47 protein-coding genes (2 of these 47 running past the window's edge) are annotated in these 57,671 nt (G+C 71.6%); 27 read left to right on the forward strand and 20 right to left on the reverse strand.

Going from position 1 to position 57,671, the window contains the following annotated elements; genetic code table 11:
• The 4 genes in view from J8N05_RS13280 to J8N05_RS13295 are tightly spaced (at most 19 nt apart) and all read left to right on the forward strand, a layout consistent with a single transcriptional unit that may run on beyond the window.
• Nucleotides 1-149, forward strand: the 3' end of a protein-coding gene (locus J8N05_RS13280; RefSeq protein WP_210882797.1) for a 3,4-dihydroxyphenylacetate 2,3-dioxygenase. Its footprint begins 814 nt before the window's first position; 149 of the gene's 963 nt are visible here — the last part of the coding sequence; its start codon lies off the left edge, out of view; it ends in the stop codon at nucleotides 147-149.
• Between the two features lie 19 nt (nucleotides 150-168).
• On the forward strand, nucleotides 169-1,044 hold the full coding sequence (locus J8N05_RS13285) for a fumarylacetoacetate hydrolase family protein (RefSeq protein ID WP_210882799.1): 876 nt from the start codon (nucleotides 169-171) through the stop codon (nucleotides 1,042-1,044).
• A 9-nt stretch (nucleotides 1,045-1,053) separates the two neighbouring features.
• A complete protein-coding gene (locus J8N05_RS13290) occupies nucleotides 1,054-2,598 on the forward strand; it encodes an aldehyde dehydrogenase (protein WP_210882800.1) in 1,545 nt (514 codons plus the stop codon).
• Nucleotides 2,595-3,350 carry a gamma-glutamyl-gamma-aminobutyrate hydrolase family protein gene (locus tag J8N05_RS13295; RefSeq protein ID WP_210882801.1) on the forward strand — a complete coding sequence of 252 codons (756 nt, stop codon included), beginning with the start codon at nucleotides 2,595-2,597 and terminating at the stop codon, nucleotides 3,348-3,350. The genes J8N05_RS13290 and J8N05_RS13295 overlap by 4 nt, the downstream gene beginning before the upstream one ends.
• A gap of 12 nt (nucleotides 3,351-3,362) precedes the next feature.
• Here the strand turns inward: J8N05_RS13295 and J8N05_RS13300 are convergent, their stop codons facing one another.
• The 3 genes from J8N05_RS13300 to J8N05_RS13310 all read right to left on the reverse strand — a co-directional run bounded on the left by J8N05_RS13300 (nucleotide 3,363) and on the right by J8N05_RS13310 (nucleotide 6,732).
• On the reverse strand, nucleotides 3,363-3,935 hold the full coding sequence (locus J8N05_RS13300; protein ID WP_210882802.1) for a MarR family winged helix-turn-helix transcriptional regulator: 573 nt from the start codon (nucleotides 3,933-3,935) through the stop codon (nucleotides 3,363-3,365).
• Between the two features lie 116 nt (nucleotides 3,936-4,051).
• Nucleotides 4,052-5,326 (reverse strand): cytochrome P450, encoded by a 1,275-nt coding sequence (locus J8N05_RS13305; RefSeq protein ID WP_210882803.1) that lies wholly within the window; start codon nucleotides 5,324-5,326, stop codon nucleotides 4,052-4,054.
• A gap of 50 nt (nucleotides 5,327-5,376) precedes the next feature.
• The gene (locus J8N05_RS13310; RefSeq protein ID WP_210882804.1) at nucleotides 5,377-6,732 is read right to left on the reverse strand and encodes a glutamine synthetase family protein; all 1,356 of its coding nucleotides are present in this window, start codon (nucleotides 6,730-6,732) and stop codon (nucleotides 5,377-5,379) included.
• A 446-nt stretch (nucleotides 6,733-7,178) separates the two neighbouring features.
• Here J8N05_RS13310 and J8N05_RS13315 point away from each other — a divergent pair, with 446 nt between their 5' ends.
• From J8N05_RS13315 to J8N05_RS13355, 9 genes are all read left to right on the forward strand, one after another.
• Nucleotides 7,179-8,672 (forward strand): APC family permease, encoded by a 1,494-nt coding sequence (locus J8N05_RS13315; protein ID WP_210890162.1) that lies wholly within the window; start codon nucleotides 7,179-7,181, stop codon nucleotides 8,670-8,672.
• 45 nt (nucleotides 8,673-8,717) lie between these two features.
• On the forward strand, nucleotides 8,718-9,455 hold the full coding sequence (locus J8N05_RS13320) for a gamma-glutamyl-gamma-aminobutyrate hydrolase family protein (protein ID WP_247706262.1): 738 nt from the start codon (nucleotides 8,718-8,720) through the stop codon (nucleotides 9,453-9,455).
• 136 nt (nucleotides 9,456-9,591) lie between these two features.
• Entirely contained in the window at nucleotides 9,592-10,221 is a 630-nt protein-coding gene (locus J8N05_RS13325) for a cysteine hydrolase family protein (protein ID WP_210882807.1), read from the forward strand.
• Between the two features lie 605 nt (nucleotides 10,222-10,826).
• The gene (locus tag J8N05_RS13330; RefSeq protein WP_210882808.1) at nucleotides 10,827-12,224 is read left to right on the forward strand and encodes a pyridoxal phosphate-dependent decarboxylase family protein; all 1,398 of its coding nucleotides are present in this window, start codon (nucleotides 10,827-10,829) and stop codon (nucleotides 12,222-12,224) included.
• Nucleotides 12,221-13,777 carry a phenylacetate--CoA ligase family protein gene (locus tag J8N05_RS13335; protein WP_210882809.1) on the forward strand — a complete coding sequence of 519 codons (1,557 nt, stop codon included), beginning with the start codon at nucleotides 12,221-12,223 and terminating at the stop codon, nucleotides 13,775-13,777. The genes J8N05_RS13330 and J8N05_RS13335 overlap by 4 nt, the downstream gene beginning before the upstream one ends.
• Nucleotides 13,778-13,888: 111 nt before the next feature.
• Complete coding sequence (locus tag J8N05_RS13340; protein WP_210882810.1) at nucleotides 13,889-14,323, forward strand: hypothetical protein; 435 nt, start codon at nucleotides 13,889-13,891, stop codon at nucleotides 14,321-14,323.
• A gap of 58 nt (nucleotides 14,324-14,381) precedes the next feature.
• Nucleotides 14,382-15,299, forward strand: a complete 918-nt coding sequence (locus tag J8N05_RS13345) for a hypothetical protein (protein ID WP_210882811.1) — start codon at nucleotides 14,382-14,384, stop codon at nucleotides 15,297-15,299.
• Nucleotides 15,300-15,725: a hypothetical protein gene (locus J8N05_RS13350; RefSeq protein WP_210882812.1), complete on the forward strand. Its 426-nt coding sequence runs from the start codon at nucleotides 15,300-15,302 to the stop codon at nucleotides 15,723-15,725. It begins immediately after the preceding gene.
• A gap of 14 nt (nucleotides 15,726-15,739) precedes the next feature.
• Nucleotides 15,740-16,297, forward strand: coding sequence for a hypothetical protein (locus J8N05_RS13355; protein WP_210882813.1), 558 nt, complete (start codon nucleotides 15,740-15,742; stop codon nucleotides 16,295-16,297).
• Between the two features lie 145 nt (nucleotides 16,298-16,442).
• On the opposite strand, the gene J8N05_RS13360 is transcribed toward J8N05_RS13355, so the two are convergent.
• Both J8N05_RS13360 and J8N05_RS13365 read right to left on the reverse strand, forming a co-directional pair.
• Nucleotides 16,443-18,389, reverse strand: coding sequence for an amylo-alpha-1,6-glucosidase (locus J8N05_RS13360; RefSeq protein WP_210882814.1), 1,947 nt, complete (start codon nucleotides 18,387-18,389; stop codon nucleotides 16,443-16,445).
• The gene (locus J8N05_RS13365) at nucleotides 18,386-20,014 is read right to left on the reverse strand and encodes an MGH1-like glycoside hydrolase domain-containing protein (RefSeq protein ID WP_210882815.1); all 1,629 of its coding nucleotides are present in this window, start codon (nucleotides 20,012-20,014) and stop codon (nucleotides 18,386-18,388) included. The genes J8N05_RS13360 and J8N05_RS13365 overlap by 4 nt, the downstream gene beginning before the upstream one ends.
• 118 nt (nucleotides 20,015-20,132) lie before the next feature.
• Here J8N05_RS13365 and J8N05_RS13370 point away from each other — a divergent pair, with 118 nt between their 5' ends.
• Nucleotides 20,133-21,377 (forward strand): ROK family transcriptional regulator, encoded by a 1,245-nt coding sequence (locus J8N05_RS13370; protein ID WP_407699903.1) that lies wholly within the window; start codon nucleotides 20,133-20,135, stop codon nucleotides 21,375-21,377.
• A gap of 466 nt (nucleotides 21,378-21,843) precedes the next feature.
• Nucleotides 21,844-24,618, forward strand: coding sequence for a pyruvate, phosphate dikinase (gene ppdK / locus J8N05_RS13375; RefSeq protein WP_407699904.1), 2,775 nt, complete (start codon nucleotides 21,844-21,846; stop codon nucleotides 24,616-24,618).
• Between the two features lie 130 nt (nucleotides 24,619-24,748).
• Here ppdK and J8N05_RS13380 read toward each other — a convergent pair whose 3' ends face one another.
• The 5 genes from J8N05_RS13380 to J8N05_RS13400 form a co-directional block, all read right to left on the reverse strand.
• Nucleotides 24,749-25,180 (reverse strand): LAETG motif-containing sortase-dependent surface protein, encoded by a 432-nt coding sequence (locus tag J8N05_RS13380; protein ID WP_247706263.1) that lies wholly within the window; start codon nucleotides 25,178-25,180, stop codon nucleotides 24,749-24,751.
• Nucleotides 25,181-25,372: 192 nt separating this feature from the next.
• On the reverse strand, nucleotides 25,373-26,533 hold the full coding sequence (locus tag J8N05_RS13385) for an alkaline phosphatase PhoX (protein WP_210882817.1): 1,161 nt from the start codon (nucleotides 26,531-26,533) through the stop codon (nucleotides 25,373-25,375).
• Nucleotides 26,534-27,085: 552 nt separating this feature from the next.
• Entirely contained in the window at nucleotides 27,086-27,463 is a 378-nt protein-coding gene (nirD, locus tag J8N05_RS13390) for a nitrite reductase small subunit NirD (protein ID WP_210882818.1), read from the reverse strand.
• Nucleotides 27,460-30,096: a nitrite reductase large subunit NirB gene (gene nirB / locus J8N05_RS13395; protein ID WP_210882820.1), complete on the reverse strand. Its 2,637-nt coding sequence runs from the start codon at nucleotides 30,094-30,096 to the stop codon at nucleotides 27,460-27,462. Before nirB ends, nirD begins: the two co-directional genes overlap by 4 nt.
• On the reverse strand, nucleotides 30,096-31,367 hold the full coding sequence (locus J8N05_RS13400; RefSeq protein WP_210882821.1) for an NAD(P)/FAD-dependent oxidoreductase: 1,272 nt from the start codon (nucleotides 31,365-31,367) through the stop codon (nucleotides 30,096-30,098). Before J8N05_RS13400 ends, nirB begins: the two co-directional genes overlap by 1 nt.
• A 251-nt stretch (nucleotides 31,368-31,618) precedes the next feature.
• On the opposite strand from J8N05_RS13400, the gene J8N05_RS13405 reads away from it, so the two are divergent.
• The 4 genes from J8N05_RS13405 to J8N05_RS13420 all read left to right on the forward strand — a co-directional run bounded on the left by J8N05_RS13405 (nucleotide 31,619) and on the right by J8N05_RS13420 (nucleotide 35,062).
• Nucleotides 31,619-32,155, forward strand: coding sequence for a hypothetical protein (locus tag J8N05_RS13405; protein WP_210882822.1), 537 nt, complete (start codon nucleotides 31,619-31,621; stop codon nucleotides 32,153-32,155).
• A 9-nt stretch (nucleotides 32,156-32,164) separates the two neighbouring features.
• Nucleotides 32,165-33,481, forward strand: coding sequence for a sensor histidine kinase (locus tag J8N05_RS13410; RefSeq protein ID WP_210882823.1), 1,317 nt, complete (start codon nucleotides 32,165-32,167; stop codon nucleotides 33,479-33,481).
• A 44-nt stretch (nucleotides 33,482-33,525) separates the two neighbouring features.
• Nucleotides 33,526-34,176, forward strand: a complete 651-nt coding sequence (locus J8N05_RS13415; protein WP_210882824.1) for a response regulator transcription factor — start codon at nucleotides 33,526-33,528, stop codon at nucleotides 34,174-34,176.
• 103 nt (nucleotides 34,177-34,279) lie between these two features.
• Complete coding sequence (locus tag J8N05_RS13420; protein ID WP_210882825.1) at nucleotides 34,280-35,062, forward strand: sulfite exporter TauE/SafE family protein; 783 nt, start codon at nucleotides 34,280-34,282, stop codon at nucleotides 35,060-35,062.
• A 30-nt stretch (nucleotides 35,063-35,092) separates the two neighbouring features.
• On the opposite strand, the gene J8N05_RS13425 is transcribed toward J8N05_RS13420, so the two are convergent.
• Both J8N05_RS13425 and J8N05_RS13430 read right to left on the reverse strand, forming a co-directional pair.
• Nucleotides 35,093-35,743, reverse strand: a complete 651-nt coding sequence (locus J8N05_RS13425) for a class F sortase (protein ID WP_247706264.1) — start codon at nucleotides 35,741-35,743, stop codon at nucleotides 35,093-35,095.
• A gap of 119 nt (nucleotides 35,744-35,862) precedes the next feature.
• Nucleotides 35,863-36,408 (reverse strand): hypothetical protein, encoded by a 546-nt coding sequence (locus J8N05_RS13430; protein ID WP_210882826.1) that lies wholly within the window; start codon nucleotides 36,406-36,408, stop codon nucleotides 35,863-35,865.
• A 314-nt stretch (nucleotides 36,409-36,722) separates the two neighbouring features.
• On the opposite strand from J8N05_RS13430, the gene J8N05_RS13435 reads away from it, so the two are divergent.
• Complete coding sequence (locus J8N05_RS13435; RefSeq protein WP_210882828.1) at nucleotides 36,723-37,352, forward strand: NADPH-dependent FMN reductase; 630 nt, start codon at nucleotides 36,723-36,725, stop codon at nucleotides 37,350-37,352.
• 38 nt (nucleotides 37,353-37,390) lie between these two features.
• Here J8N05_RS13435 and J8N05_RS13440 read toward each other — a convergent pair whose 3' ends face one another.
• Entirely contained in the window at nucleotides 37,391-38,296 is a 906-nt protein-coding gene (locus tag J8N05_RS13440) for an aminoglycoside phosphotransferase family protein (RefSeq protein WP_210882830.1), read from the reverse strand.
• Between the two features lie 284 nt (nucleotides 38,297-38,580).
• On the opposite strand from J8N05_RS13440, the gene J8N05_RS13445 reads away from it, so the two are divergent.
• Complete coding sequence (locus tag J8N05_RS13445; RefSeq protein WP_210882832.1) at nucleotides 38,581-38,937, forward strand: hypothetical protein; 357 nt, start codon at nucleotides 38,581-38,583, stop codon at nucleotides 38,935-38,937.
• 80 nt (nucleotides 38,938-39,017) lie between these two features.
• Here J8N05_RS13445 and J8N05_RS13450 read toward each other — a convergent pair whose 3' ends face one another.
• Nucleotides 39,018-40,661: a M4 family metallopeptidase gene (locus tag J8N05_RS13450; protein WP_210882834.1), complete on the reverse strand. Its 1,644-nt coding sequence runs from the start codon at nucleotides 40,659-40,661 to the stop codon at nucleotides 39,018-39,020.
• 186 nt (nucleotides 40,662-40,847) lie between these two features.
• Between J8N05_RS13450 and J8N05_RS13455 the strand changes: the two genes are divergently transcribed.
• Complete coding sequence (locus J8N05_RS13455; protein WP_210882836.1) at nucleotides 40,848-41,270, forward strand: gamma-glutamylcyclotransferase family protein; 423 nt, start codon at nucleotides 40,848-40,850, stop codon at nucleotides 41,268-41,270.
• A gap of 53 nt (nucleotides 41,271-41,323) precedes the next feature.
• Here the strand turns inward: J8N05_RS13455 and J8N05_RS13460 are convergent, their stop codons facing one another.
• From J8N05_RS13460 to J8N05_RS13470, 3 genes are all read right to left on the reverse strand, one after another.
• Nucleotides 41,324-43,435 carry a molybdopterin oxidoreductase family protein gene (locus J8N05_RS13460; protein ID WP_210882838.1) on the reverse strand — a complete coding sequence of 704 codons (2,112 nt, stop codon included), beginning with the start codon at nucleotides 43,433-43,435 and terminating at the stop codon, nucleotides 41,324-41,326.
• A gap of 265 nt (nucleotides 43,436-43,700) precedes the next feature.
• Nucleotides 43,701-44,000 (reverse strand): hypothetical protein, encoded by a 300-nt coding sequence (locus tag J8N05_RS13465; RefSeq protein WP_210882840.1) that lies wholly within the window; start codon nucleotides 43,998-44,000, stop codon nucleotides 43,701-43,703.
• A gap of 153 nt (nucleotides 44,001-44,153) precedes the next feature.
• Nucleotides 44,154-44,891 carry a SanA/YdcF family protein gene (locus tag J8N05_RS13470; protein ID WP_210882842.1) on the reverse strand — a complete coding sequence of 246 codons (738 nt, stop codon included), beginning with the start codon at nucleotides 44,889-44,891 and terminating at the stop codon, nucleotides 44,154-44,156.
• Nucleotides 44,892-45,085: 194 nt separating this feature from the next.
• Here J8N05_RS13470 and J8N05_RS13475 point away from each other — a divergent pair, with 194 nt between their 5' ends.
• From J8N05_RS13475 to J8N05_RS13495, 5 genes are all read left to right on the forward strand, one after another.
• The gene (locus tag J8N05_RS13475) at nucleotides 45,086-45,862 is read left to right on the forward strand and encodes a sirohydrochlorin chelatase (RefSeq protein ID WP_210882844.1); all 777 of its coding nucleotides are present in this window, start codon (nucleotides 45,086-45,088) and stop codon (nucleotides 45,860-45,862) included.
• Between the two features lie 218 nt (nucleotides 45,863-46,080).
• Entirely contained in the window at nucleotides 46,081-47,439 is a 1,359-nt protein-coding gene (locus tag J8N05_RS13480) for a deoxyguanosinetriphosphate triphosphohydrolase (RefSeq protein WP_210882845.1), read from the forward strand.
• Nucleotides 47,440-47,554: 115 nt separating this feature from the next.
• The gene (locus J8N05_RS13485; RefSeq protein ID WP_210882846.1) at nucleotides 47,555-48,820 is read left to right on the forward strand and encodes an NAD(P)/FAD-dependent oxidoreductase; all 1,266 of its coding nucleotides are present in this window, start codon (nucleotides 47,555-47,557) and stop codon (nucleotides 48,818-48,820) included.
• A 56-nt stretch (nucleotides 48,821-48,876) separates the two neighbouring features.
• Entirely contained in the window at nucleotides 48,877-50,784 is a 1,908-nt protein-coding gene (dnaG, locus tag J8N05_RS13490) for a DNA primase (protein WP_210882847.1), read from the forward strand.
• Between the two features lie 190 nt (nucleotides 50,785-50,974).
• The gene (locus tag J8N05_RS13495) at nucleotides 50,975-52,270 is read left to right on the forward strand and encodes an RNA polymerase sigma factor (RefSeq protein ID WP_210882848.1); all 1,296 of its coding nucleotides are present in this window, start codon (nucleotides 50,975-50,977) and stop codon (nucleotides 52,268-52,270) included.
• 209 nt (nucleotides 52,271-52,479) lie between these two features.
• Here the strand turns inward: J8N05_RS13495 and J8N05_RS13500 are convergent, their stop codons facing one another.
• The 3 genes from J8N05_RS13500 to J8N05_RS13510 form a co-directional block, all read right to left on the reverse strand.
• Nucleotides 52,480-54,408, reverse strand: coding sequence for an ABC transporter ATP-binding protein (locus tag J8N05_RS13500; RefSeq protein ID WP_210882849.1), 1,929 nt, complete (start codon nucleotides 54,406-54,408; stop codon nucleotides 52,480-52,482).
• On the reverse strand, nucleotides 54,408-56,141 hold the full coding sequence (locus J8N05_RS13505) for an ABC transporter ATP-binding protein (protein WP_210882850.1): 1,734 nt from the start codon (nucleotides 56,139-56,141) through the stop codon (nucleotides 54,408-54,410). Before J8N05_RS13505 ends, J8N05_RS13500 begins: the two co-directional genes overlap by 1 nt.
• A gap of 189 nt (nucleotides 56,142-56,330) precedes the next feature.
• Nucleotides 56,331-57,671, reverse strand: partial view of an FGGY family carbohydrate kinase gene (locus tag J8N05_RS13510; RefSeq protein WP_210882852.1) — the 3' portion only. It continues 114 nt past the right edge of the window; only the last 1,341 of its 1,455 coding nucleotides appear in the window; its start codon lies beyond the right edge, outside the window; the stop codon is at nucleotides 56,331-56,333.

Here is a 57,671-nt window from a genome sequence, read left to right on the forward strand (position 1 = left end):
CGTACGAGAACGCCATCGGCACCGGACAGGTGCATCTCTGGTTCGACCGCCCCGCGGACGGCTGGACGGGCACCGGCCCGCCGCCTCCGCCGGCCGCCGCCCGCACACCCCACAGCCGCGTCCAGCCGTCCGGCCGGTTGCCCGACTGACCCCAGGGAGGCTCCCGTCATGCCCGAGTACCGCCGTGTCCTCCTCGACGGCTCCGTCGTGGAGACCGTCCGCGACGGCGACGAACTGGTCGCCGGGGACGGGCGCCGCGTCAAGGCCGGGGAGGCGAACCATCTGCCGCCGGTCGTCCCGTCCAAGGTGATCGCGGTCCACCTCAACCACCGCAGCCGGGTCGAGGAGTTCGGGGCCGCGCTGCCCGCCGCCCCCACGTACTTCCACAAGCCGACCTCGGCGCTCAACTCCCACCGGGGCGCGGTCGTCCGGCCCGAGGGCTGCAAGTGGCTCAACTACGAGGGCGAGGTCGCCGTCGTCATCGGCAGGACCGCCCGCAACATCTCCCGCGCCGAGGCGGGGCGTTACATCGCCGGATACACCGTCGCCAACGACTACGGCCTGCACGACTTCCGCGACACCGACGCGGGCTCCATGCTCCGCGTCAAGGGCTCCGACACCCTCTGCCCGCTCGGCCCCGGCCTCGTCACCGACTGGGACTTCCACGGCAAACGGCTGCGGACCCACGTCAACGGGGCGGTCGTGCAGGACGGTTCCACCGACGAGATGACGTGGGACATGCACTATCTCGTCGCCGACATCGCCCGCACCATCACCCTGTACCCCGGTGACGTCCTGCTGTCCGGCACCCCGGCCAACTCCCGGCCCGTCCGGCCCGGTGATGTCGTCGAGGTCGAGGTGGAGGGCCTCGGCCGGCTCAGCAACCACATCGTCTCCGGTCCCACCGCCGTCCGCACGGACCTCGGCGCGCAGCCGAGCGAGTCCGAGGAAGTGCTGTCCACCGCGCTCGGCGGCGACTGGGAGTTCCGCGGCATCAGGCCACCCGAACGCAGGTCACCCGAACGCAGGCCACCCACACGCTGAGAGGGCCGTATGACCGCCGTCAGCCCCGCCGCCAAGCAGGTCACGCAGGTCACGTACGAGGAATGGCTCCGCCGCGCCAAAGCGCTCGAACCGGTCGGTACGCATCTCATCGACGGTGCCGACGAACCCGGCGGCGGCAGTACCTTCGCGGTGGTCTCACCCCGCGACGGCCAGGTGCTGGCCGAGGTCGCCGACGGGGGCGAGGCCGAGATCGACGCGGCCGTCGCCGCCGCGCGCCGCGCTTTCGACCAAGGCCCCTGGCCCCGGCTCGCCCCCGCCGACCGCGGCCGCGTCCTGATCCGGCTGGCCGACCTGCTGGAGGAGCACCGGGCGGAGCTGGCGCTCACCGTCAGCCTGGAGATGGGCAAGCCCGTCACCGAGGCCCACGACATCGAACTCCGGGCCGTCGTCGGCACGTTCCGCTGGTACGGCCAGCTCGCGGGCAAACTCACCGACGAGATCCCGCACACCGCCCCGGACACCCTCGCGCTCGTCACCCGGGAGCCCGCCGGTGTCGTCGGCGCGGTCGTCCCGTGGAACTTCCCGCTGACCCTGGCCGGCTGGAAGATCGCCCCGGCGCTGGCCGCCGGGTGCACGGTCGTCCTCAAGCCCTCCGAGCACGCGCCGCTGTCGGCCGCGCTGCTGGGACGCGTCGCGCTGCGCGCGGGACTGCCGCCGGGCGTCCTCAACGTCGTCAACGGCGAAGGGCCGGTGGCCGGGCGGGCCCTCGGTCTGCACCCCGAGGTCGACGTCCTGGCCTTCACCGGGTCCACCGCCGTCGGCCGCCACTTCCTGCACCACGCGGCCGACTCCAACCTCAAGCGCGTCTGGCTCGAACTGGGCGGCAAGTCGCCCAACATCGTCCTGCCCGACGCCCCCGACCTGGCGAAAGCCGCGGCCACGGCCGCCTGGGGCATCTTCTTCAACCAGGGCGAGATGTGCACCGCCCCCTCCCGGCTGCTGGTCCACGCCTCCGTCGCCGAACAGGTCACCGACGCCGTCGTGGCGCACGCCCGCGCGCTGCGGGTGGGTGACCCGCTCGACCCGGCCACCGAGATGGGGGCGCTGGCCGGTGAGGGCCATCTCGACCGCGTACTCGGTCATGTCCGCGCGGCGGTCGACAGCGGGGCGCGGCTGCGGACCGGCGGCGCACGCGCCCTGATCGGGACCGGGGGCGGCTCCGGGTGCGGTTCCGGTGGCAGCTATCTGGAACCGACCGTCCTCGACCGCGTCGCACCGGACAGTCCGCCCGCGCGCGAGGAGATCTTCGGACCCGTCCTGTCCGTTCTCGCCTTCGAGGACCTCGACGAGGCGGTCGCCCTCGCCAACGCCACCGACTACGGGCTCGCGGCCGGGCTGTGGACCTCCGACCTGTCCACCGCCCACCGGGTCGCCCGCGCCCTCAAGGCCGGCACGGTGTGGGTCAACTGCTACGAGGAGGGCGACCTGACCGTGCCCTTCGGCGGGGTGAAGCGGTCCGGCAACGGGCGCGACAAGTCCGTACACGCCCTGGAGAAGTACACCGAACTGAAGACCACCTGGATCCAGTTGTGAGCGCCCGCCCGCTGATAGCGGTCCCCGCCCGCTTCTCGGCGACCTCCTCGGCCCTGGACCGGCCGGCGGAGGCCAACGCCCGCGCGCTGATCGAGGCGGTCTGGCGGGCCGGCGGCGAACCGGGCGGCATCCATCCGCACGCGCCCGGCGGCACGGCCGACCCCGGCGAGGTGCGAGGCCGGCTCGCCCGCTTCGACGGCCTGCTGCTGCCGGGCGGCGGCGACCTGGCCCCGTACCGCTACGGGGCCGGGCGGACGCACCGGGCCGTGTACGACGTGGACGACGAGCAGGACGGCTTCGACCTGGAACTCGCCCGGCAGGCCCTCGCGTGCCGCCTGCCGCTGCTGGCGGTCTGCCGCGGGCTGCAGGTCGTCAACACGGCCCTCGGCGGCACACTGCACCAGGACAACCAGGGGGGCGGTCAGGACACCGGCGGTCCCGGGCACGGGCACCGTCATGTGCGGCACCCCGTCTTCCTCGCGCCCTGGTCCGTCGTGGCCCGTGTCACCGGGACCGACAAGACCGAGGCGTCCTGCTACCACCATCAGCACGTGGACCGGCTGGGGGAGGGGCTCAAGGCCACCGCCCGCGCCGTCGACGGAACCGTGGAGGCCGTCGAACTCGCCGACGGCGACGACCGGTTCATGGCCGTGCAGTGGCATCCGGAGGACACCGCGCGCACGGACCCGGCCCAGCAGCGGCTCTTCGACGCGCTGGTGCGGGCGGCACGGCGGAGGGCCGAGCGCGAATAAGGGGGGCGGGTTTCAGTTACGGGCGCGGCGGCCGCTGCGACGGGGGGTGGCCGCCGCGCCGTTCAGCAGTTCCCGGCGCCGGTCCTCGCCGTGCTCCTCGACCTGGAGCACCACGCTCCGCAGCCCGTCGGCGAGCGTGCGGCACTCGGCGTCGCTCAGCCGCGAGGTGACGAAGGCCTCCTCCTCGTTGAACGCCGGGAACACCTCCCGCATGAAGTTCTCGCCCTCCTCGGTGAGGCCGAGCAGGACGAGCCGCCCGTCGGTGGGATGGTCGGCGCGGCGCAGCAGACCGCGGGACTCCAGGGTGCGGGCCACGCCGGTCAGGGTGCCCTTCGAGATCCCGGCCTCCTCGGCGACGCGCCGGGTCTCGGACTCGCCCCACACCCACACCACCCAGAGCACGACGAAGCCGGTCCAGGTCAGGTCCGAGCGCCGCAGTACGGAGTTCTCCAGGTGCTGGCGCACGGCGGACGCGGCCCGGTAGATGTTGGCGACCGCCGCCATCTGGTCGCGCCGGACGGGGATGCCGCCGAGTTTCTCCGCCGCGAGTCTCTCCGCCGCGCTGATGGACCGCTGGCTGGGCACGGGCGCTCCCTCGCATCGTCACCGGACCGCCGTCACTGCCGACGCACGGCCGTAGGGCATCGAATCCTACGTGGCCGGTACAAGGCGGTCGCCGAAGCCGGTCGCCCTGCCGCGCCTCACTTGAGCGTGACCGTCACGGGCAGTTCCTTGATGCCGTGGACGAAGTTGGAGCGGACCCGGCGGACCGGACCGCCGAGCCGGATGTCCGCGAGCCGCGGGATCAGTTCCTCGAACATGACGCGGATCTCGGTCCGGGCGAGCAGGTTGCCCAGACACAGATGCGGGCTCGTCTTCCCGAAGGTGACATGGTCGTTGGGGGTGCGGGTCACGTCGAAGGCGTAGGGGTCGGGGAAGACGGCCTCGTCGCGGTTGCCCGAGGCGTACCACATGACCACCTTGTCGCCCCGCCTGATGCGGGTGCCGCTCAGCTCGGTGTCACGGGTCGCCGTACGCCGGAAGTGGTAGACGGGGGAGGCCCAGCGCAGGAACTCCTCGACGGCCACGGGGATCAGGGCCGGGTCGCGGCGCAGCAGGTCCAGCTGGTCGGGGTGGCGGGTCAGCGCCAGCATGGTGTGGCTGATGGCGTGGCGGGTCGTCTCGTTGCCCGCGACGACCAGGAGCAGGAAGTAGTTGTCGAAGTCCTGTTCCGTCAGCGGCACACCGTCGCGCGGGGTCCCGTTCACGAGCCGCGAGACCAGGTCGTCGCCGGTGCCGCCCCGCCGCTGCCGGGCCAGTTCGCGTCCGTACGCGAAGACCTCGGTGGCGGCGGGGGAGCGGAAGGGCAGATCGCGGTAGCGCTCGCTCTCCGGGCTGCCGAGCAGGACGTCCGCGTAGTCCGGGTCGGTGTTGCCGATGATGCGGTTGCCCCAGTCGATGAGCCGCCGGTTGTCCTCGGGCGGCACGTCCAGGAGACGGGCCAGGACGTTGATCGGGAAGTCGGCCGCGACATGGGTGACGAAGTCGAACGTGCCCAGCGGCAGCGCCGCGTCCAGCGTGCGGGCGGTCAGACCGCGCAGGAAGTCGGTGTACCGGCTGATGACGGTGTGCCCGAACTGCCGTTGCAGCAGCCCGCGCAGCGCGCGGTGCCGGACCCCGTCGAGTTCCAGGATCGAGGCGCGCTTGGCGATCTGGTCGTCGTCGACCTCTTCGAGGTTGACGAACTTCGTCGAGGTGAAGGTGTCCGGGTCCCGGTCGACGGCGACGATGTCCCGGTGCCGGGTGAGCGCCCAGAAGCCCGCGTTGGGCGCGGCCTCGGGCTGCCAGTGGACCGGGTCCCGGTGCCGCAGCGTGTGGAACATGCGCCAGGGCCGCAGTTCGTCGGTGAAGCTGTCGAGGTCGGTGAGGTCGACGTCGTCGAGGGGCAGGGGTTCGACCGGGACGGGTGCGGCCATCGAGGTCTCCTTGGGGTCGGGCTCTCGGCTTGCGTGCATCGGGGGGCGGCTCACAGATGGTCGGCGTACTCGGCCAGTTCCCAGTCGGTGACGTGCTGATGGAAGCGGCTGACCTCGTCGCGCTTGTAGGTGACGTACGCGGAGACGAACTCCTTGCCGAGGAGCCGGGTGAGGTCGGTGTCCGCCTCCAGGGCGTCGAGCGCGGCGGGCAGACTCGCGGGCAGCAGCGGCGCCGACGCGGTGTCGTAGCCGTACCCCTTGAGCGGCGCGGGCGGCTCCACCGCGTCCCTGACACCGAGCAGGACGGCCGCGCTCGTGGCGGCGACCAGCAGATACGGGTTGGCGGCGGCGTCCCCCAGCCGCAGTTCGAGCCGCGCTCCCGCCCCGCGCTCGGGCGGTACGCGGACCATGGCACTGCGGTTGTCCAGGCCCCAGTCGATCAGCCACGGGGCGAGCGTGTCGGGGCCGAAGCGCTTGTACGAGTTGACCGTGGGGTTCAGCAGCGCGGCGAGCGCCGGGGCGTGCGCGAGGAGACCGGCCACGGCGTGCAGGGCGGTGGCCGACAGACCGTACGGGCCCGCCGGGTCGTCGAAGGTGTTGCCGCCCTCGCCGTCCACGCACGACAGATGGACATGGAAGCCGGAGCCGCCCGTGTCGTTGAACGGCTTCGCCATGAAGGTGGCGGTCCGCCCCTCCGCGCGGGCGAGCTCCTTGACGGCCGACTTGAGCCGGAAGGCCCGGTCGGCGGCGTCCAGGGCGGGGGAGTGGGTCAGATTGATCTCGAACTGCGCGCCGTCGAACTCATGGTTGCCGGTCGTCACGCCGAGTCCCAGGTCGCGCAGCGAACGCAGGGTGCGCAGCAGGTGGTTGTCCGGATCGGCGCGCAGGCCCGCCGTGTACACGGTGCCGGCGGCCGTGCTGTAGCGGCGCCTGCCGCCGGGCGCGCCCGGGTCCGACTCGCAGAGGAAGTACTCCAGTTCGGGACCGGCCACCGGGTTCAGCCCGTGCTCCGCGCACCGGGCGAGCACGGTGCGCAGCAGGTCGCGGGGGGACTCGGGGGTGGGCGCGCCGGTGCGGGCGTCGGTGACGTCGCCCAGGCAGGAGGCGACCCCCGGCTCCCAGGGCAGCGGGGCCAGCGTGCTGAGGTCGGGGCGGACCAGCATGTCGGGCAGTCCCGCCTCCAGACCGCCGGTCACCGGGACCACCTCGCCGCGCGGGGTGGTGTGGTAGACGGCCCGGCAGAAGGCGAGCCCGTGTGCGCAGGCCGTGGGCAGATGGTCGAGCAGCACGTCACGGGCCCGGTCCGTGCCGAGCAGGTCGGGGTAGACCACGCGGACCACGTCGATGCCCGCCTCGGCGAGCCGTTCGGTGTGTTCCCTGGTCAGGGAGGGGTCGTGTGCGCTCACCGCTGCCTCCTCGGGCAGATGGGAACGGGGCCGTCAGCCGGCCCGGGCGCTGCTGCCGCCCACCGTTTGTTTGATGTCAAACGGTACGACGACCGTAAGGATGCCTGTCGTCCTCCCGCAAGGGTGCGGCTCAAGTCGGTGTCCGCCGCGAGGGATTGACCGCCCCGGAGGGCATGCCTATGTTGTTTGGTGCCAAACGAATTGGCGACGCGAATCCGGGCGCCCCCTCGCCCTTTCCTCCGCTCTTCCTCGCACTGAGGCTCCGTACCTCGGGAGGACCGTTCCATGAAGGCCGTTGCCGACAGGATCAGGTGCGTCCGCGACCACCACCGTGACCTTGACCGAGATCGACACCGCGACCGCCACCACGATCGCGGCCACGCTCACGGGCCTCGCGTGTCGTGACCGACGCGGATCCCGGCCGACGCCAGGTCGGCAGCACCACCGTGACCGCCGCGGACCGCCGGCTCAAGCGTGACGCCCTCGGAGTCCTCGGTATCCTCTTCCTCGTCCTGTCGGCGCAGGCCCCGCTCACCGGCATCGCCGGAGCCGTGCCCCTGTCCGTCGCGCTCGGCAACGGCTCCGGCGTCCCCGCCGCGTACGTCGCCGCGGGCGCCGTCGTCCTGCTGTTCTCGGTGGGATTCGTCGCGATGAGCCGGCACGTCGTCGACCCGGGCGCGTTCTACACGTACATCGGCAGGGGCCTCGGCCGGACCGCCGGTACGGGCGCCGCCGCCGTCGCCCTCTTCGCGTACTGCACCATCCAGGCCGCGATGTACGGCCTCTACGGAGCGACGGTCGCCCAACTCCTTGACCTGCACGCGGGCATCGACGCGCCGTGGTGGCTGTGGGCCCTGCTCACCATGGCGCTGGTGCAGTTCCTCGGCGTGGCGGGCATCGACACGGGCGCCCGCGTGCTGGCCGTCTTCGTGGTCGCCGAGACCAGCATCCTGCTGGTGTTCGCCCTGGTCACGCTGGTGCGCGGGGGAGGCCCCGAAGGACTCGGCGTCGCAGCCGCCTTCTCGCCGAGGACCGCCCTCGACGGCGCTCCGGGGGTGGCCCTGATGTTCGCCGTGGCGTCCATGTTCGGCTTCGAGGCCACCGCCGTCTACGGCGAGGAGGCCCGCGCGCCCGAGCGGACCGTACCCCGTGCCACGTATCTCTCCATCACGCTGATCACCGCCTTCTTCGCCCTCACCTCCTGGATGGTGATCTCCGCCCACGGCGCCTCGCACGCCACCGACGACGCCGGACGGGCCCTTGAGAACGGGGATTCGTCGGCGTTCGTCTTCCAGCCCGTCACCGACCGGCTCGGCGGCTGGGCCGGTGACCTGCTGCCCGTCCTGCTCGCGACCTCCCTCTTCGCGGGAATCCTGGCCTTCCACAACTCGGCCAACCGCTATCTGTTCTCGCTGAGCCGTGAACGCCGCCTCCCGCACGCCCTGTGCGCCCTGAACCGGCGCGGCGCGCCCTGGGCGGCCGGAGTCGTCCAGACGGCGATCGCGGTGCTGCTGGTCGTGCCGTTCGCGCTCACCGGGCGGGATCCGGTCGTGACGCTGTTCTCCTGGTTCAGCGGCGTCGCCGTCCTGGCGATCATGCTGCTGTACCTCCTGACGTCCGTGTCCGTGGTCGTCTTCTTCCGCCGGAACCGCCTGGACCGGCGGCTGTGGAACACCGCCGTCGCGCCCGCCCTGGGCGCCCTCGGCATCGCCGGGGCCATCTGGCTCGTCCTGGCCAATCTGACGACCCTCATCGGCGGCGACCGGACCACCGCCACCTGGCTGGCGCTGACGATCCCCACCGTCTGGCTGCTGGGCGCCGCCGCGTATCTGGCCCGACCGGCTGGCGCGTATCCCCGAACCATGGCCCCGGCTCCCGAGACCCCGGACGCAGCCGTGACCTCGCCCACCCCGGAGACCTCCGAAAAGGATCCGCCGTGACCTGAACCGCCGTACGCCGAACCGCCTCCCCCCAGAGGAATGCCCGTGACCCGTCCCCGTCCCGCCCGCCCCCTCATCGCCATTCCCGCCCGTTTCTCCGTCTCGACCTCGGCCCTGCGGTACTCCGCCGAGATCGTCGCCCGTGCCCTGGTCGAAGCCGTCTGGCGGGCGGGCGGCGAGCCCGTGACCCTGCACCCCCACGCACCGGACGGAAGCTGCGACCCCGCGCTCGTCGCCGAGCGCCTGACCCGCTTCGACGGCGTTCTCCTGCCGGGGGGCGACGAACTGCCGCCCGGCCGGTACGGGAACACGCCGACGCACGGCAGCACGCACGACGCCGACGCCGAACAGGACGGCTTCGACCTGGCGGTGGCCCACCACGTCCTGCGCACCGAGCTGCCCCTGCTGGCGATCTGCCGGGGTCTCCAGGCGGTCAACGTGGCGCTCGGAGGCACGCTGCAGGTGCAGTTGGCGGGCTGGCGGCGACGGCACCACAACCTCGTGCACCAAGTGGCCGTCCAGCCCGCCACCCTGCTCGAACTGAGCATGGGCGCCCAGGTGGTGACGGCGTCCTGCTTCCACCGCACCCACGTCGACCGGGTGGGCGCCGGACTCAAGGTCACCGCGCGGGCCGACGACGGCACCCGCGAGGCACTGGAACTCCCGCACCGGCGGGCCTGGTTCGCCGGTGTGCAGTGGCACCCCGAGCACACCGCCCGGCACGACCCCGCGCAACAGGCCCTGTTCGAGGCGTTCGTCCGGGCCACGGGGGCGGGCCGGTGAGGCCCGCGCCCGTCCACCGCGGTTCCAACGACCTTGTGTCCATCAACCGCGTTTCCACCAAGCGCAGTTCCGTTACCCGCAGTCCCGTCATGCGCAGTTCCGTCATCCGCAGTTCCGCTGGAGGGGAGACCCCGTCATGAAACGTGCCCTCGTCGTCATCGACGTCCAGAACGAGTACGTCACGGGCGGTCTGCCGATCGGCTACCCGGACCCGTCCCTGAGCCTGGCGAACATCGCCGCGGCCGTCGACACCGCCGTACAGGAAGGCGTCCCGGTCGTGCTCGTCCAGCACGCCGCCCCCGCCGGCGCCCCCCTCTTCGCGCGGGGCACGCACGGCTTCGCCCTGCACGACGTGGTGGCCTCCCGCCCCCACGACCATCTCGTGGAGAAGACCCTGCCGTCGTCCTTCATCGGCACCGACCTCGACGAGTGGCTGCGCCGGGCGGGCGTCGACACGCTCACCCTCGTCGGGTGGATGACGCAGACCTGCGACGAGTCGACCGCCCGGCACGCCGTCCAGCTCGGCTACCAGGTCGAGGTGCTCGCCGACGCGACCGGTGCGCTGGCCCTGACCAACCGGGCGGGCAGTCTGTCCGCCGCCGAGATCCACCACGCGGTGCTGGTGGTCCTGCAGTCGTTCTTCGCCTACACGGCGAGCACCGCGGAGTGGATCGGCGCCGTCCGCACCAAGTCACCGCTCGGCCGCCCGGACTTCGCGGCGGCGACCGACGCGGGCCACGCGGAGAACGGCGGCGTCGGCGGCTGATCCCGCCGTCCGCGAGGGCCCCGGCGCGTTCGTCGGGGCTCTTTCCGCGGGTTCCGCGGGCGTAACCGCATGTGAGCCGGATTTTTCGAATTAGTGTGCGAAATATAATATTTTTTGGCCGGAAGTATGCCTTGAAAGAAACGTTTAGTCCGTCTCGTGGCGCCGATGTCGCCGGTGAGCGGGGATCTTCGCAATTGGCGTGAAACCGCTCTTTCTGGAGGTGCGGCGCCAGGCGGCGGCGTGCCGGTCGCCTGCGGTATTCAGTGCCGTGTGCACCGGAATGGTCTATTCATCGCGGTCCGGATGCGACGTGCGGTATCTGTCAGTCCGGTTTGTTATTCGGCACGCACGTGACGACCGTTCCGGTGGGCCGTCGGAAGGGCTGCCCGGTTCCGGACAGTCGCAGGGGAATTGTATATTCACGCGCCACGACGTTCTACGATGGGTCCGCTCTGCCGCTCGCTGCCCGTTCAACTTCCGATGCGCTTCAACCATCAAGTGGCCATGGAATGTACGAGGAGGCCCGCGTGACAGATTTACCTCAGAGCGGACCATTGATCGAAGCATTCGATGTACAACTGTTCCGGGAGAACACCGAATCCGTGTTGGCCAGGCTGGAAAAGCATCTGGCCGACCTGTCGATCCGGGGCCTGGAGCTCACCGACCCCTCGCAATTGACCCGGATGGCCCGGGCGCTGATGACCACCGAGCACGAGAAACCCGCCGCGTTCGATGAGGCGAAACTCTCGGCGATCGTCGATCTCTACATCAGGACCGGTATCCAGGTCCATTCGCCCGGCTATATGGGCCGGCAGTTCTCGGGCGTGGTCCCGCTCTCCTCGGTCATCGACTTCGTCAGCTCCGTCGTCAACCAGCCCTCGTCGTTCTACGAGGCGGGCCAGCTGCCCAACGTCGTGGAACGGATCATGGCCGACGAGCTGAACAGGTTCATCGGCTACCGGCCCGGCACCTTCGACATGGTGACCACCTCCGGAGGGTCGCTGGCCAATCTGACCGCCCTGCTCACCGCCCGGAACAGGGCTTTTCCCGGAGTCTGGGCCCGCGGCGGCTCGGAGCTCGACGGCCCGGCCAGGCCCGCCGTCGCGGTCGGCGCCGACGTCCACTACAGCGTCGCCCGGGCCGCCGGCATCCTCGGGATCGGCGAGGACCGTATCGTCCGCCTGCCGCTGGACGCCGCACGGCGCATCGACGTCTCCCGGGTCGGGCCCGCCCTCGACGCGGCCGAACGGCAGGGCCTGGACGTCTTCTGCCTGGTCGCCTCGGCCGGCACGACGTCGGTGGGCGCCTTCGACCCGCTCGGCGAACTGGCCGCCGTCACACGCGAACGCGGACTGTGGCTGCACGTGGACGGCGCCCACGGCGCGAGCCTGCTGGTCTCCGACGAACTGCGCCACAAACTGCGCGGCGTCGACCAGGCCGACTCGCTGGCCTGGGACGCGCACAAGATGATGTTCGTGCCGGCCCCGTGCACCCTGCTCTTCTACCGGAACCGGGAACACAGCAGGGAAGCCTTCCGGCAGACCGCCAGTTACGTGTTCGACGCGCAGCCGGGTGTCCATACGGCACTCGACAGCGGCGACAAGAACTTCGAATGCACGAAGCGCCCCATGATGATGACTCTCTGGGTGCTGTGGGCGATGTACGGCAGAGCGCTCTTCGCCGAGAAAATCGAATACCTGTGCCGACTGACGCGAGTCGCCCACGCAATCCTCGAAAAGCAGGACGACTTCGAGACGCTGCACCGCCCCGAGGCCAACATCATGTGTTTCCGCTACCGGCCGAAATGGCTCGCGGACGACGAAGTGGCCCAATTCCAGGTGGACATCAGGAACCGCATCAAGCAGGACGGGCAGTTCTTCATCTCCAAGGTCGACGTGGACGGAGTGGCCGCCCTCAGAGTGGTCATGATGAACCATCAGATCACCATCGAGCATTTCCAGATGCTGCTCGGTGAGATAAGGAAAGCGGGGCGGGAGAAGTGACGGACACACGGGTGGCCCAGGCGCCTCCCACCGATCTCCGAGGCTTGGTCGACTGGCTCATCCCGGACTGGGAACTGACCCCGCCGACCCCCGAGGCGGTGACCCTGCTGCCGTCGTTCGCGAGCAAGATGCGGGAATGCGAGCGGGTCTGTCAACAGCCCTACAGCGAGATCTCCCACGAGATCCAGGACGCGCTGGTGCTGCGCAGGCTCCAGCAGATGATCCACACCGTCCGGCTGAATCCGATCTGGCGCGAACGCCTGGAGAACGCCGGGATCATCCGGCCCCCCGACAGCTACGAGGCGTGGCAGCGCATACCGCTGTCCGACAAGGAGACCCAGCGCGACCTCTACATGGGCTCCCGCACGGGCATGGTCGTCCCGCACGACCGGGGCGGCTTCGAGGTCGTCGCCAGCGGCGGAACCAGCAGCGGCAGTCCCCTGGAGACCGTGTACTCGCTGAGGGAACTGAGCGACACCTACGCGGTGGCCGGCCACTTCCTCGGCACCTACCTGCTCAGCGGCCACCTCGCAGGCGCGGACCCCAAGTGGCTGCTCACCACTCTGGCCGACTACCAGATGTGGAGCAGCGGCACGATGGTCGGCGGAGTGCTCCAGAGCGTGCCCGGCGTCAACTACATCGGCGCCGGACCCGTCACCGCACCCGTCCTGGAGCACGTCTTCTCCTACCGGGGCCCCAAGGCGCTGATGGGCATCTCGGCGGGCATCGCCATCCTCGCCGAACTCGGCGCGGGCATGAGCCAGAAGGCCAAGGACAGCTTCCGCGTCGCGCTCTACGGCAGCGGTGTGCTCCCGCAGCGCAACCGCGACGAACTCAAGGCGCTCTACCCGAACCTGGTGATCCTCAGCTACTTCGCGGCCACCCAGGCGGAGACCATCGGGCTGCAACTGGACGAGTCGAGCCCCGTCCTCACCGCGGTCCCCGGCCTGCACCTCATCGAGATCGTCGACGAGAACGGCCGCTGGGTCCCCGAGGGCGAGGAGGGCGAACTCGTCGTCACCCGGCTGCACGCCCACGAGGCTCCCCTGCTGCGGCTGAAGCTGGGCGACCGCATGATCCGCAGGCCCCGCCTCGACGGCCCGGGGCCGGGACCGAGGGCCCAGCGGTTCGAGTTCGCCGGCCGCACCGGCGACATCCTGCACCTGAACGACAGCCAGTACTCGGCGGTGCGCGCCTACGACGCGCTGCGCGACGAACTGCGGACGGCCGGCGTGGTGGACCTGGACCAGGCCGCCCACGAGATCCAGTTCGTCAACCGGCGCGAGGAGCGGGTCATCACCCTGTACGCCGCCGTGGACGACGTGCTCACCCCGGCGTACCGCGTCGATTCCCTGCTCGGACCGGCCGGACTCCAGCGGGTGCTCGTCAACGCCCTGCCGCGGTCCCTGTCCCTGTTCAACGACGGTGAGGCCAACCCCACCTCGGTCGCGAAGACGGGCTACCGCCTGGAGGTCCGGTTCGTGCCGCGGCACTCACCGGAGATCGAGCGCACCTCGGTCGGCAAGGTGCCGCTGGTCCGCGACCAGGCCTGAGCCACCGCAGCGCACCGACCCGCAATGACACGCAGCGCACCGACCCGCAAAGACACAACGCGATCACCTTCACCCCGCGCGTAACCCCCGCTCACAACGCAGGAGGAACGAGTGGCCTACAAACCGCAGATCAACATCATCGCCGTGGTCGACGTCATCGGTGCCCTCTCCGGGGGCACGCTGCACAACGGCAATCTCTGCCTGGTCGACAACGCCGGCGAGGAGAGCACCGGACAGGGAACGGCCCATCTGCGCACCGCCGTCCGGCCGGGCCAGATCGTCCAGTGGTCCGCCCTCGCCGTCGACCTCCAGACCCCCGTCGAGATCCGCGGCATCACCTTCCTCGGCCAGGACGGGGTGGCGACCCCCGCGACCCGCACCGCGGCCGACGGCGACGGCGACAAGCTCGACCTGGCGCACTGGGCCGGCGTGGTCCCCCCGTCCCTGCCGTCCGGGACCCCCTTCAAGTACCGCCTCGAACTCCAGATGTACGAGGGCCGGTACAGCGTGCTGCATGTCGACTCGCCGGCGCTGATCGGCGTATGAGCCGAGGCGGACAGGGTCCGGACGACCAGGAGACATCCCACAACGACGAGGTGGAAGCATGGCTCAACAGCTGGCGATCATCGTGCTCGTGGACATCGGCAACGCTCTGGAGGCCAACAGCCTGAGGGACAACGTCTATCTGTTCGACAACATGAAGCTGCACGGCTCCGAGGGGCAGGGCACCGGCGGCCTGGTGACCGCCATTCACGGCGCCTACTGGCGCGACGGCTCGCAGGCCACCGAACAGGTCCTCAACTGGCTTCCCTACAGCCTGGGTTCCCTGCCGCCGACCGTGCCGCGCGGCTACGAGAGCGAGCGGGCCCTGCAGAGCGACGCCCGGGCGCTGGAGGAGCTGGACGCCCTCACGGCCAAACCCGACGCCACCGACCCCGCGGCCGATCTGAACGAGATCCGCAAGGCGGTCGGCACGCGGGTGAAGACCACCCGGCGCACCAAGGGCCGGCTGTCGGGACAGAAGGTCATCGACCTCACCGGTGAGATCGTCACCGACACCTCCGCGGGGACCTACAGCTACCCCGCCCCGGTGATCACGGACATCTACGGGCAGGCCGTCGACGAGAAGATCATGTACCCGGCGGAGTACGGCTCTCCCGACCTGGTCACCGACGGCTGGTACTGGTCCGCCACGGTCGACTCCTCCCGGCCCGGCACGTACTCCTACTCGATGCGCATCCAGCTCCACCGGCTGGTGCAGCGGGGCAGCGAGGCGCTCTGGGAGCCGGTGAACCTGACCTGCGAGTCGGCGCTGCGGGTGACCTCCGAGCCCAAGGTCAACGGCTTCACCGGCTCGGGCATGGGCCTGCTGCCCCTCGACCCGTACGCGTCGTCCGCCCAGGGGACGGAGTACTTCCAGCCGGGCGCGCAACAGTCCGGTACGCAACAGTCCGGTACGCAACAGTCCGGTACGGAGCAGCCCGGTACGCAGCAGCCCGGCCTCGTAGAGGAGGAGCGGTAGATGACCAGCGAGACGGACAACGGCGGCGCCAGGCGCCCGATCGCGATCACCGCCGTCGTGGACTGCGTGGGGGCCCTCGCCACCGGCACCGTGCACGGCAACCTCTACTTCTACGACACCAACAAGGCCGGCGGCTCCCTGGGGTTCGGCACCGAGCAACTGCGCACCCGGGTCCGCAGCGGTGACCAGATCCTGTGGTCCGTCCTCGCCCTGGAGTGCGAGGCGTACACGGCGATCGACGGCATCGACATCGACCACGAGCTGTGCGAGCCGGAGCGCAGGGTCTACCCCGGCACGGATGTCGCGTACTGGATCGGGACGGTGAAGAAGGACGTCCCGGGCGACACCTACTACCAGGTCCGGTTCCGGCTCGGCTCGCGGGACGAGCCGATCGTCACCACGCTGTCCCCGAGTCTCGTCGGCTGATTCCAGGAGGAGCGATGAGTACGAGCACCGTCGGCGAAGCCGTCGAACAGAAGCAGAACCCGGGCCAGTTGAACTCGGTCCAGCTCAACATCGTCACCCTGATCGACATGGAGCGGGCGACCGAGACGGGTTCGCTCAGCGAGTCGATGTTCATGATGGACAACAGCATCGGCGGGGACGGGCAGGGCACGAACCACCTCCAGACGTTCTGCAAGCAGGGGCAGGTCCTGAACTGGATCGTGCGGCCCATCGACATGGACAAGCGGATCGACAACACGTGGCCGCCCATGCCGAAGATCAACAGCATTGTCTTTCTCGACACGGAGTCCGGGGACGAGGAGGACGTGGCGGAGCGCAAGATCTTCACGGAGCTGAAGATCTACGGGGCGCCGGACCGGATGCGGGACAAGTTCACGCCGGTCTACTACTACTGGGCCGGTACGGTCCTGAGCACGGCCCGGCCGGGCCTGTACCGGTACCGGCTGGTCCTGGAACTGGAACAACGCGGCACGCAGGAAAAGCTCTACCTCAACACAGAGGAACACCCGTCAATCCGAGTCCTGGGGGTCTGACCCCCCGCCCCTGAACGTGCGGGTCCGGTGGGGGTGGGCCGCGCAGTTCCCCGCGCCCCTCGGGGAGGGGCTGCGCCCCGTCCCACTTAAGGGGCGCGGGGAACTGCGCAATCTTTGGGGCCCGCCCCCACCGGCCCGCAGCCGGCTACGCACCCCCGACGGCAGTCAACAGCGCCAGCGGCGCGGCCGCAGACCGTGATTCCCGTACGCACGCGTGCGGATACGGCACCGGCTCCGCATGCGTGCCACGCCCGTACCCCGCCAGAACCTCCGGCAGCCGATGCCCCGCGACCGCCGCCGCGTCCACCAGCCCGTGCGCCACCGCCCGCGCCTCGTCATGCAGCCCGTACCGCGCGAGCCCCAGCGCGATCAGCGCGTTGTCGTGCGGCCACACCGACCCCCGGTGGTACGACAGCGGGTGGTACGCGGGCTGCCCCGAGGCGACCGTCCGTACGCCCCAGCCGGAGAAGAAGTCCGGCTCCAGCAGCCGCCGCCCCACCAGTTCCCCGTACTCCTTGTCCAGCAGCCCGGACCACAGCAGATGCCCCGCGTCGGAGGCGAGCGCGTCGACATGGTTGCCGTCGCCGTCGAGCGCGAGCGCGGGAAACGCCCGGTCGGCCATCCAGAAGTCCCGCTGGAACCGGTCCCGCAGATCCCCGGCGGCCTGTTCGAGGAGCGCCGCGTACACCTCGTCGTCCCACACCGTCCGGGCGAGCTGCGCGGTCCGGCGCAGCGCGTCGTACGCGTACCCCTGCGCGCCCGCGGCCGTCACGGGCCCGGTCGGCCGGCTGCCGTCGCCCGAGCAGATCGCCCCGGGGGAGTCCTTCCAGTTCTGGTTGGCGAGGCCGCCCTCGTCCGCGCGGTAGACGAGATAGCCGCGCGAGGTCAGCCCGCCGTGGTCCAGCATCCAGCCGATCGCCGCCCGGGCGTTGGGCTCCAGACGCCGGGCCAGCGCCGTGTCACCGGTCTGCTCGACGTACGCGCCGAGGAGGACCAGGAAGAGCGGGGTGGCGTCGACGGAGCCGTAGTAGCGGCCGTACGGCACCTGCCCGAAGTGGGCCAGTTCCCCGTGTCGCACCTCGTGCACGATCTTGCCCGGCTGGGAGACCGTGCCCACCCCGACCTCGGTGGCCTGGGCCGCGGCGAGCGCGGGCAGGGTGGCTGCGGCCAGCTGCGGCCGGTAGGGGAGCGCGAAGAGCGAGGTCAGCAGCGCGTCGCGGCCGAGTAACGTCAGGAACCACGGCACCCCCGCCGCCGGAACGCGCAGTTCCTCCCCGTCGGGGCCGGTCGCCGGTACCTGGAGCACCGCCAGGTCCGCCAGGCCCCGCGCGCACGCCGCGGCCAGCTCGGGCCAGCCGGTCGGGAAGGGCACGCCCTGCGCGAACTCGCCCTCCAGCGCGCGGAGTCGGGCGTTCGCGGCGGCCGGGGTGCGGGGCACATCCGGGGCCGGCGTGCCGTGCGGGCGCGCCGCCACCCGCAGGGCCAGTTCGGCCGAGCCGTGCGGTTCGAGGTCGAAGGCCCACACCAGGCGCCGCGCGCCCGTGCCGGTCTCCTCGACGCCGTCGGGCGCGGGCTCACTCGTGACGGTCGTACAGGACCGCCACTCACCGCGCTGGTAGCTGAACTCCACTCCGTCGTCCAGGACTTGGCGGGAGCGTACGGCGCCGGTCTTCGCGTACGTCCGGTGGTCGGAGCGCAGTTCGAACTGGTCCGTGAAGTCGGCGTCGGCGGTGACCGCGATCCGGACCGTCGTCGGCACCGGGCGGTTGCTGGTGATCCGCAGCGATTCGACGAAAGAGCCGTCGGCGACGGCCTGTTCGCGGAACAGGGTGTGGGCGGGCGGCTCCTGCCGGCCGCCGCGCGGCACGAGGACGCAGCGGGCCGTGTCGCCGTCCGTCACCGGCGACAGCGCCTCGGGCACCGCGCCGTCGACGGTCAGCTGCCAGCGGCTCAGATGCCGGGCGTCGCGCACGAACATCCCGTCGGGGGCGGCGTGCGAACCGCCCCCGCCGCGTACTCCGCTGATGTCACCGCCGTCGCCCACCGCGACGAACGTCCCGCCGTGTACGAGCAGATGCTGCCGGTCCGTCATCGCAGGTCCCCTCCCAAGGCACCCTCGCCGAACTTCTCCGTCGCGCCGAACTCTTCGTCCGTGCCGAACCCTTCGGCCCTGCCGTGCCCCGCCCCGGCCGCCCCGGCCGCCTCGACCGTCGCCTGAGGCGCCGTCCCGTGCAGCAGGTCCAGCGTCAGCGCCGCGGTCCAGCTGAAACCGAGCGCCCCGCAGGCCTCACCGGTGTACGGGTCCACGTACTCGGCGAACCCGGACGTGTCCGCCGTCTCCAGCAGCGCGCCGCGCAGCTCGGCCGCGTGCGCCAGTTCCCCGTGCAGCCGCAGCCCCCGCTCCACCAGCCAGTTGGTGTTGAACCAGGCCGGTCCCCGCCAGTACCGGTGCGGGTCGAAGGCGTGCCCCGTCAGGTCGTAACTCGGGACGAGCCGTGTCGTGCCGCCGAGCCCGAAGTGCGGGCCGCGCAGGGTCCGTACGAGCGTCGCGGCCGTCTCGCGGGGCAGCGTCGGCAGGATCAGCGGGACGAGACCGGAGACCCCGCGCTCGGGGATCGGCTCGTCCGTGCGCACGTCCCGGCAGAAGAACATGCCCTCCGCCGGATCCCACAGCCGGTCCACCAGCGCCGCCGTCAGCCGCTCCGCGCGCGCGTGCCGGGCGGTGCCCGTCGCGCCCAGCTCCCGGGCGATCCGCGCCAGCGCGTGCTCGGAGGCGATCAGCAGCGCGTTGAACGCCGGGTCCTCCACGGCGAATTCACCGCCACCGCCACCGCCACCGCCGCCGATACCCGCACCACCGCCGACGCCGGGGCGTCCGCCGCCCCCGTGACCCGCGTCCGCGTAACCGCCGTCCGCGTACGCGCCGTCCCGGTAGTCCGCCGCCAGCCGTACGTACCGGCCGTAGTCCAGGTCGGTCGGCCTGTCCTCGGCGGCGCCGTGGTCCAGATCGGCGCGGCGGAACGAGCGCGCCGGGGCCGGTGTGACGCGCGACAGCGGCGCGTCCCAGCTCGGCGCGTTGTCCATGCCCTGCTCCCAGGGGTGGACCACCGAGGCGAGACCCCCGCCGCCCAGGTCCCGGCGGTGCAGCAGATAGCGGTGCCAGGCCGCGAGGCGCGGATACATCCGGGCCAGGAAGGACCGCGACCGGGACAGCCCCGGGTCGGCGGCGTGCACCAGCCACACGGCGAGCGCGTGCACCGGTGGCTGCACGATGCCCGAGGTCTGTACGGTGCCCGGGGCGCCCGCGGCGCGCCCCGCGGTCGAGGAGCGCCAGAAGTCCGGGCTCGGGAAGTACGCGTCGAGGGGGACGGCAGGGTTGAACACGATGTGCGGGATCCGGCCGTCGCCCCACTGCGCGTCGAGCAGCGTCTCCAGCTCGGTCTGGGCCCGCAGCGGCGACAGATGCCGCAGCCCGATCGCGATGAACGCGGAGTCCCATGACCACTGGTGCGGATACAGGCTGCGCGAGGGCACCGTGGACGTGCCCCGCCAGTTGCCTTCGAGCACCCGCGCCGCCCTGGCGTGCAGCGACTCCGCCGGGCGGAGCGGATCGAGCGGGTCGGCCGGGTCGTATACGGCCGTTCCCGCCCGGCCGAGATCAGGGTGCAGGGCGCGGCGGGCGGTAGGACGGGCGGTGAGCTGGGTCGTGCGGTCCACTCAGGTCTCCCCGAAGACAGGCGGCCGATCGGTTCGGCGGTAACCACCGTAGAGTTACGTCTATTTAACACGCAGAACTCAATATGTAATGCAGAGTTGGGGAACGCAAGGGGTCCGTATGACCGGAACCGTAGGGAGGAGCGCGATGGCGACCAGGACCGGGAAGGCCGGGAGCCAGGCCAGTTCCGGCGACCTGCTGGAGCTGGTGCGCAGCGGCCGCGCCACCACCCGCGGGGCGTTGCAACAGGTCACCGGGCTGTCCCGGGCCACCGTCGGCCAGCGGCTCGACCGGCTCTTCCGGGCCGGCTGGCTGCGCGAGGGTGCCGCGGGCCCGGTGGACTCGCCGCTCGGCGGGCGCCCCTCGGTCCTGCTGGAGTTCGACGACTCCCATGCCGTCGTCCTCGCCGCCGACCTCGACACCCGGCACGCGCGCGCCGCCGTGCTGTCCCTGACCGGTGAGCTGCTGGCCGAGCACGCGGGCCCGCTGCGCGTCGAGGACGGGCCGGACGCGGTCCTCGGCGAGCTGGGCCGCTGGTTCGCCGAACTGCTGGAGAAGGCCGGGCACGAGGCGGCCGAGGTGTGCGGGATCGGGCTCGCCGTACCGGGTCCCGTGGACACCGACACGGGCCGGGTCGTCCAGCCGCCGATCATGCCCGGCTGGGACGGCTACGACATAAGAGGCCGCCTCACCCGCGCCTTCACCGAGCACACGGACGCCGGACCGGTCCCGGTCCTGGTCGACAACGACGCCAACCTCATGGCGTACGGGGAGCAGCGCACCGCCCACCCCGACTGCTCGGCCTTCGTCCTGGTGAAGGTCTCCACCGGTATCGGCGCGGGGGTGGTCGTCGGCGGCACGATCTTCCGGGGCATCGACGGCGGGGCCGGGGACATCGGGCACATCCGGGTCCCGGAGGGCGCCGACGCGCTGTGCAGATGCGGGTCGTACGGCTGTCTCGCCGCCGTCGCCAGCGGGGGCGCCGTGGCCCGCAGGCTGGCGGAGTCGGGGGTTCCGGCGGCGTCGGGCTCGGACGTGCGCGATCTGCTCACCTCGGGGCACCCCGGCGCGGCGGCGTTCGCGCGGGAGGCGGGGCGGCAGGTCGGCGACGTCCTCGCCACGGTGGTGACCCTGCTCAACCCCGGCGTCCTGATGATCGCCGGGGATCTGGCCGGAACCGCCTTCCTCACCGGGGTGCGCGAACTGCTCTACCAGCGGGCCCTGCCCCGCTCCACCGCCCACCTGGACGTGGTGACGTCCCGGCTCGGCGAACGGGCGGCCCTGGTCGGAGCCGGTGCGCTGGTCGTGGAGCACCTGTACGCGCCCGAGCGGATCGAGGAGCGCCTGCTCGCCCTGGGCGTGTGAGGCGCCGGACGCGAGGGTGGGCCGGCGGGCCGTGCGGGGCGCCCGCGCGAGGTGATGTGACGGTGGTGTTTCCGGCCGGGGAACGCGTCCGCATGATGAAATCCGCGCGCCGGGAACGGCGTGATTCTCGCCACGCATGATCGATGTTTCGCTCAGATGAGCGGATTGTGGGTGGCTGCACTTCTCCAAGGGGTGGCACTCAGTGCCACCCTTTGATCATTGACGAGGTGAACTCAGACGTGTCGTAAGCCGCTCAGGTGAGCGCAATGCCGGGTCTGTGAGCGGTGCCGTCTTCAAGAAGTGAAGGCTGTAGGCGCCAACGGCTTACCATCCCTTGACTTTCGATCTGGTGGCGGACGAGTGGTTACAGCCGTATGACGCGCAAGTGGACGTACCCAGACGCCTTCGATCTGGGTATGTTCCCCGTCGTCAGGGCAGCCACCGCGTCGTCGAGGAGTCGAGACCCGTGTCGGAAAACAAAGATCCCCACGTAGCCGCGAACGGCGACAGCGGCGTCGACAGCAGTGTCGGGAGCGTCGGCGGGAGCGTGAAGTTCGTTTATGACTTCACCGAAGGCAACAAGGAACTCAAAGACCTTCTCGGCGGCAAGGGTGCCAACCTCGCCGAGATGACCAACCTGGGTCTTCCCGTGCCTCCCGGCTTCACCATCACCACCGAGGCCTGCAAGACCTACCTCGACAGCGGCGACGAGCCCGCGGCACTGCGTGACGAGGTGAGTGCACACCTCGACGCCCTCGAAGCGACGATGGGCAAGAAGCTCGGACAGGCCGACGACCCCCTCCTCGTCTCGGTCCGCTCCGGCGCCAAGTTCTCCATGCCCGGCATGATGGACACCGTCCTGAACATCGGCCTCTCCGACAAATCCGTCCAGGGCCTGGCCAAGCAGGCCGGGGACGACCGCTTCGCGTGGGACTCGTACCGCAGGCTCATCCAGATGTTCGGCAAGACCGTCCTCGGTGTCGAGGGCGAGCTGTTCGAGGACGCGCTGGAGGCGGCGAAGCACACCAAGAAGGTCGCGGTCGACACCGACCTCGAAGCGGCCGACCTGAAGAAGCTCGTCACCAAGTTCAAGAAGATCGTCAAGACCGAGGCCGGCCGGGACTTCCCGCAGGACCCGCGCGAGCAGATGGACCTCGCCATCCACGCGGTCTTCGACTCCTGGAACACCGAGCGGGCCAAGCTCTACCGCCGCCAGGAGCGCATCCCGCACGACCTCGGCACCGCCGTCAACGTCTGTTCCATGGTCTTCGGCAACCTCGGCCCCGACTCCGGCACGGGCGTCGCCTTCACCCGCGACCCCGCCTCCGGGCACCAGGGCGTGTACGGCGACTACCTGCAGAACGCGCAGGGCGAGGACGTCGTCGCGGGCATCCGCAACACCGTCGCGCTCGCCGACCTGGAACAGATCGACAAGACGTCGTACGACCAGCTCATGCAGATCATGAAGACCCTGGAGAACCACTACCGGGATCTGTGCGACATCGAGTTCACCATCGAGCGCGGGCAGCTGTGGATGCTCCAGACCCGCGTGGGCAAGCGGACGGCCGGCGCGGCCTTCCGTATCGCCACCCAGCTCGTCGACCAGGGCCTCATCGACGAGGCCGAGGCGCTGCAGCGCGTCAACGGCGCCCAGCTCGCGCAGCTGATGTTCCCGCGCTTCGACGAGGGGACGAAGATCGAGCAGATCGGCCGGGGCATCGCCGCCTCGCCGGGTGCCGCGGTCGGCAAGGCGGTCTTCGACTCGTACACGGCCGTCAAGTGGTCGCGTTCGGGCGAGAAGGTCATCCTGGTCCGCCGCGAGACCAACCCCGACGACCTCGACGGCATGATCGCGGCCGAGGGCATCCTCACCTCGCGCGGTGGCAAGACCTCCCACGCGGCCGTCGTGGCGCGCGGCATGGGCAAGACCTGTGTGTGCGGCGCCGAGGAGCTGGAGGTCGACACCAAGCGGCGCCGGATGACGGTCGGCGGCGGACAGGTCGTCGAGGAGGGCGACGTCATCTCCATCGACGGCTCCTCCGGCAAGGTCTACCTGGGCGAGGTCCCGGTGGTCCCCTCCCCGGTCGTGGAGTACTTCGAGGGCCGGATGCACGCGGGAGCCGACGACGCCGACGAACTGGTGGAAGCGGTCCACCGCATCATGGCCTTCGCCGACCGCAAGCGCCGCCTCCGGGTACGCGCCAACGCGGACAACGCCGAGGACGCGCTGCGCGCCCGCCGCTTCGGCGCCCAGGGCATCGGCCTGTGCCGCACCGAGCACATGTTCCTCGGCGACCGGCGCGAGCTGGTCGAGCGCCTGATCCTCGCGGACACCGACGCCGAGCGCGAGGAGTCCCTGAAGGAGCTTCTGCCGCTCCAGAAGCAGGACTTCGTGCAGCTCTTCGAGGCGATGGACGGCCTGCCGGTCACCGTGCGCCTCCTGGACCCGCCGCTGCACGAGTTCCTGCCCGACATCACCGAGCTGTCGGTGCGGGTGGCGCTCGCCGAGGCCCGCCAGGACCCGCACGAGAACGAACTGCGCCTCCTCCAGGCCGTCCACCGGCTGCACGAGCAGAACCCGATGCTCGGCCTGCGCGGCGTACGCCTCGGCCTGGTCATCCCCGGCCTGTTCACCATGCAGGTACGGGCCATCGCCGAGGCCGCCGCCGAGCGCAGGAACGCCAAGGGCGACCCGCGCGCCGAGATCATGATCCCGCTCGTCGGCACGGTCCAGGAGCTGGAGATCGTCCGCGAGGAGGCCGAGCAGGTCATCGCCGAGGTGCAGGAGCACACGGGCGTGGACCTCAAGCTCTCCCTCGGCACGATGATCGAACTGCCGCGGGCCGCGCTCACGGCCGGTCAGATCGCGGAGGCCGCGGAGTTCTTCTCCTTCGGCACGAACGACCTCACGCAGACCGTCTGGGGCTTCAGCCGCGACGACGTCGAGGCCAGCTTCTTCACGGCCTACCTGGAGAAGGGCATCTTCGGGGTCTCCCCGTTCGAGACGATCGACCGCGACGGCGTCGGCAAGCTCGTACGCGACGCGGTGAAGGCCGGCCGCGAGACCCGGCCCGACCTCAAGCTCGGCGTCTGCGGCGAGCACGGCGGCGACCCGGAGTCGGTCCACTTCTTCCACGAGGTGGGACTCGACTACGTCTCCTGCTCACCCTTCCGCATCCCGGTGGCCCGCCTGGAAGCGGGCCGAGCGGCCTCGACCTCGACGGGCAGCGACCACCGCTAGCCCCGGAGGGCTCCGGGCCCGTCCTCCGCCACCACCCTCACCGACGGCGGCCGGACCCGGCGCACGAAAGACGAGGAGGCGGCACCCTGTGCGGGGGTGCCGCCTCCTCGCCGTGCGCCGGTGCGGTGCGTCAGCTGGCGTCGCGGCGCCTGCGGAGGGCGAACAGCACTCCGCCGCCGGCCAGGAGGACGGTCGCGCCGCCGGCCGCGATGTACGGGGTGGCGCCGCTGCCGCCGGTCTCCGCGAGGTCGGGGGTCCGGCGGCCGGTGGCCGTGCCCTCGTCCCTGCCGGTCTCGTCCTTGCCGTCCGTGTTCGTGTCCTGGTCGCTCGCGGGGACGAAACCGGCGGGCGGCTTGTCGCAGCCGATGCCGTCCTTGTCGCGGTCCAGGTGCTCGCCGTAGTGGTCGTCGCCCTTGACGATGTTGGAGTACCCGTTCTCGTACGCCTCGGTGCAGTTCCTGAACGGGTGCAGGCCGTCGTGGGCCTCGGCGCTGGTGACGGACAGGGCGGCCAGGGCCAGCGCGGCGAGGGCCGCGGAGGCGGACTTGCGGAACAGGTTCACGGTGAGCCCCCAGATATCTCTCGATATCCACATGCATGATCACGAGGGTGATCAGTCGGATGTGAGGTGACGAAAGTATGAGAGGGGCTCTCGGTGCTGCGGCGGAACGACGGACCCGTGATGTGAACGTTACGTGACCGGGCGGTGGCTCTCCGCTCACCGGTCCGTCGTCCGTACACCTGGTGCTGGGGGTTACGCGCGGAAGGGGCCCGTCACCTCGTACGTGATGCCGCCGGACGAACTGCCGCTGGTGCCGCGCTGGCTGGAGAAGTAGAGACGGGTGCCGTCGGGGGAGAAGGCGGGGCCGGTGATCTCCGAGCCGGACTGGCCGTCGATCCGCAGGAACGGGGCGATCACGTCGTCGGGCGTGATCAGGCAGATCTCCATGTTGCCGCCGTCCTCGGCGACGAACAGGTCGCCGGAGGCGGTGCCGGTGATGTTGTCGACGCCGGTCAGCGGGGCGGTGCCGGAGGTGACGAGTGAGTCGTCGTAGGCCAGCTCATAGGTGTTGGCGCTCAGGTTGAGCTGCCAGACGCGGTTGTCGCCCTTCGTGGTGAACCAGACCGTGTCGTCGGCGTAGTGGCAGCCCTCGCCGCCGTTGAACTTCTTCGACCCCGACACCTGCGTACGGGTCGTGGTGGGGGAGCCGTCCGGGTCGGGCACGTTCGCCCAGGTGAAGGAGCCGGAGGTGGCCGTCCCGGCGACCAGGACCTGGAGGGTGCCCGCGGAGAGGCTGCCCCAGGTCGTCGGCACGAAGCGGTAGAGACAGCCGTTCGTCTCGTCCTCCGTCAGGTACACCACCTTGCGCACCGGGTCGGCCGCCGCGGCCTCGTGCTTGAAGCGGCCCATGGCGTCCCGGCGCACCGCGGCGTTCACACCCCACGGGTCGGTCTCGTAGACGTACCCGAGCGACACCTCCTCGCAGGACAGCCAGGTGTTCCACGGCGTCCTGCCGCCCGCGCAGTTCTGCCGGGTGCCGGACAGGATGCGGTACGCGCCCGTGATCGCGCCCGCCGACGAGAACTTCACCGCGCTCGTGCCGCCGGACGGGTTGATCTCCGAGTTCGAGACGTAGATCCAGCCGGTGCCGTCCGCGTAGCAGGCTCCGCCGTCGGGGGCGCTGTGCCAGGTGTACGAGGTGCCGGTGACCGGCTGGCCCGACCTGGCGATCACCCGGCTGGTGAAGCCGCTCGGCAGTCTGACGCCGTTCGCGTCCGCCGAGCCGAGTGCCCCGTACGGGCCCGTGCCGGGCTGGGCGGGCGCGGCGTGGGCGGCGCCGCGCCACAGGGTTCCGCCGAGGACGGCCGACGATCCGCCGAGTACGGCCGCGCGCAGGAGAGTACGACGTTCCACTGTCGCTCCAATGGTGCCGGGGCTGGCCCGTCCGCCGGTCGGGGACGGGGTCGCGCAACGCCGGATCCTAGGAGCGCGGGGTGGCCGGGCCGTGGCCGCGCGGTGACGTGTGCGCGTCACGCATGAGCGTCCCACCACGACGCGCACCGCGCAGCCCACCGAATTCGTCTGCGGGCCGGTGGGGGCGGGCCGCGCAGTTCCCCGCGCCCTTTGAAGGCGGGGCTGCGCCCCGGGCCTGCGTGCTCGTCTGCGGGCTCGGTGGGGGCTGGTCGCGCAGTTCCCCGCGCCCCTCTGAGGCGGGGCTGCGCCCCTGCCTGCGCGCTCGTCTGCGGGTCCGGTGGGGGCTGGTCGCGCAGTTCCCCGCGCCCCTCAAAAGCGGGGCTGCGCCCCGGCTTTTGCCCCGGGGAGCGGCGCAGCCGCTTCAGGGGCGCGGGGAACTGCGCGGCCAACCCCCACCGAACCCGCACCCGAACCCGGCGGGACGCCGGTGTCTTTCAGGGGCGCGGGGAACTGCGCGAGCGGCCCCCACCGGCCCGCAGGCCGAAAGGCAGCTCAGCGTGCCCGCACCTCGTACGTCGTCACCCTTACCGACTCGTCGTCCAGGCATGCGCCCGTCGTCAGGTCGAAGCGTTGTTTCAGGAGGGGGGAGGCCACGAACGGCCTCCCCCGGTGGGAGCCGGTCAGCCCGCGGGACAGTACCGCCGCGCCGGAGAACGGATCCCGGTTGTCGATCGCGTACATCCGCCCCGTACGGTCCAGGAAGAGCGCCACCTGCCGCCCGTCCGGCAGCAGCGCCGCCACCCCCCGCCCAGGGATCAGCACGGACAGGTCGCACACGGCGAACCAGTCGTCGGAGCCGGAGCCGGAGGCAGGCGGTCCGGCCAGCCGGAGCTGGACCGTGAGCGTCGTGGTCTCGGGTGCGAGCGTCATCGCTGGGCGCTTCCTTCCAGAGGACGGGTACCGATGGTCAGCAGCGGCAGATCGGGCTTGATCTGGTCGCGCTCGGGGACGAACCCGACCACCGGGTCGGGCGTGTCCGGCGCGTTCACGAACGACACGAAGCGGGCCAGCTTCTCGGGATCGTTGATGGTCTCGGCCCACTCGTCGCGATAGGCGGCCACATGCGCCGTCATCAGCGACTCCAGCTCCTCGCAGATGCCCAGCGAGTCGTCCACCACGACGTCTCGGACGTGGTCCAGGCCGCCGGGCAGCCGCTCCAGCCACGTCGAGGTGCGCTCCAGCCGGTCGGCCGTACGGATGTAGAACATCAGGAACCGGTCGATGAGACGGATCAGCTCCGCGTCGGAGAGGTCCTGCGCGAGCAGGTCCGCGTGGCGCGGAGTCGCTCCGCCGTTGCCGCCGACGTAAAGGTTCCAGCCGGCCGCGGTCGCGATGATGCCGAAGTCCTTCGACTGGGCCTCGGCGCACTCGCGGGCGCACCCGGACACCGCCGACTTGAGCTTGTGCGGCGAGCGCAGACCCCGGTAGCGCAGCTCCAGGTCGATGGCCATGCGCACCGAGTCCTGGACGCCGTAACGGCACCAGGTCTGCCCCACGCACGACTTGACCGTCCGCAGCGACTTCCCGTACGCGTGCCCGGACTCGAAGCCCGCGTCCACCAACCGCGCCCAGATGAGGGGCAGTTGTTCGACGCGCGCGCCGAACATGTCGATCCGCTGACCGCCCGTGATCTTCGTGTAGAGGCCGAAGTCCCGTGCCACCTCGCCGATCACGATGAGCTTCTCGGGGGTGATCTCGCCGCCGGGGATGCGCGGCACGATCGAGTACGAGCCGTTCTTCTGCAGGTTCGCGAGGAAGTGGTCGTTGGTGTCCTGGAGGGCGGCCTGCTCCCCGCCGAGGACGTACCCCTCGGCGCCGATCGTGGGCGCGAGCGACGCGACGATCGAGCCGACCGTGGGCTTGCAGACCTCGCACCCGTCACCGCCCCGCGCGTCCTCGCGGCCGTACCGGTCGAGGAGCTGCTGGTACGAGGAGATGCGCAGGGCGAGGACGATCTCGTACAGCTCCTCGCGGGTCTGGGAGAAGCAGCCGCACAGGCCCTTGTCGACCTCGACGCCGCTCGCCTCCAGTTCGGAGGTGACGAGCTGGCCGAGGACCTTGACGCAACTGCCGCAGCCGGTACCGGCCTTGGTGCACTTCTTGACCTCGGGGACCGTCGTGCAGGAGTGCTCGGTGACAGCTCCCCGGATCGCGCCCTTGGTGACGTTGTGGCAGGAGCAGATGATCGCCTCGTCCGGCAGCGAGGAGGGGCCGAGCTGGACGGGAGCGCCCGCACCGGCCGGAAGGACCAGCTGCTCGGGCGCGATCGGCGGCACCGAACCGGTGAACGCCCGCAGCGTCCCGTACGCGTCCGCGTCACCGACCAGGATGCCGCCGAGCAGTTCCCCGCCGGGCCCGATGACCAGCTTCTTGTACGTGCCCGAGCGCGAGTCCGCGTAGACGACGTCGAGGCAGTCGGCGGCGGCGCCGTGCGCGTCACCGAAGGAGGCGACGTCCACGCCGAGGAGCTTCAACTTGGTGGAGAGGTCGGCGCCGGTGAAGGAGGCCGCCTCGGCGGGGTCGGTGACAGGGGCCGCCGCGGCGGCGATCGTGCCGGCCGCCGTCTCCGCCATCTCGTAGCCGGGCGCCACCAGCCCGTACACCCGGCCGTCCGAGGCCAGCGCGCACTCGCCGATCGCGAAGACCGCCGGGTCGGAGACCGTACGGCACTGGTCGTCGACGCTGATGCCGCCGCGCTCGCCCACGGTGAGTCCGCAGTCGCGGGCGAGCTGGTCACGGGGGCGTACACCGGCGGAGAACACCACCAGGTCGGTGGCGACCGTCGAGCCGTCGGAGAGCTTCATGCCGGTCACGGCGCCGTCGTCGCCGGTGACGACCTCCTGCGTACCCGTGCCGGTGTGGACCGTCAGGCCCATGTTCTCGATGGTGCGCAGGAGCGCCGCGCCGCCGCCCTCGTCGACCTGGACGGGCATCAGCCGGGGCGCGAACTCCACGATGTGCGTGGCAAGGCCGAGCCCCTTCAGCGCGCCGGCGGCCTCAAGTCCGAGCAGCCCGCCGCCCACCACCGCGCCGGTCGTCGCCCGCGCCTTCGCGTACTCCTCGATGGCGAGCAGGTCCTCGATCGTGCGGTAGACGAAGCAGCCCTCGGCGTCCTTGCCCGGCACGGGCGGCACGAACGGGAACGAGCCGGTGGCGAGGACCAGCGTGTCGTAGCCGACGACGAGACCCGAGCGGGCGGTGACCTTCCGGGCAGCCCGGTCGACGGTCTCGGCCGGGTCGCCGAGGTGCAGCTCGATCCCGTGCTCCGCGATGAACTCCAGGTCCGTCATGGACAGTTCCTCGGGCGTACGGCCCGAGAAGTACGAGGTGAGCTGTACGCGGTCGTACGCGGGACGCGGCTCCTCGCACAGCACGACCACCCGGTGCGTGGCGGTCAGGCCGCGCTCGGCCAGCGCTTCGAGGAAGCGCTGGCCGACCATGCCGTGGCCGACGAGCACGATCGTGGGGCGGGGGCCGGTTCCCACAGGTGCGGTCGTGGACATCAGGAGCCTCCATCGTTGGTGAGCAGGTGGAGCAGCGGGGCGCCGTCCGCGGGCAGCGGTTCGGCTCCCTCCCAGGCGCGGGCGAGCGCGCCGACGGTGCCCAGCTCGCCGACGAGCACCCCGCCGACCAGGCGGTCGTCGCGGACGACGACCTTGCGGTAGGTGCCGCGGGTGGCGTCGGCGAGCTGGACGACGTCGTCCCCGGGGAGCGGGGTGTGCTCCCCGAAGGCGGCGAGGTCGAGAGGTCCGGCGGCGGCCGGGGAGCTGCCGGTGGCGAGGGTCAGCCGGGTGAGGGCGCGGGTGCCGCTGTAACCGGCGGAGCCCTCTGCGGACCGAGGTCCGGCCGGTGACGCGCTCAGTGATTCGGCCAACAACTCGGCCAGCACGTCGGCCTGTTCGAGCGCGGGCGCGGCCAGCCCGTACACCTGGCCGTCGTGCTGCGCGCAGTCGCCGATCGCCCGGATGTGCGGGTCGGAGGTGCGCAGCTCGTCGTCGACGATGACGCCCTTGTGGACGGCGAGCCCCGCGTCCTGGGCGAGGCCCGCGCGCGGCCGTACGCCGCAGGCCAGCACGACCAGGTCGGCGCCGAGGGTGTAGCCGTCGGCCATCTCGACCGAGCGGACCGCGCCCTCGACGCAGCGCACGCCGCGCACCCGGCTCTCGGTGTGCACCTCGACGCCGAGGCCCTTGAGGTGCCGGAGCACCAGCCCGGAGGCCGACGGGTCGAGCTGACGTTCCATCAGGCGTTCGCCCTGCTGGGCCAGGACGACCTGCGCGCCGCGTTCGGCGAGCGCGCGGGCGGCCGAGACGCCGAGCAGTCCGCCGCCGATGACGACGGCCCGGCTGCCTCGCCGTACGGCACCGGACAGGTCCAGGCAGTCGTCCATCGTGCGGAACGCGTGGACGCCCTCGGGCAGTTCGTGCCGGCCGGGGGCGAACAGGCCGCGCAGCGGCGGCAGTACGGGGTTCGAGCCGGTGGCCAGGACCAGCGTGTCGTATGCGATCACCGTGTCGTCGGCGAGGTGCACCTGCCGGCGCGCGCGGTCGATGTGCACGACCCGGCCGCGGGTCAGCCGCTCGGGCGTGGGGAGCGCGATGACCTCGGGGGCGTACCGCCCGGCGAGGACCTCCGCGAGCAGCACCCGGTTGTACGGGCTGTGCTCCTCCTCGCCGACGAGCACGGCGGACACCCCGAGCTCTCCGAGCCTGCGGGCGAGACGTACGCCCGCGAGGCCGGCGCCGATCACCACCACACGCGTATTCGAGGTCATGTACCGCAGCGTGCGGTGCCGGTGTTACCCGACCGCATCACGACTGTTTCCCGCGGGGAACGCTGCCCTCAGCGGGGGCCGGGCACGGATGTGAGGGTTCTCGGGAGGCGGCCGGGGGCTGGTCGGAGAGCGGCCGGGGGCGGTTAACCGAACCCCCGACCTCCGTGCGAGCACCATCGATCGCGGCCCCGGAACACGGAAACCTTCGGTACACGCGTACACGTCCGTACGCGCCCAACGGAGGAGCGACCATGGACACCGCCCGGGAACCGCACGCCGGGAAAGCGCACACCGGGAAAGCGCACCTCCAGGACCGTGTACCCGTACGGGCCCGGCAGCTCGTGCGTGAGCCGTTCACCGCGCGGACCTGGCGGCGGGTCGCGTACGCGCTGCTGGCCGTGCCGGTCGCACTGGCCGCCGTACCCGTGGGGCTGCTCGGCGGCCGGGCGGCGGCGGGCCGATGGCAGCGCGGCCTCGTCGGCCGCTTCCTCGGCGCCCGCCCGCCCGGCTCCTCGGCCGGCGTGCTCCACGCACTGCTCGCCCTGCCGCTGAACCTCGTGGTGGCGGCCGTCACCCTCTACGGCTGGTCGATCGTCCCCATGAACATCGGCTGGCCCCTGCGCGGCGGCGACCCGACCACCTCCTGGGGCGGACCCACCTTCGCCGGCGCATGGGCGTTCCACGCTGTATTGGGCGGTCTCGGCTTCCTGCTGCTGATGCCGTGGGTCGGCCGCGGCCTGGCCGCGCTCCAGGTGCGACTGGCGACGGCACTCCTCGCGCGGCCGTAGGTTGACGGGATGCCTGCTCCCGGGTCCACGCGCCGACCGGTCACCGCCGTCGCGGTCACGGTCGCCCGGCGCCCGCTCGCCGCCTTCACCCCGCGGGCCCTCGCCACCCTCCTCTACGCGCTGATCGCGCTCCCGCTCGCCCTCGTCGGCTGTCTGCTGACGCTCGCGGGGCTGCTCGTCGGCGGGGTCCTGTCCGTGACCACGCTGGGGCTGTGGGTCCTCGCGCTGACAGTGCGGGGCGCCCTCGCGCTCGGGGCGCTCCAACGGACCCTCGCACGCCGCCTGCTGCACCTGGACATCGAGAAGCCGCCGACACCCGGCGCCCCGGGCGTCCTGGGCCGCCGCCGCGCCCTGCTCCTCGGCCGGGCGGGCTGGCGCGCCGTCGGCTGCGCAATCGGCGTGCCCGGCACGGCGGTCCTCGTGTACGCGGCGGCCCTCGGCGCGTACGGCTACGGGACGCAGTCGGTCCTCCACCCCCTCCTCAAGCGCTGGAACCACCACACCGTGCGCGACGGGGACTCCGTACGGCACGTGTCCCTCGAAGTCCTCGGCGTCCAGCTCGACACCTGGCCGCGCTGGCTGATCCCGGTGGCCGCGGGGCTCCTGCTCCTGTCGGCGGCGCCCTGGCTGATGCGCCACGCCCTCACCCCGCACCGCCTCCTGCTGGCCGCCACGCTCGGCCCGAGCGCCGCGGACCGCCGTATCCGCACCCTGGAGGAGACGCGCGCGCAGGCCGTGGACGACGCCGCGGCCACCCTGCGCCGCATCGAGCGCGACCTGCACGACGGGACACAGGCCCGGCTCGTCGGGCTCGCGATGCATCTGACGATGATCCGGGAGCTGATCGGCGCGGACGCGGACCGCGACCGGCTCCTCACCGTCGTGGACACCGCCCAGGGCAACGCCAAGCAGGCCATCGCCGACCTGCGCCATCTCGTCAAGGGCATCCATCCGCCCGTACTGGACCAGGGCCTGGACACGGCCCTCGCCACCCTCGCGGCCGACGTGGCACTGCCCGTCGAGGTCGTCACCGACATCGCGGACCGGCCCGCGCCCGCCGTCGAGTCGATCGCCTACTTCTGCGCCGCCGAACTCCTCGCCAACGCGGCCAAGCACAGCGGCGCGCCGGGCGCCACGGTACGGGTGACCGCCCGCGCCGGGCTGCTCGCGCTCACCGTCCGGGACGAGGGCCGCGGCGGCGCGGCGATCGGCGCGGGCTCGGGGCTCACCGGCCTGCTGACCCGGGTACGGACCGTCGACGGCACGCTCACCTGCGACAGCCCACCGGGAGGGCCTACGGTGGTCACGGTCGAGCTGCCGTACTGAGGCACCCACCGGAACCAGAGGGGCACATGGGGGAGACGGGGCACATGCGCGTGGTCATCGCCGAGGACTCCGCGCTCCTGCGCGACGGCCTGGCCCAGCTCCTGCAGCTGCGGGGTGTGGAGGTCGCCGCAGCCGTCGGGGACGCCGACGCGCTGCTGAGCGCCGTGGCCGAGCACCGGCCGGACGCCGCCGTCGTCGACATCCGGCTCCCGCCGACCCAGACGGACGAGGGGATCAGGGCGGCCGTACGGCTGCGCGCCGACCACCCCGGCACCGGCGTGCTGATCTTCTCCCAGTACGTCGAGACGACGTACGCGGCCCAGCTGCTCGGCACCCACCCGGGCGGTGTCGGCTATCTGCTCAAGGAGCGGGTCGTCGACATCGGCGAGTTCGTGGACGCGCTGGAGCGGATCGCCGCCGGCGGGACCGCCCTCGACCCCGAGGTCGTCGCCCAGCTCTTCGGCGCGAGCCGCCGCGCCACCGCCCTGGACGCCCTGACGCCCCGCGAGCGCGAGGTGCTGGCGCTGATGGCCGAGGGGCGGACGAACCACGCGATCGCCGCGTCCTTCACCGTCTCGGAACGGGCCGTGGAGAAGCACATCGCCAACATCTTCGCCAAGCTGGGCCTGCCGCCCTCCGAGACGGAGAACCGGCGGGTGCTGGCGGTCCTGCGCTACCTGGAGACGACGGGCTGACCTGCGGGGCAGCCGCACACACCACCGGCGGGAACCTCAGAAGACCCTCAAGGTTCACAGGATCGATGGACGGCACATCCATCTCGTCCGTACTGTCGTGATCATGCCCGACATATCGCTGACCATGATCGTCGTCCTGTGCCTCGCCGCCCTCGCGGCCGGCTGGATCGACGCGGTCGTGGGCGGCGGCGGTCTGCTCCTCCTGCCCGCGCTGCTCCTCGGTCTGCCGAACTCGGGCTCGGCGGCCCAGTACGCGCTCGGCACCAACAAGGCCGTGGCGATCGTCGGGACGACGGGCGCGGCGGTGACGTACGCGCGCAAGGCGCCCGTGGACGTCCGCACAGCGATACGGATCGGACTCGCGGCGCTCGCCGGATCCACGGCCGGGGCGTTCGTCGCCACCGGGATGAGCACCGAGATCCTGAAACCGGTCGTCATGGTCGTCCTGCTCGGCGTCGGCACCTTCGTGATCCTGAAGCCCGCGTTCGGTACGGCCCCCTCGGCCGAGCCCGTCTCACCGCGCCGCGTCCTCGCCGCGATCGGACTCGCGGGCCTGGGCATCGGCTTCTACGACGGACTGGTCGGCCCCGGCACGGGCACGTTCCTCGTCCTCGCCCTGACCGCGCTGCTCCACCTCGACCTGGTGTCCGCCTCCGCCACCGCGAAGATCATCAACTGCTGCACGAACGCGGGCGCGCTGGCCACGTTCGCCTGGAAGGGCACGGTGTTCTGGCAGCTGGCCGCGCTGATGGCCGTGTTCAACCTCGTCGGCGCCATGGCCGGGGCGCGCACCGCGCTCAAGAAGGGCAGCGGCTTCGTACGGGGCGTACTGCTGACGGTGGTGTTCGCGCTGGTCGCGAAGCTGGCGTACGACTTCTGGCTCTGAACCCCGCAGTCCTTCTGACGTCCCTGGCGGTCAGGAACGCCGGCTGCCCGTGAGGTGGGCGAAGACGACCACGTTGCCCCGGTAGCCGGTGCCCGCCGAGTAGCCGCCCCCGCAGGTGATCACACGCAGCTCCGGGCGCCCGGCGGGCCCGTACACCTTCTCGTCCGGGAAGTCGCGGGCGTCGTACACCTCGACCGCGTCGACGGAGAAGAGGGCGACGCTGCCGTCCCGGCGGCCGACCTCGATCGTGCTGCCCTTGCCGAGGGCGCCGAGCCGGTAGAAGACGGCGGGGCCCTCGGCGTTGTCGACATGGCCCGCGACGATCGCGGTGCCCTTCTCGCCGGGCGTGGTACCGGCCTCGTACCAGCCGGCGAGGTTCTTCCGGGCCGCGGGCGGCACGTCGAGGCTGCCCTGCGGGGAGAGGCCGAGGCCCATGAGGGGGGCGTCCACCCGGATCGAGGGGATACGGACGCGGACGGGCGGCGAGTGCGGCAGCGCGTCGGCCGCGGGCCGGTCCACATGGCTGCCCGCGCGGGCCTGCGCGGCGGACGGCTGGGGCGGCGCGTGCGTCTTCGCGCCGCTGTGCAGCAGCCAGGCCCCGCAGAGCAGCGCGACGAGGGTGGCGACGGCTATCGAGACGGTGGAGATGTTCGGGACGCTGCTGAACGGACGCACCCGCACCCGGGCCTCCTTTCCTCCTGTGACGTTCCATGGGTCCCGCGTCCCCCTCCGGGCCGCGAGGGGCGTCGGGGCCGGAGGGGGAGGGGACGGCGGTACCGGTGGACAGCGGAGGGTGTCCGTCAGATCCCGTCGCCTCTCGCCCGGCGATGCAGGAGCCAGGTACCGCCTGCGGCGGCGACGGCCAGGGCGGCCACTCCCGCCGCGGTCTGCACGGGGTCGGGGCCGAGTGCGCCGCCGACCCCCGTCTTCACACTGCCCCGCGGGTGGACCTGCGCCTGCGGACTGCTCTCCTGGGTGGAGGTGAGCGTGACCACCAGGTCGCCGGTCATCCGCGTACCGCCGGAACAGCGCACGACGATCTCGTACGTGCCGGGCTGCGCGGAGGGCGGCACCTCGAACCGGCCGACCGCGTCCCCTTCGTGCGCGCTGGGGATCAGCGTGAAACGGCCCGCGCCGACGGCCCCGGCGTCACCCGACACGGCGTCGTCGGCCTCGCACGACGCGGTGTTCACGGTGACCTCGGCGCCGGGCGCGACGGTGCCCGGATAGAGCTCGATGGACCCGGCGCCGTCCGCGTCCCCGTCCGCCCCGTACGCGGGCGCCGCGCAGAGGGCCGCCGAGGCGACGGCGAGCGCGGTACCGGTCAGCAGGCGGGCTGTGCGCATCGTGCGTACTCCTGTCGAGGGGGCGCGGCCCGCGACACCCCCATGTGTCGCTGCGTCGGTCGCGCCCTGCCCTACCGAGGTAAGTGGCAGTCGACGGCGTACGCCTCCTGATGTCACGTCAGAAGTGCGCTGAACGGGTGTCAGGCGAGGGACACGCGATGCCGCCCCACCGACGTTTCACCAGGTCACCGGGGTGCGAGAGGTGCCGTGCCGAAAAGAACCCGAAGAGATCGGGACGGCACGTGTGAACGGGTGACCGGTTCCCGCCGCTGCCGCCTTGACCTCAAGTTTGGTCGAGGTGTGAGGCTCGGCGCATGAACCCCACAGCGGACGTGACCGCGCCCCTTCCCGCCCCCGCTCCCGCCCCCTCGCCCCTCAAGGTCGCCGTCATCATCGGCAGCAACCGGGAGGGCCGCTTCGGCCCCGTCGTCGCGGACTGGCTCCTGGGCCGCCTCCGCGAACGTGACGACCTCACGGCCGAGGTGGTGGACGCGGCCGACGCCGGACTGCCGACGGCCCTGTCCCACTCCCCGAGCCCCGAGGTCACCGCGGAACTCGCGAAGATCACACCCAAGCTGGCCGCCGCCGAGGCCTTCGTCGTCCTGACCCCCGAGTACAACCACTCCTTCCCCGCCTCGCTCAAGGCCCTCATCGACTGGCACTACGAGGAATGGCGGGCCAAGCCCGTCGCCTTCGTCTCGTACGGCGGAGTCTCCGGCGGCCTGCGGGCCGTCGAACAGCTCCGCCAGGTCTTCGCGGAACTGCACGCCGTCACCGTCCGCGACACGGTCTCCTTCCACAACGCGGGCGCGTCCTTCGACGACAGGGGCCACCACCGGGACCCGTCGGCCCCGAACGCCGCCGCGAAGGTGATGCTGGACCAGCTGGGGTGGTGGGGGACGGCACTGCGGGAGGCGAAGGGGGTGCGGGCGTACGGCAGTTGACCCTGCCGGGTTCTCTGCTGCTGCGGCAGCCGGGCTTCCTACTCGGCGTCGGCGAGAGCCTCCGTCACCGCCCGGTGGCCGACGGCCGCGAGTACGGGATTGGTGATCCGGTAGTGGTGCTCGGCCGTCAGCCCGAAGTACAGGGCCCAGCCGCGTCCGCGGGCCCAGGTGTCGTCGTCGACGGCGGCGGCCTCCCGGAACAGGGGCCGGGTCGCGTCGTCGAACACGGCCCAGGCGGCGAGTACGTCGGCCGCCGGGTCGCCGGTGCCGAGCCCGCCGAAGTCGATGACCGCGCTGAGGCGGCCGTCCCGGGCCAGCAGATTGCCGGGCAGGAGGTCGCCGTGCAGCCAGACGGGTTCGCCGGTCCACCGGGGGACCCGCAGGGCCGCCTCCCAGGCGGCGGTCGCGGCGCGCGCGTCCAGCGTGCCGTCCCCGCCCAGATCACGGATCGCGGCCCGGACGTGCCGGTCGTCGGCGAGCGGACCCCCACGCCAGGAAGGCGACCCGCCGGCGGCGTCGACCTCCCGCAGCGCGGCCACGAACCGCCCCAACTGGTCGGCGGCATCGGCGAGTTCGACGCCCTCCCGCAGAGGCCGGTCGTAGACGTTGCTGCCGTTCAGCCAGCGGAACACGCCCCACGGCAGCGCGTACCCCTGCCCGGGGACCCCCGCGGCGAGCGGCACGGGGACGGCGAGCGGCAGCCGGGGTGCGAGCCTCGGCAGCCACCGCTGCTCCTTCTCGACCTGCCCCGCCCCACCGGGCAACCGCGGCAGCCGTACGACCATGTCGTAGCCGAGCCGGTACATGGCGTTGTCGGTCCCGGCGGACACGACCTGCTTCACGGACAGCCCGGCCCACTCGGGAAACTGCCCGGCGACGAGCCGCCCGACGAGCGCCTCGTCGATGTCGAGTTCGTCGGGATGCATTTTGGGGGCGGACGGCATATGGCTCCGTAATCTCCGTGTCCTACGTGTCCTGGGTGTCCGACGCGTGACGTGAACCGTGGCACGCGGCGCCCGTCAGCAGCCAGTCCTTAAAACCGGGCCGACGGGCGGACGGACAGGCGACGGGTCGCGGACCCACACGGCGTACGCAGGATCGATACCTCGTTCACGTGCGGGTGACACCGCGTATCGGGGCGGACCGGTCGGGGGATGCGGCAGACGGATTCACGGACTCCCCGGGCTCATCGGCCCCGGGGAGCCGCCAACGTTCCGGAGGAAAAGCAATGCGCCTTCGCCACACCGCTGCCGCCGCAGTCGGAGCGCTCGTTCTCATCGTCACCCAAGCGGCGTCCGCGAGCGCCGCCACAGGAGACTTCTCCTACCAGTACGCCGGGCCCGACGGCCGGCCGCAGTCGGTCACCCTGCACGACCCGGCGAGCCCCGGCTGCATCGTGCTGCCCGAGGTCGCGGACCCCGGCGCGTCCGAGCCGGCCTTCGCCCCGCACAACGACACCGACACCTGGGTGATGGTGTTCACCGAGCCCGACTGCACCGGCGACTCCTGGACACTGCGCCCGCACGGCCGACCGGCCACGGACCGCCTCAAGCTGCGCTCGGTGTTCCTGACCGACCGCCACTGACCGGCACCTCCGCACCGCCCCGACGCGCACGTGGCCGCCCCGGACGTGAACCGGGGCGGCCACAAGGGACTCGCGTCGGGTCACTTCACCGAGACCGCCGACCAGGCCGCCCCCACCGCCGCGTACTCCGCGCTGCCCGCGCCGTACAGGTCCTTCGCGGCGCTCAGGGTGGCGGTCCGGGCGCCCGCGTACTTCGTCGACGACGTCATGTAGACCGTCAGCGCCCGGTACCAGATCGCGCCCAGTTTGGCCCTGCCGATGCCCGTCACCTTCGCGCCGTCGCAGGTCGTGCCGTTGTGGGCGACGCCTCCGATGGTCTTCGGGCCGCTGCCCTCGGCGAGGAGGTACGCGAAGTGGTTGGCGACGCCCGAGGAGTAGTGGACGTCGAGGTTGCCGACCGAAGAGGTCCAGCAGTCCGCGGAGTTGCCGTCCTTGGAGGGCTGGTCCATGTACCGGAGCGCCGAGCGGCCGAAGCCGGACTTCACGACCTTCTCGCCGATCCGCCAGTCCCCGGGGTCCGAGGGGTTGGCCGCGTAGAACTCCACCAGCGTGCCGAATATGTCGGAGGTCGCCTCGTTGAGGCCGCCGGGCTCGCCCGAATACGTCAGCGCCGCCGTCTTCGAGGTCACGCCGTGCGACATCTCGTGGCCGCTCACGTCCAGGGACACCAGCGGCCCGAAGGTCGTCCCGTCACCGTCGCCGTACGTCATGCAGAAGCAACCGTCGTCCCAGAACGCGTTGTTGTAGGCGCTCCCGTAGTGCACACGGTTGTACGAGCCCTTGCCGTCGCCCGCTATCCCGGTGCGGCCGTGGGTCTTCTTGTAGTAGTCCCAGGTGGTGTCGGTCCCGTACTGCGCGTCGACCGCCGCCGAGGCCCGGCTCGACGTGGCGCCCGTACCCCAGTGGTTGTCGGCGTCGGTGAGGACGGGTGCCGCCGCACGCTTGTAGCAGAGGATCAGGATGCAGGAGTCGGTCTTGTTCCGTGTGTCGCCCGTGTACGTGTTTCCCCTGGTGGGGTCGGTCAGTTGATAGGTCGAACCGGACTTCGTCGTCTGCAGCGGGACCGTGCCCGAGTAGAGGGAGCGGCCGTCGCCGGCCGCAGTCTCGATGCTGTCCCAGGCGTCGATCTGCTTGCCGGTGACCGCGTCGGTGAGGACGACCCGGGCCATCGGGTTGCCGAGCGAGTCCTTGCCGGTGGCCTCGGTGCGCCAGGCCAGCTTCGGCTTGCCGTGCAGGGCGTCCACCACCAACTGCGGCTTGGCGACCAGCCCGCGCAGCGTCTCGCCGACGTTCGCGAGACGCAGGGCCGCGGTGGCGAGATCCGCCGCCTTGGGCGCCGACACCGACGGCTCGACGTTCGTGAGGGAGAGCGGACGCGTGGTGGCCCGTTCCGCGCCGCTGAAATCGCCCGCCGCCGTCAGATGGACCACGAAGTCGCCGCCCAGCACGGGCAGCTGACGGTACGTCCGGTCGTACCGCACGTGCTGCGCGCCGTCCGCGTCGACGATCACGTCACGGACCTTCGTACTCTGGTCCGAGGTGAGGCCCAGTCGCGCGGCCTGGTCGGCGATCACCGTCGCGGCGTTGCCGAGCACGGTGTCCCGGCCCGGTCCGTCGGCCGCGGCCGCGCCGGGGGACAGGGCGCCCGCCAGCAAGGTGGTGGCCGCCGCGGACATACCGACGGTGGCGAGGCGCGAGCCCCGGGTGTGCCGTGTCCGACTCATCGAACGCATCGAACTCCTCAGGAAGGCACGCGAAACGCGTGGTGGGGGAGTGGAGGGTGGGGGATGCGAATGCGAATGCCCGTTCAGTTCTAGGTGGCCGGGTGGTGTCATGTCCATAGCTGATCGCTGGGGGACGTGTGGGGATGTGTGTGGAGTGAGAATCGTTTCTGCGAAGGTCCGGGCAGGGTGAGCCGACTACCGTTCTTCGTCTACGGGACGCTGCTCCGAGGTGAGGGGAACCACGACGCCTTTCTTCGCGGACGCACACTCTCGGAGACCCCGGCGATCCTCACGGGCGCGGTGCTGTACGAAGGCCCCGGCTACCCGTACGCGGTCGAGGCGCCCCAGGACTCCGGGGCAGTGGTGCATGGCGAACTGGTAACGGCCGACCCTGCCGCGTACGCACAACTCCTCCACTCACTGGATGAGTTGGAGGAGTACGCCCCGGGCGACCCCGCGAACCTCTACGAACGCGTGGCGAGAGACGTGACAAGGGCGACGGACGGCGCGCGCGTACGGGCATGGGTGTACGTGGCGGCTCCGACGGTGGCGGCGGAACTGAGGGCGAGCGGCCAGCTGATCAAAGGCGGCAACTGGAGACCCCGCTAGGGGCGCGGGGAACTGCGCGACCAGCCCCCACGGACCCGCAGCGTCCCCGGACGTCACCCCACCCGCTCCACCCGCACCGCACACCCCTTGAACTCCGGCATCCGCGACACCGGATCGAGCGCCGGATTCGTCAACGTGTTGGCCCGCCCCTCCCCCGGCCAGTGGAACGGCATGAACACCGTGTCGGCCCGGATCGTGGCCGTGATCCGCGCCGGCGCCACCGCCCGCCCCCGCCGCGACACCACGGCCAGTGGTTCCCCCTCCACGACCCCGAGCCGCTCGGCCAGCCGGGGATGCAGCTCCACGAAGGGGCCGGGCGCGGCGGCGTTCAGCTCGTCGACGCGGCGCGTCTGCGCACCCGACTGGTACTGGGAGACCACCCGGCCGGTGGTCAGCAGCACCGGGTACTCCTCGTCCGGCTCCTCCGCCAGCGGCCGATGGCTCACGGCGGCGAACCGGGCCCGCCCGTCCGGGGTGGCGAACCGGTCGAGGAACAACCGGGGCGTACCGGGGTGAACCCCGTCCCCATCCCCATCCCCGTCCCCGTCCGCCGCCGGGCAGGGCCAGAACACCCCGCCCTCCTCCACCAGCCGCCGATACGTGATCCCCGAGTAGTCGGCGGCCCCACCCGCACTGGCCCGCCGCAGCTCCTCGAAGACCTCCTCCGGGTCCGTGGGGAAGCCCTTCTCCACGCCCAGGCGGGCGGCCAGTTCCCGCATCACGTACAGGTCGCTGCGGATGCCGTCCGGCGGTGTGATCGCCTGCCGGCGCAGCAGGACGCGGCCCTCCAGGTTGGTCGTCGTGCCCGTCTCCTCGGCCCACTGGGTGACGGGGAGGACGACGTCCGCCAGCTCGGCCGTCTCGGACAGCACCACGTCGGCGACGGCCAGGAAGTCCAGCGACCGCAGCCGTTCCTCGATATGGGCGGCGCGGGGCGCGGACACGACCGGGTTCGAGGCCATCACCAGCAGCGACCGGATGTCCGTACCCATGGCGTCGAGCAGTTCGTACGCGCTGCGGCCGGGCCCCGGCAGCGAGTCGGGGTCGACGCCCCAGACCTCGGCCACGTGCCGCCGCGCCGCCGGGTCGTCGAGCTTGCGGTAGCCGGGCAACTGGTCGGCTTTCTGGCCGTGTTCACGCCCGCCCTGTCCGTTGCCCTGCCCGGTGAGACAGCCGTACCCGGAGTACGCCCGCCCCGCCCGCCCCGTAGCCAGGCACAGGTTGATCCACGCGCCGACCGTGTCCGTGCCCTTGGACTGCTGCTCGGGCCCGCGCGCGGTGAGCACCATCGCGGTCTCCGGGTCGCAGAACATCCGCACGGTCTCGCGGAGTTGGGGCACGGACACCCCGGTGATCCGTTCCACGTACTCCGGCCAGTGCGCCATCGCCGCGGCCCGCGCCTCCTCCCATCCGCTCGTACGCTCCTGGATGTACGCCTCGTCCGTACGCCCCTCCGCCACCACCAGGTGCAACAGCCCGAGCGCCAGGGCGAGATCGGTGCCGGGACGCGGCGCGAGATGCAGATCCGCCTGCTCGGCCGTACGCGTGCGGCGCGGATCGATCACGATCAACGTGCCGCCGTTCTCCTTCAGTTCCGTGAGGTAGCGGAGCGCGGGCGGCATGGTCTCGGCGAGATTCGAGCCGACGAGGATCACGCACCCCGTCCGCGGGATGTCCTCCAGCGGGAAGGGCAGCCCCCGGTCCAGACCGAAGGCCTTGATACCGCCGGCCGCCGCGGACGACATGCAGAAACGGCCGTTGTAGTCGATCTGCGAGGTGCCGAGCGCGACCCGGGCGAACTTGCCGAGCGTGTACGCCTTCTCGTTGGTCAGCCCGCCCCCGCCGAAGATCCCGCACGCGTCCGGGCCATGCTCCGTACGCGTGCGGGACAGCCCCTCGGCGATCCGGTCGAGCGCCTCGTCCCAGCCGGCCGGCCGCAGCTCGCCGTCCGTGCGGACCAGCGGCGTGGTCAGCCGCACCCGGGACGAGAGCAGCGCGGGCGCGGTGCGGCCCTTGCCGCACAGGGCGCCCCGGTTCACCGGGAAGTCGGTGCGTTCCGTCACCTCGACCACGCCGGCGCCGGCGCCGGCCGGCACGGGCGTCAGGTTCATCCCGCACTGCAGCGCGCAGTACGGGCAGTGGGTGGGCGTCACGGAGGTCTGCATACCGCCCAGCGTGCGTCGGGCGTGTTACGCGGCACGACGCACCCCGTTACGCGGCAGGCACGGGGACCTCCCCGCCCGCACCGGCCGGCCGTGAGGGCGCCAGTGAGGGCGCCCTCACGAGGAGGGGCGGCGGGGTGGGAGCACCCGCCAGGGCTCCCACCCCGCCGCCCGCCCGAAGACCGCGATCACTCAGCCACGTATGCGCGGCCACGCACCCGCGACCCGCTCACACGGTCCGGTCTCACGCCCGCTCGCACGGCCCCGCTCAGCACTCGTACGCGTAGTACGGCTCGTCGCCGGGCTCCAGGCCGATGCGTCCGACCCCGCCGGGTCCGATCTGGATACAGCTGGGGTCCCACCCGTCGACTTCGACCGTGGCGGAGATCGTGTGCCCGCACGCGTTGTGGATGTCGGCCCAGCCCCAGCCGGAGGCGCCGAGCTTGGCGCACCCGGGCTCCCTCAGCGACCCGTCGCTGTCCGCGGAGGCACTCACCACGGCACCCGGCACCGACAGCAGTGCGGCCGCCATGGCGGCGACGAAAGCAGTACGAAGTCCAGTCATCATGTGTCCTTCCCTCAAGCCCAGTTGAAGGTCCGGGCTGCTGAAAAAGACACTATCCGTAGTCAGTTGACTACAGAATGCTTCGGAACCGCTTTCACGCGGCAGGGTGAGCGACCGCCGCCAAACCCGGTCGACGACGTGACATCCATCTCCTGACTACTGCCCGCCGGACTGTTTGGCGGACGCCAACGCCCGTTCCACGCCCGGCTCTTGAGGCCCCAGGAACGTGGGGTCCGGCTCGAAGACCGCGTCCATGAGCGCCTTACCGGCCGCCATCACCTCACGGGCCCCGCCGTAGTACCAGGTCGTGTCGTGCACGTCGTCCACCCCGACCCCGTACGACGCGACGCCCGCCTCCTGGCACAGCGCGACCGCGCGCCGGATGTGGAAGCCCTGGCTGATCAGTACGGCCTCGTCCACGCCGAAGATCTTCTTGGCCCGTACACAGGAGTCCCAGGTGTCGAAACCGGCGTAGTCGCTGACGATGCGCCCGTCGGGCACGCCCCGCTTCGTGAGGTAGGCGCGCATGGCGTCCGGCTCGTCGTAGTCCTCACGGCTGTTGTCGCCGGTGACCAGGACCACCTGGATACGGCCGGACCGGTAGAGCTGCGCCGCCGCGTCCAGCCGGTGCGCGAGATAGGGGGAGGGCTCGCCCTGCCACAGTCCGGCCCCGAAGACGACCGCGACCTCGGTGCGCGGCACGTCCGCCGCCGTCCGCAGCCGGTCGTCCGTGACGGTGAACATCCACGCCGACGGCAGCAGCGCGAGCACGCACCCGGCCATCACGGCCTGCACGGCACGGCGCTGCCCGGTGCGGGTACGCGGCAGCCGCGGTCTCAGGAACTCCGGCAGTCGCGGTGGTCGCGGCAGTCGCGGACGTCTCGGACGACGCATGGGACGGTCCCTCCCCGGGTGGCCTCGGACGGCCTCGCCACGGGAGACGCGTGGCGGGGCCACCCGGTTCACTCCGGGGCACGCCAGTCACGGCACGGCATCTCACACGGCCCCGCACCCCACCGTGAAGCCCCGGAAAAGCTCCGTGACCACGGCGCAACGGGTCGGCAACCTCGTACCGGCACCCTTGACGCATGACGGCGTACCTCATGAACCGGAACAGCGGCAGTCGGCTCGGCACCCGGCGTGCCGCCCCGCCCGCGCTCGTCCTGGTGGGCCACGGCAGCCGCGATCCGCGCGCCCTGAGCACCGTACGGACCCTCATGGAGCGGATCCGCGAGCTGCGCCCCGGTCTGCCCGTGCACCTCGGCCACATCGAGCTGAACGAACCCCTGCTGCCCGACACGCTCGCCGCCCTCGGCACCGGGGACGCGGTCCTCGTCCCCCTGCTGCTGAGCCGTGGCCACCACGTCAAGCGGGACATCCCCGAGGCGGCCGCCGCGTCGTCGGCGCACGTCCGGATCGCCGGGCCGCTGGGCCCGCACCCGCTGCTGGTCGAGACGCTGTACGAGCGTCTGGTCGAGGCCGGCTGGCGCGCGCCGGACGCGGTTGAGCGCCGGACGAGCGCGGTCGTGCTGGCCGCGGCGGGTTCGCGCGACCCCGACGCGGCCGTCGACACGCGCCGCACCGCCGGGCTGCTCGCGCACCGCCTCGGCGTCCCGGTCGTTCCCGCGTACGCCTCCGCCGCCACCCCCACGGTCACGGACGCCGTACGCGCCCTCGCCGCCCGGGGCCGCCCCCGCATCGCGGTGGCCTCCTACTTCACGGCCCCCGGCCGCTTCGCCACGGAGTGCACGACAGCGGCCCCGGGCCTGGCATCGGCCCCCCTGGGCGCCCACCCGGCAATGGCCCACCTGGCACTGCACCGCTACGACGAGGCAATGGCCCCCACCTTGGCGGCAACCGCCTAGGGGCACAGCCCCAGGGGCGCGGGGAACGGCGCAGTCTTTCGCTTTTCAGGGGGCGCAGCCCCCAAGGGGCGCGGGGAACGGCGCGACCAGCCACAACGAACCCGCACCCGCCCACGGCCAACACCCCCAGCCGCGCAGGCGCAAAACGCTCAGGCGCAAAAACCGCTCAGGCGCAATCCCACACCCCAATTGTCAGCCCCTCCGCTTACTGTCAAGACATGGAAGGCACGAGCACCGAAACCCCCCGCCCCCCACAGGCACACGGGCCGAAGACCAACCCCCCGCCCTACGACCCCACGTCAGTGGCCCGCTGGGCCACGGAGCCGGACAAACGCCCAGGCCGCACCGCCTTCCAGCGAGACCGCGCCCGCGTCCTGCACAGCTCCGCCCTCCGCCGCCTCGCGGGCAAGACCCAGGTGGTCACTCCCGGCACCCGCAGTCAGGTCTGGGACGCCAGCCCCCGTACCCGTCTGACCCACTCCCTGGAGTGCGCACAGATCGGCCGCGAGCTGGGCGCCGCCCTCGGCTGCGACCCGGACCTCGTGGAGGCGGCCTGCCTCTCCCACGACCTGGGCCACCCGCCGTTCGGGCACAACGGAGAACAGGCGCTGAACGAGTTCGCAGAGGACTGCGGCGGCTTCGAGGGCAACGCCCAGTCGCTCAGACTCCTCACCCGTATCGAGCCCAAGCGTTTCGTGCGCGGCGCGGCCGTCCCGGCGGCGGCCCTCGCGGACGGTGACGGCCTGGTCAGCGTCGGTCTCAACCTCACCCGCGCCACCCTCGACGCCGCCACGAAGTACCCCTGGCCGCGCGGCGCCCACCCCACCGACCCGGACTCCGCGAAGTTCGGGGTCTACGAGGACGACCGCCCCGTCTTCGACTGGATCCGCGAGGGCGCCCCCGGCACCCGCACCACCTTCGAGGCCCAGGTCATGGACTGGGCCGACGACGTGGCGTACTCGGTGCACGACGTCGAGGACGGCCTGCACGCGGGTCACATCGACCCCGAGTGCCTGCACGCGGAGCCCGAACGCCAGGAGATCTTCCGGGTCGCGATCGGGCGGTACGTGGAGGCGGACACCGACCCCGCCGAGCTGGCCGCGGCCCTCGACCGGATCCTCGGCCAGGAGTGGTGGCCGCACGGCTACGACGGCTCGGCCGTCGCCCAGGCCCGGCTGAAGGACGCCACCAGCCAGCTCATCGGCCGGTTCTGCCTCGCCGCGGAGAGCGCCACGCGCGCGAGGTACGGGACGGGCAGGCTCACGCGGTACGCGGCCGAACTGGTCGTCCCGCGCGCCGCCCGCCTGGAGTGCGCGGTGCTCAAGGCCGTCGCCGACCGGTACGTGATGCAGCGCGCCGAGCAGGAACTGCTCCGCGCCGACCAGCGGATCGTCGTCGCCGAGCTGGCCGAGGCACTGACCGCGCGGGCGCCGGAAGGCCTCGACCCGCAGTTCCGGGCCCTGTTCGACGAGGCGTCCGACGACCGTGCCCGCAAGCGGGTGATCGTCGACCAGATCGCCTCGCTCACGGACGCCGCCGCACGATCACTGCATGCGAGGCTCAGGGTGCAGGTGTGACGTCCAGAGGGGGCGTACGTGACCCTGCGTGGCCTGAAGGGGCCGCTCCCTCTTCCCCCATCACGCTGCGTGCGGGACGCTCGCAGGTGGCGACACCGTAACGAGGAGGCATCAAGTGGTCGACGCAGATCAGACGTTCGTCATCGTCGGAGGAGGCCTGGCCGGCGCCAAGGCGGCCGAAACCCTCCGGGCGGAGGGCTTCAACGGCCGGGTGATACTGATCTGTGACGAACGGGACCACCCGTACGAACGGCCGCCGCTGTCCAAGGGATACGTGCTCGGCAAGGAGGAGCGCGACAGCGTCTTCGTCCACGAACCCGCCTGGTACGCGCAGAACGACGTCGAGCTGCACCTCGGCCAGACCGTCGACGCGATCGACCGGAGCGCGAAGACCGTCCGCTTCGGCGACGACGGCACGCTCGTCCACTACGACAAGCTGCTGCTGGTGACCGGCGCAGAGCCGCGCCGTCTCGACATCCCGGGCACGGACCTCGTCGGGGTCCACCACCTGCGGCGCCTCGCCCACTCCGAGCGCCTCAAGCAGGTCCTCGCCGCCCTCGGCCGCGACAACGGCCACCTGGTCGTCGCGGGCGCCGGCTGGATCGGCCTGGAGATCGCCGCGGCGGCCCGGGAGTACGGGGCCGAGGTCACCGTCGTGGAACCCGAGCAGACCGCGCTGCACGGCGTGCTCGGCCCCGAGCTGGGCGAGATCTTCGCCGAACTGCACCGCGAGCACGGCGTCCGCTTCCACTTCGGCGCCCGCCTCACCGAGATCACCGGCCACGACGGCCTGGTCCTGGCCGCCCGCACCGACGACGGCGAGGAACACCCCGCGCACGACGTCCTGGCCGCGATCGGCGCGGCCCCGCGCACCGGCCTCGCCGAGGCGGCGGGCCTGGAGCTCGCCGACCGGGCGCACGGCGGCGGCATCGCGGTCGACGAGCGGCTGCGCACCTCCGACCCCGACATCTACGCGGCCGGTGACGTGGCCGCATTCCCGCACCCCCTGTTCGGCACGCGGCTGCGCGTCGAGCACTGGGCGAACGCGCTGAACGGCGGCCCGGCGGCGGCCCGGGCGATGCTGGGCCGCGGAACGACGTACGACAGGGTGCCCTATTTCTTCTCCGACCAGTACGACGTAGGGCTTGAGTACTCGGGCTGGGCGCCCCCGGGGACGTACGACCAAGTGGTGATCCGGGGAGACGCGAGCAAGCGCGAGTTCATCGCCTTCTGGGTGAAGGAGGGGCGCGTGCTCGCCGGGATGAACGTCAATGTGTGGGACGTCACAGAACCGATCCAGCAGCTGATCCGCACGGGGGTACAGGTGGACACCGAGGCGCTCGCAGACCCGCACGTTCCGCTGGACAGCCTGGTCCCGTGACCGCCGGAGGGACTCGGGGGGACTCCACTGTCACACCGTCCCCGTAGACTCGGCGCGTGGCCGGCAGGATCAACGACGAGGACGTGAAGGCGGTTCGGGACGGGGTCCCGATCGACGCCGTGGTGTCCGAGTACCTCCAACTGCGCAACGCGGGCGGCGGGAACCTCAAGGGACTGTGCCCGTTCCACGACGAGAAGTCGCCCTCCTTCCAGGTCAGCCCGAGCAAGGGGCTCTTCCACTGCTTCGGCTGCCAGGAGGGCGGCGACACCATCACGTTCGTGATGAAGGTCGACCACCTCACCTTCTCGGAGGCGGTCGAGCGCCTCGCGGGCCAGGCGGGCATCACCCTTCGTTACGAGGAGGGCGGGTACAACCCCTCCCACCAGCGCGGCGAGCGGATCCGCCTGGTCGAGGCCCACCAGGCCGCCGCCAAGTTCTACGTCGAACAGCTCGACACCGGCTCCGAGGCCGACACGGGCCGCAAGTTCCTCGCCGAGCGCGGCTTCGACCAGTCGGCCGCCACGCACTTCGGCGTCGGCTACAGCCCCCAGGGCTGGGACCATCTCGTCCGCTACCTGCGCGGCAAGGGCTTCACCGACAAGGAACTGCTCCTGTCCGGCCTCGCCCAGGAGGGCCGCCGCGGCCCCATCGACCGCTTCCGCGGCCGGCTGATGTGGCCGATCCGCGACATCGGCGGCGACGTCGTCGGCTTCGGCGCCCGCAAGCTCTACGAGTCGGACAACGGCCCGAAGTACCTGAACACGCCCGACACGCCGATCTACCGCAAGTCCCAGGTCCTGTACGGCATCGACCTCGCCAAGAAGGACATCGCCAAGAGCAGCCGGGCCGTCGTCGTCGAGGGCTACACCGACGTCATGGCCTGCCACCTCGCCGGCATCACCACCGCCATCGCGACCTGCGGCACGGCCTTCGGCAACGACCACATCAAGATCCTGCGCAGGCTCCTGATGGACAACGGCTCGGCACGGGTGATCTTCACCTTCGACGGCGACTCGGCCGGTCAGAAGGCCGCGCTGCGCGCCTTCGAGGACGACCAGAAGTTCGCCGCCGAGACGTACATCGCGATCGCCCCGGACGGCATGGACCCCTGCGACCTGCGCCTCGCCAAGGGCGACGCGGCCGTCGCCGACCTCGTCGAACCGCGCACCCCGCTCTTCGAGTTCGCCCTGCGCCAGATCATCGCCCGCTACGACCTGGAGACCCCCGCGGGCCGCGCCGCCGCGCTCGACGAGTCGGCGCCCGTCGTGGCCCGCATCAAGAACAGCGGCGCCCAGCACGAGGTCGCCGTCCAGCTCGCCGGCATGCTCGGCATCCTCGACACGCAGTTCGTCGTCAAGCGGGTCGCCCAGCTGGCCCGCTGGGCCCGCGACCGCGGCGGCAAGGGCCCCGCGCCGACGGGCAACGGCCGCGCCCCGCAGCAGTACGAGAACAGCGGCCCCAAGCCCCCTTCGGGCCCGGCCCTGACCCTGCGCAACCCGGTGTTCGCCACCGAGCGCGAACTGCTGAAGCTGGCCCTGCAGCGCCCCGACCTGGTCTCCCCGGCCTTCGACGCGTACGGGGTGGACGAGTTCACCGCCCCGCCGTACGCGGCCGTCCGCGAGACGATCATGGAGGCGGGCGGCGCGGAGTACGGCGTCCAGGACCCGCAGGAATACCTCGTACAGGTCCGCGAGGCCGCCCGGGACGACGTGGTTCGCGCCATGGTCACGGAGCTGGCCGTCGAGACCATCATGCGCAAGACCGTCGACGAGGCCTACGCCGGAGAGCAGCTGGTGACCGTCCGCCGACGCGCCGTCGAGCGCCGGGTCCGCGACGTCCAGGGCGCACTCGCACGCGCCGGAGCACAGGGCGACCAGGCCCAGCTGGCGGCCGTGCAGAACGAGCTGTGGGTGCTCCAGCAGTACGACCAGGCCCTGCGGGAGAAGGGCCCGGCCGCGCTCTAGGCGGGCCGGCGCGGCGGGCCCCGGCCGGAACCCGGACAGGGAACCGGACACCTTGGGAAACGTCCCAGATCAGGGTGCACAGGAGCACACATACTTTCCGTGAGGGTAACCGGGCAGTCACGGACAGGACTCAAAAAGTCACCGCACGCCCCTCGTGGCGAGGATGTGTCGTACTCCACACTGGGTTCCGGTGCCTGAGTCCTCGGAGCGCGGCCGACCCGAACGCGACGGGTCCGAAGTCCCCGCGGTTCCGCTCAACGTGTTCGGGACGGACAGCGGCAAGGCCGTCGTCCCCGTCCCGCTGCCGCACGCCTCAGCAGCGACATTCCTGGAGGTCGCCCCCGTGCAGACCCAGACCCTGACCGACAACAGCACGCACCCCGCGCACCTCGCGCACAAGGACACGGACGCCGATGTCCTCGCGGCCGTACCACCGCAGAACCGTGCCGCCCATCACCCCGAGAGCGCCTCGGAGCCGGAGGGCACGCCGGAGCCGACCGCCGCCGTCCTCGTGGAGAGCGAGACCGAGACGCCGGAGCCCGTGGAGGTGCCGCGCGGACGTGCGGACACCGGCGGGCCCTCCTCCGACCTGTTCCGCCAGTACCTGCGGGAGATCGGCCGGATCCCGCTCCTCACCGCGGTGGAGGAGGTCGAACTCGCCCGCCGGGTCGAAGCGGGCCTCTTCGCCGAGGAGAAGCTGCGGCTGGCCTCCGACCTCGACAGCCAACTCGCCCTCGACCTCGACAAACTGGTCGTCATGGGCCGGATGGCCAAACGCCGCCTCATCGAGGCGAACCTTCGCCTCGTCGTCTCCGTCGCCAAGCGGTACGTGGGGCGCGGGCTGACCATGCTCGACCTGGTCCAGGAAGGCAACCTGGGGCTGATCAGGGCGGTCGAGAAGTTCGACTACGCCCGCGGGTACAAGTTCTCGACGTACGCGACCTGGTGGATCCGCCAGGCCATGTCCCGCGCCCTCGCCGACCAGGCCCGCACGATCCGCGTCCCCGTGCACGTGGTCGAACTCATCAACCGGGTCGTACGGGTGCAGCGGCGGATGCTCCAGGAGCGGGGGTACGAGCCGACGCCGGAGGAGGTCGCGGCGCATCTCGACCTGCCCAGTGAGCGGGTCAGCGAGGTGTTGCGGCTGGCGCAGGAGCCGGTGTCGCTCCATGCCCCGGTGGGGGAGGAGGACGATGTCGCCCTCGGGGACCTCATCGAGGACGGGGACGCGACGAGTCCGGTGGAGTCGGCGGCGTTCCTGCTCCTGCGGGAGCATCTGGAGGCCGTGCTGTCCACGCTGGGGGAGCGTGAGCGCAAGGTGGTCCAGCTGCGGTACGGGCTGGCGGACGGGCGTCCGCGCACGCTGGAGGAGATCGGGCGGATCTTCGGGGTCACGCGCGAGCGGATCCGTCAGATCGAGTCCAAGACGCTGAACAAACTCCGCGACCACGCATTCGCGGACCAGCTTCGGGGCTACCTGGACTAGGGCCTTTCCTCGCCCCCGCCGCCCCTTCCCATTCCCGACCACGCATGGGGGCTGCGCCCCCTCGCCCCCCTTGTCGCGCTGCGCGCTCGTCCTCAAACGCCGGACGGGCTGGATTTCCAGCCCGTCCGGCGTTTGAGGACCGGGGGTTCGGGGGCTGGCCCCCGAGTCAGTGACGGGAAGGGTAGGGGCGGCGGGGGCGCAAAAGGCCCTCAGTCCACCTCCACCGCCGCCTGCGCGAACTGCGCCTTGTACAGGCGCGCGTACGCGCCCCCCGCCGCCAGCAGGTCCGCATGAGCGCCCTGCTCCACGATCGCCCCGTCCTCCATGACGAGAATCGTGTCGGCATCGCGAATCGTCGACAGACGGTGAGCGATGACGAACGACGTACGCCCGTGCGCGAGCTTCGCCATCGCCTTCTGGATGAGCACCTCGGTCCGCGTGTCCACGGAACTCGTCGCCTCGTCGAGAACGAGGATCACCGGATCGGACAGGAACGCCCGCGCGATCGTGATGAGCTGCTTCTCACCGGCGCTGACCCCGGACCCCTCGTCGTCGATGACGGTGTCGTACCCGTCGGGCAGCGTCCGCACGAACCGGTCCGCGTGGGCCGCCCGGGCCGCCTCCTCGACCTCCCCGCGGGTGACCTCGCGCGAGGCCCCGTACGCGATGTTGTCCGCGATCGTGCCGCCGAACAGCCAGGTGTCCTGCAGCACCATGCCGATACCGGCCCGCAGTTCGTCGCGGGACATCGTGGCGATGTCGACGCCGTCGAGGGTGATCCGGCCGCCGGTGGTCTCGTAGAAGCGCATCAGCAGGTTCACCAGGGTCGTCTTGCCGGCGCCCGTGGGCCCAACGATCGCGACCGTGTGGCCCGGCTCCACCGACAGGGACAGGTCCTCGATGAGCGGCTTCTCCGGGTCGTACCGGAAGGAGACCCCCTCCAGGGCGACCCGGCCCCGCAGCTCCTTCGGGCGCGCCCCCGTCACCGGGTCGGCCTCCTGCTCCTCCGCGTCCAGGAGTTCGAAGATCCGTTCCGCCGAGGCGACCCCGGACTGCACGAGGTTCGCCATGGAGGCGACCTGGGTGAGCGGCATGGAGAACTGCCGGGAGTACTGGATGAAGGCCTGCACGTCACCGATGGACAGCGAGCCGGACGCGACGCGCAGTCCGCCGACCACCGCCACCAGCACATAGTTCAGGTTCGACACGAACATCATCAGCGGCTGCATGACCCCGCTGTTGAACTGCGCCCGGAACCCGGCCTCGTACAGCTTGTCGTTCTCCTCGGCGAACTGCGCCGCCGACTCGTCCTGCCGTCCGAAGACCTTCACCAGGGTGTGCCCGGTGTACATCTCCTCGATGTGCGCGTTGAGCTTGCCGGTGGTGCGCCACTGCTGCACGAAGTGCGGCTGCGACCGCTTGCCCACCCGGGTCGCGACGACGAACGACAGGGGCACGGTGATCAGCGCGACGAGCGCCAGCAGCCAGGAGACGTAGAACATCATGATCAGCACGCCGACGATGGTCAGCAGCGAGTTCACGAGCTGGCCCATCGACTGCTGGAGGGTCTGCCCGATGTTGTCGATGTCGTTCGTGGCGCGGCTGAGCACCTCACCGCGCTGACGCTTGTCGAAGTAGGAGAGCGGCAGCCGCGACAGCTTGGTCTGCACGTCCTCGCGCATCTTGTACATCGTCAGGTTGACGGCCCGGTTCACCAGCCGCGTCGCGATCGCCATCAGCAGACCGGCCAGCAGGAACGCCGCCAGCGCGATGCCCAGCACCTCGCCGACCGCTTCGAAGTCGATGCCCTGGCCCGGGGTGAAGTCCGTGCCCGAGAGCATGTCGGCCATCCCGCCGTCGCCGCGCTCCCGCATCTCCGCGAGGACTTCGGCCTTCGACTGCCCGGCGGGCAGCTGCCGGCCGACGACGCCGGCGAAGACCAGGTCGGTGGCCCGGCCGAGGATCTTGGGACCCACGACCGACAGGCCCACGCTGCAGACCACGGCCGCGAGCATCACGTACAGCGTGGCGCGCTGCGGCTTGAACTGCGCCAGCAGCCGTTTGCCGGATCCCTTGAAATCCATCGAGTGATGGTCGGGTCCCGATCCGGCCATCATGCGCCCCATGGGCCCGGCCATCAGGCTGCCTCCGCTTCCGTCAGCTGCGAGAGCACGATCTCCCGATAGGTCTCGTTGTCCGCCATCAGCTCGTGGTGGCGGCCGGTCCCGACGACCCGGCCCTCGTCGAGGACCACGATCCGGTCGGCGTCGCGGATGGTCGACACCCGCTGGGCGACGATCACGACGGTCGCCTCGGCGGTCTCCCGCGCGAGCGCGGCACGCAGCGCCGCGTCCGTCGCGTAGTCGAGCGCGGAGAACGAGTCGTCGAAGAGATAGATCTCGGGACGCTGTACGAGGGTCCGGGCGATGGCGAGCCGCTGCCGCTGACCGCCGGACACGTTCGTGCCGCCCTGCGCGATGGTGGCGTCGAGCCCGTTCTCAAGCCCCTCCACGAACCCCTTGGCCTGCGCCACCTCCAGCGCGTGCCACAGCTCCTCGTCCGTCGCGTCCGGATTCCCGTACCGCAGATTGGTGGCGACCGTCCCCGCGAACAGATACGGCTTCTGCGGTACGAGGCTCACCGTGCGCGCCAGCAGCCGCGGTTCGACCGTGCGGACGTCGACGCCGTCGACCAGCACCTCGCCGTCGGTGGCGTCGAACAGCCGGGGGACAAGACCGAGCAGGGTCGACTTGCCGCTGCCGGTCGAGCCGATCACCGCGGTCGTCTCGCCGGGCAGCGCCATCAGGTCGACGGCCTTCAGCACCGGCTCCTCGGCGCCCGGGTAGCGGAACCCGGCCCCGCGCAGCTCCAGCTGACCGTGCCGCCGCAGCTCCAGGACGGGAGCCTTCGGCGGGACCACACTGCTGGAGGTCTCCAGGACCTCCTGGATGCGCTCGGCGCACACCTCCGCGCGCGGCACCATCATGAACATGAAGGTGGCCATCATCACGGACATCACGATCTGCATCAGATAGGCGAGGAACGCGGTCAGCGCGCCGATCTGCATCCCGCCGCTGTCGATCCGGTGGGCGCCGAACCACACCACCGCGATCGACGAGACGTTCACCACCGTCATGACGATCGGGAACATCAGCGCCAGCATCCGCCCGGTGCCCAGCGACACCTCGGTGAGGTCGGTGTTCGCCTTCCGGAAACGGTCCTCCTCGTACGCGTCGCGCACGAAGGCACGGATGACGCGGTTGCCGGTGATCTGCTCGCGCAGCACCCGGTTCACCGTGTCCAGCCGCACCTGCATCGTGCGGAACAGCGGCCGCAGCCGGCGCACGATGAGACTGACCGAGATCCCCAGCACCGGCACGACGGCGAGGAGCACCCCGGACAGCGGCACGTCCAGGCCGAGCGCCAGCACGATGCCGCCCACGCACATGATCGGCGCCGACACCAGCAGCGTGAACGTCATCAGGGCCAGCATCTGCACCTGCTGGACGTCGTTCGTCGTACGGGTGATCAGGGACGGCGCCCCGAAATGGCCCAGCTCACGCGCGGAGAACGACTGCACCCGGTCGAAGACGGCGGCCCGCAGGTCCCGGCCGACCGCGGAGGCCGTACGGGCGCCGTAGTAGACGGCGCCGATGTTGCAGACGACCTGGGCCAGCGAGATGCCGATCATCAGGGCGCCGAAGGACAGGATGTAACCCGTGTCGCCCTTCACGACACCGTTGTCGATGATGTCGGCGTTCAGGGTCGGCAGGAAGAGAGTGGCGCAGGTCTGCAGGAACTGCAGGAGGACGAGCAGGCCGATGGGTTTCTTGTACGGGGTGAGATAGGTACGCAGAAGTCTTATGAGCACGCTGGGTCTCTCGGGGTCGGCGGCGGGGCGGTTGGTTGCCCTTGGCCCCCATCGTCGGACACTCCCCCCGTGTTACCTCAACTGATTAACCCAAGAGAGGGCCAAGAGCGGAGGGGGTGTCGGTCCGAAGTCGTAGGCCGCCCGAGACGCCCCGTGCCACCGCGTGCCACCGCGTCCCCGGTGGTCGCTTCAGGACCGGAAGGCTCCCGGGTGCGTCTGGTTGCGCACCGACACGTACTGCTGCCGCACCGCCTGCCCCACCGCCAGCTCCTCGCCCGGCTCCAGGACCTGCGCGGCGGCGCCCTGCCACACGGGCGGCAGACCCGGCTGGATCGTGCCCTGCTGGACACCGAGCGCCCAGGCGGCCTGCCGGGCCGCGCCGATCGCCGCGTAGTCCGCGGGCTGCGGCACCACGATCTGCGTACCGAGCAGCGCGGGCGCGCACGCCTGCACCGCGCTCAGCTCCGCGGCCTGGCCGAGCAGGAAGATCCGCCGTACCTCCACGCCCCGCTTGCGCAGCACGTCGAGGGCGTCGGCGAGCCCGCACAGCATGCCCTCGAAGGCGGCCCGCGCCAGATGCTCGGGCTTCATCGACTCGCGCCGCAGCCCGGCCAGCGTCCCCGCCGTGTGCGGCAGATTGGGCGTCCGCTCACCCTCCAGATACGGCAGCATCACGAGGCCGTGCGAGCCCGGGGTCGACTTCATCGCCAGATCGGACAGGGCCTCAAGATCCGGTACGCCCAGCAGTTCGGCGGCCCCGCGCAGGGCCCGTACGGCATTGAGCGTGGTGACGACCGGCAGGTGCATGCCGGTCGCGTCCGCGAGCGAGGTGATCATCCCCGTGGAGTCGACCAGCGCCTCGTGGTGGACGGCCATCACGGAACCGGAGGCGCCCAGCGACACCACCGCGTCCCCGAGACCGATGCCGAGACCGAAGGCCGCCGCCATCGTCTCGCCCGTGCCCGCCGAGATCAGCAGCCCCTCGGGAGTCGTCCCCGCGGCCTCCCACGGCCCGAGCACATCGGGCAGCAGCGCCTGGTGGCCGAGCGCCAGCTCCACCAGATCCGGCCGGTACGTGCCGGTCGCCGCCGACCAGTAACCGGTGCTGGAGGCGCCGCCGCGGTCGGTGGTCCGGCGGGCGGGTCTGCCGAGCAGCTGCCACACCAGCCAGTCGTGCGTCTGGAACAGCATCGCGGTGCGCGCCGCCGCCTCGGGTTCGGTCCTCGCGAGCCACCGGAGCTTCGTCACCGGCTGGGCCGCCTGCGGCACGGAGCCCACGGCCTGCGCCCAGGCCTCCCGCCCGCCCAGCGCGTCGACGAGATCGGCTGCGGCGACCTGGGCGCGCTTGTCCCCGCCGACCATCGCGGGGCGCACGGTGTTGCCCTGACCGTCCACCGGGACGAGCCCGTTCTGCTGCGCGGACACACCGATGGCCTGAACGCCCTCCAGGAGCCCGCCGCCCGCGGCCTCGCCCAGGGAGAGCAGCCAGGCCTGCGGGTCGACGTCCGAGGGCCGGGAGCCCTCCGCCGG

It is taken from the genome of Streptomyces liliiviolaceus (genome assembly GCF_018070025.1).
Taxonomy (GTDB): domain Bacteria; phylum Actinomycetota; class Actinomycetes; order Streptomycetales; family Streptomycetaceae; genus Streptomyces; species Streptomyces liliiviolaceus.

Bases quoted from the DNA above. Each gene is read 5' to 3' on its own strand.
- J8N05_RS13285 (WP_210882799.1), top strand. From the start codon at position 169: ATGCCCGAGTACCGCCGTGTCCTCCTCGACGGCTCCGTCGTGGAGACC.
- J8N05_RS13290 (WP_210882800.1), top strand. From the start codon at position 1,054: ATGACCGCCGTCAGCCCCGCCGCCAAGCAGGTCACGCAGGTCACGTAC.
- J8N05_RS13305 (WP_210882803.1), bottom strand. From the start codon at position 5,326: ATGGCCGCACCCGTCCCGGTCGAACCCCTGCCCCTCGACGACGTCGAC.
- J8N05_RS13325 (WP_210882807.1), top strand. From the start codon at position 9,592: ATGAAACGTGCCCTCGTCGTCATCGACGTCCAGAACGAGTACGTCACG.
- J8N05_RS13345 (WP_210882811.1), top strand. From the start codon at position 14,382: ATGGCTCAACAGCTGGCGATCATCGTGCTCGTGGACATCGGCAACGCT.
- J8N05_RS13350 (WP_210882812.1), top strand. From the start codon at position 15,300: ATGACCAGCGAGACGGACAACGGCGGCGCCAGGCGCCCGATCGCGATC.
- J8N05_RS13355 (WP_210882813.1), top strand. From the start codon at position 15,740: ATGAGTACGAGCACCGTCGGCGAAGCCGTCGAACAGAAGCAGAACCCG.
- J8N05_RS13360 (WP_210882814.1), bottom strand. From the start codon at position 18,389: ATGACGGACCGGCAGCATCTGCTCGTACACGGCGGGACGTTCGTCGCG.
- J8N05_RS13370 (WP_407699903.1), top strand. From the start codon at position 20,133: ATGACCGGAACCGTAGGGAGGAGCGCGATGGCGACCAGGACCGGGAAG.
- nirD (WP_210882818.1), bottom strand. From the start codon at position 27,463: ATGACGCTCGCACCCGAGACCACGACGCTCACGGTCCAGCTCCGGCTG.
- nirB (WP_210882820.1), bottom strand. From the start codon at position 30,096: ATGTCCACGACCGCACCTGTGGGAACCGGCCCCCGCCCCACGATCGTG.
- J8N05_RS13400 (WP_210882821.1), bottom strand. From the start codon at position 31,367: ATGACCTCGAATACGCGTGTGGTGGTGATCGGCGCCGGCCTCGCGGGC.
- J8N05_RS13405 (WP_210882822.1), top strand. From the start codon at position 31,619: ATGGACACCGCCCGGGAACCGCACGCCGGGAAAGCGCACACCGGGAAA.
- J8N05_RS13410 (WP_210882823.1), top strand. From the start codon at position 32,165: ATGCCTGCTCCCGGGTCCACGCGCCGACCGGTCACCGCCGTCGCGGTC.
- J8N05_RS13415 (WP_210882824.1), top strand. From the start codon at position 33,526: ATGCGCGTGGTCATCGCCGAGGACTCCGCGCTCCTGCGCGACGGCCTG.
- J8N05_RS13420 (WP_210882825.1), top strand. From the start codon at position 34,280: ATGCCCGACATATCGCTGACCATGATCGTCGTCCTGTGCCTCGCCGCC.
- J8N05_RS13430 (WP_210882826.1), bottom strand. From the start codon at position 36,408: ATGCGCACAGCCCGCCTGCTGACCGGTACCGCGCTCGCCGTCGCCTCG.
- J8N05_RS13435 (WP_210882828.1), top strand. From the start codon at position 36,723: ATGAACCCCACAGCGGACGTGACCGCGCCCCTTCCCGCCCCCGCTCCC.
- J8N05_RS13440 (WP_210882830.1), bottom strand. From the start codon at position 38,296: ATGCCGTCCGCCCCCAAAATGCATCCCGACGAACTCGACATCGACGAG.
- J8N05_RS13445 (WP_210882832.1), top strand. From the start codon at position 38,581: ATGCGCCTTCGCCACACCGCTGCCGCCGCAGTCGGAGCGCTCGTTCTC.
- J8N05_RS13450 (WP_210882834.1), bottom strand. From the start codon at position 40,661: ATGAGTCGGACACGGCACACCCGGGGCTCGCGCCTCGCCACCGTCGGT.
- J8N05_RS13460 (WP_210882838.1), bottom strand. From the start codon at position 43,435: ATGCAGACCTCCGTGACGCCCACCCACTGCCCGTACTGCGCGCTGCAG.
- J8N05_RS13465 (WP_210882840.1), bottom strand. From the start codon at position 44,000: ATGATGACTGGACTTCGTACTGCTTTCGTCGCCGCCATGGCGGCCGCA.
- J8N05_RS13470 (WP_210882842.1), bottom strand. From the start codon at position 44,891: ATGCGTCGTCCGAGACGTCCGCGACTGCCGCGACCACCGCGACTGCCG.
- J8N05_RS13475 (WP_210882844.1), top strand. From the start codon at position 45,086: ATGACGGCGTACCTCATGAACCGGAACAGCGGCAGTCGGCTCGGCACC.
- J8N05_RS13480 (WP_210882845.1), top strand. From the start codon at position 46,081: ATGGAAGGCACGAGCACCGAAACCCCCCGCCCCCCACAGGCACACGGG.
- J8N05_RS13500 (WP_210882849.1), bottom strand. From the start codon at position 54,408: ATGGCCGGGCCCATGGGGCGCATGATGGCCGGATCGGGACCCGACCAT.